We start from the raw sequence: 55,953 nt of genomic DNA on the forward strand, positions 1-55,953 counted from the left end.
TTGTAAACAGACGATCATAGATGGCTGCTATCGGCCAGAAGCGGACGATCAAGAGAATGTCAGATTTTTTGTATGCGAGCGGTGATGGCCTACCATGAGGCAGGCCTTTATTCGACAGTCGCCACCTCCCCTTTTCCGGGACTGATGAGCAAATCTCATGAAGCCTTGCCGATTTACCCGTCTAGTCCTCAGTCGTTAGCGCACTTACTGTTCTCCCCACGCCCAACGGGAGATCAACATGCACAAACGCACACTCGGCAACAGTTCACTTGAAGTATCCGCCCTCGGCTTCGGCTGCATGGGTCTGAGCCATGGCTATGGCCCGGCCACGGATACCGAACAAGCCATCGCACTGATCCGCTCAGCCGTTGAACGAGGCGTCACGTTCTTCGATACCGCCGAATTCTACGGCCCCTATATCAATGAGCAAGTAGTCGGCGAGGCGCTGGCGCCAGTTCGCGACCAGGTCGTGATCGCTACAAAATTCGGCTTCGCCGTCGGCGCCGACAATACAAAGCAGACTCTGGACAGCCGGCCCGAACGTATTCGAATAGCCGTCGAAGGTTCGTTGCGACGACTGAAGACTGATTACATCGATTTGCTCTACCAACACCGCGTTGATCCGGACGTGCCGATCGAAGACGTCGCCGGCGTAGTGAAGGACTTGATTAGCGAAGGCAAGGTCAAGCACTTCGGCCTGTCGGAGGCAGGCGCGCAAACCATTCGGCGCGCCCATGCGGTACAGCCGGTCACGGCGCTGCAAAGCGAATACTCGCTGTGGTGGCGCGAGCCTGAGCTGGAAATCCTGCCGACCCTTTGGGAACTGGGCATCGGCTTCGTACCGTTCAGTCCATTGGGTAAAGGCTTTCTCACCGGCACGGTGTCAGCCGAGGCCACTTATGGCAGTGACGACTTCCGCAGCATCGTCCCGCGTTTCAGCCAGTCGGCGCTGCAGGCAAATCAGGGTCTGGTAGTGTTGATCCGTCAGATTGCTGCGCAGAAACAAGCGACACCGGCCCAGATCGCGCTGGCCTGGCTGCTCGCGCAGGCACCGTGGATTGTGCCGATTCCGGGCACGACCAAACTGCATCGCCTGGAAGAAAACCTCGGCGGCGCGAACATCACCCTCGACGCCGCCGAACTCAAGGCCATTGATACGGCGCTGACGCAGATCCGCATCGAAGGCGAGCGCTATCCCGAGGCCCTCAAGGCGCGCGTCGGTCGATGAGTAACGATCACGATCCGCTGCGGCGCACGGTCATCGCCGCACTGGCCAGCGCCCCGCTGCTGTCGCTCGCCGACACGCAAGGCGCCAGTGAAACACCGCGTTCGGGCTCACGGATTCTGGTCGCGTATTTCTCGCGCTCGGGCAATACCCGCGTGGTCGCTGGGCTGATCCAGCGTGGACTTGGTGCCGATCTGTTCGAGATTCGCCCCGCTCACGCCTACCCCGAGGACTATCTGCAAACCGTGGAACAGGCACGCCAGGAACGTGACAGTGGCTTCGAACCCGAGCTGCAAAACACGGTTCACGCCCTCAGCGACTACGACACGATCTATCTCGGTTTTCCGATCTGGGGTGAAACCGCCCCGCCGATCGTGCGCGCATTCCTCAGCGCCCACGACCTGACCGGCAAGACCCTCATCCCCTTCAACACCCATGGTGGATATGGCCTGGGTAACAGCCGCCGTGTGCTGGTCAAGCACGCGCCGAAGGCCAAAATGCTGGAAGGTTTTGTGATGGATGGTGAGCAGGAGCGCAAGACCATGGAACGTGTGAACGGCTGGCTGAAAGATCACCCTCTCACGCATTAATCGAATTCTGTACGGGGTAACTCCATGAAAATCCGCATGTTGGGCAATGGCTTGGAAGTGTCCGCCTTGGGTCTTGGCTGCATGAGCATGACGTCGGCCTACGGGCCGGCTGCCGACCAAGCCAGCATGATCAAGCTGATTCGTTCGGCCCACGAGCAAGGCGTCACCTTGTTCGACACCGCCGAAGCGTATGGCCCGTTCGCCAATGAAGAGCTGCTGGGTAAGGCCTTGCAGCCGATCCGCGAGCAGGTCGTCATCGCCACCAAGTTCGGCTTCGATATCGACCTGATCACCGGCGCACGTGGCGGCGGCACCAACAGCCGCCCGGAGCATATACGCGCCGTGGCCGAAACGGCGTTGAAGCGTCTGCGTACCGATTGCATCGACCTGTTTTATCAGCACCGCGTTGATCCCCAGGTGCCCATCGAAGACGTGGCCGGCACCGTCAAGGACCTGATCGCCGAGGGCAAGGTCAAGCACTTCGGCCTTTCTGAAGCGGGTGTGGAAACCATTCGCCGGGCCCACGCGGTGCAACCGATCACGGCGGTGCAAAGCGAATATTCGCTGTTCTGGCGTGGCCCGGAGCTGGAACTGCTAGCCGTGCTGGAAGAACTGGGGATCGGCTTCGTACCGTTCAGCCCGCTGGGCGCCGGTTTCCTCACCGGTCAGATCGACGAGAACACGCAGTTCGACGCGAGCGATTTCCGAAATTTCGTCCCGCGCTTTTCCCCTGAAGCGCGCAGGGCCAATCTGGCGTTGGTCGATGTGGTGAAAGCCGTCGCGCAACGCAAACACGCCACGCCGGCGCAAGTGGCACTGGCCTGGTTGCTCGCACAGAAACCGTGGATTGTGCCGATACCGGGCACGACCAAACAACATCGCCTGGAAGAAAACCTGGGCGCGGTCGAGCTGCAATTGACCGGCGACGATCTGCGCGTGATCAACGAACAGATGGCGCAGATTCAGGTGCACGGCGAACGTCTGCCGGAGTCGGCACTGAAAATGACCGGACTCTGAGTCTGCCCAACGCGGCGCCATGTGCGACGTCGCTTTCCCTATCTGACCGGAGAACTAATCCGATGAACCGATTGATTGCGCCACTCGTTGCTTTGTCACTGATGGCGGCAGAGTCCCAGGCCGCCAGCGAAATCCGCATTACGCCAAACGGCTCGGAGCCCTCGGTCAAGGGCGCGGCGCAAAACTTTACCGGCACGGTACGCGTTGATGGCCTTTTCAAAGGTGAACCGCCGGCGCGCATCGGCGGCGGCATAGTGACCTTCGAGCCGGGCGCACGCACGGCGTGGCACACCCATCCGCTGGGACAAACGCTGATCGTCACTGCCGGCGTCGGCTATGTGCAGCAAGAGGGTGGCGCGCGTCAGGAGATCCGTCCGGGCGACAGTGTCTGGATTCCACCGAACACCCGTCACTGGCACGGCGCCACGGCCAGCAACGGCATGACCCACATCGCCATTGCTGAAGCCGACGACGGCAAGACCGTCACCTGGGCGGAGCAGGTCTCGGAGGCGCAATACGCCGGCCAATAAAGTTACGTAATGTGTCGAAGCTGCTCGACCGGCACGTTTGCGGCAAACCACCACGCAACCCCAAGGCCCCGTAACAACAGGCCCGCACCGGGATTCAAGCGGTTATTGGAACGTCGACTCATGAGTTCTGCTCAGGAGTCCATGCGCAATTTCGGGGTTAATCGCCACAACCATCCTCCTTACGATCCAGCGACACCGCAGCGCCCCGTAATGGATGGAGCCCTTCACGATGATCACTGACACCCGCAACAGCACTGCCCTCCCCACACTCATGGCGCTCTGCCTGAGCGTCGGGGCGATGTTCAGCTTCACCACTCAAGCAGCCGAGGCTTCGCTCACCGTGACCAGCACACCCGCCAGCGCAGCTAGCTTGTCGAGCCAGCAACAAGCCATTCCATTGATCGCGGCGTTCATGGCGACCAGCGACATGTCCAACCTCAACACGGCGCTCAACCAAGGGCTTGATGCCGGCCTGACCATTAGCGAAACCCGCGAAGTTCTTGTGCAGCTCTACGCCTACGTCGGCTTCCCGCGCAGCCTCAACGCCTTGAATGAATTGATGACCGTGGTGCAGGCGCGCAAACAACACGGCATCGACGATGCGCCGGGGCGTGAGCCGAGCCGGACGATTCCGGTCGGGGATGATTTATTGGCAGCGGGTGCGGTGAATCAAACCAAGATCTCCGGCGCCCCGGTCAAAGGCCCGGTGTTCGAGTTCGCCCCAGTGATCAACCAGTTCCTGCAAACGCACCTGTTCGGCGACATCTTCGAGCGCGACAACCTCGACTGGCAAAGTCGCGAACTGGCGACTGTCGGTGCACTGGCAGCGACACCGGGGGTCGAGCCTCAGTTGCGCTCGCACATGGCGGCGAGCCTGCGCGTCGGTCTCAGCGCGGCACAGTTGCACCAAGTCACCGAGCTGCTGAAAAAGCATGGCGATGCACAGACTGCCGAGCGGGCCAACGCAGCGCTGGCCCAAGCCCTCACGGCTTCGGGGAAATGACATGAGAACTGCAAAACATTTGCTGAGCGTCACGCTGTTGAGCCTGTTGGCGGCCTGCGCGAACCACTCCGAAGGACCGCTGCTGATCCAGAAACAAGGCAGCTTCGCCGCCGGCGGAGCGATGACCACGGCACCGGGCACCTTCAACCCGCGCCAACCGATGACGGCCAACGGCCAGACCTACCACGGTGACCACGCCTACGCCTTCTATCAAATCCCGGTGGACGCGCGAAAGCTGCCCATCGTCATGTGGCATGGCGCCGGTCAGTTTTCCAAGACCTGGGAAACCACCGCCGATGGCCGTGAAGGTTTTCAGAATATTTTTCTGCGCCGCCACTACGGCGTCTATCTGATCGATCAGCCCCGGCGTGGCGATGCCGGGCGCAGCATGGTCGAGACCACCATCAAGCCTGTGCCGGACGAACAACTGTGGTTCAATCAGTTCCGCATCGGCCTTTGGCCCCGCTATTTCAACGGCGTGCAAGTTGCACAGGACGCCCAGACCCGCGAGCAGTTTTTCAGGGCGATGACGCCGAACACCGGACCGTTTGACATGGGCGTGGTCTCCGATGGTGTGTCGGCGCTGTTCGACAAAATCGGCCCCGGCATCCTGTTTACGCACTCTCAGGGTGGCGGGCCGGGCTGGTTGACGGCGATCAAGAACGACAAGGTCAAAGCCATCGTCGCTTTTGAGCCGGGCAGCAGTTTCGTGTTTGCTGACGGTGAAGTGCCGGCGCCAATCCCCAGCGCGTTCGACACCGTGCAAGGCGCAGCGGTGCCGATGGAGCAATTCATGGCACTGACGCGCATTCCGATTCTGATCCTGTACGGCGACAACATCCCGGACCAGGCAGTCGATCTGCCCGCTCAGGACAGTTGGCGCGCACGCCTGAAAATGGCCCGGCTCTGGCGTGACGCGGTCAATCGCCATGGCGGTGATGTGCGACTGATACACCTGCCGGAGATTGGCATTCACGGCAATACCCATTTCCCCATGTCGGATCTGAACAACGTGCAGATCGCTGACCTGGTCGCGCAGTTCCTCAAAGAAAAACAGCTGGACTGACCCAAATACTTTTGCAACTGCCGCCCCTTTTTTTGCTCAGGAGCTTCACGTGAAGAACACCCTCAAAGCCACGTTCATGTCGGCATTGGTCGGCCTCTCGGCAGGCGAAGCCTTGGCCGCCGACTACAAGAAGAACCCGTTCACCCTCGCCTACGACGGCGCGATCACCCGCAACGAACCGGGCAAGGTCAACATCCACCCGGTCAGCTATAAGCTCAACGGTCTGGACATCGCCGCCAACGTCTACACTCCTGCCAACTACGACGCGAACAAGATCTACCCGACCGTGGTGGTTGCGCATCCGAATGGCGGCGTAAAAGAGCAAGTCGCCGGTCTGTATGCCCAGCGCCTCGCCGAACAGGGCTACATCACCATCACGGCCGATGCGGCCTATCAAGGCGCCAGCGGTGGTCAGCCGCGCAGCATCGATAAACCGGCGTATCGCATCGAAGACATCCACGGTATGGCCGATTTCATCAGCCAGTTCGCTGGCGTGGATGACAATCGTCTGGGCCTGCTCGGCATTTGTGGCGGCGGTGGTTATTCGTTGGCGGCGGCGCAAACCGACAAACGCTTCAAATCCCTGGCGACGGTGAGCATGTTCAACTCGGGTCGAGTACGCCGCAACGGCTACAATGACTCGCAAATGGACAGCATCCAGCAACGTTTGCAACAGGCATCAGCAGCCCGCGCGCAAGAAGCAGCGGGGGGCGCGGTGCTGTATTCGGGGGATGCCAATCTCACCGATGAGCAGATTGCCAAACTGCCTTTCGAACTGTATCGCCAAGGTTATGAGTACTACTGGAAAACCCACGCGCACCCGAACTCGACCTTCAAATACACCACAAGCAGCCTTATTGACCTGATGCGTTTCGACGCCACCGACCATATCGAGTTGATCAATCAACCGTTGCTGATGATCGCCGGTAGCAAGGCCGACAGCCTGTACATGACTCAGGATGCGTTCCCCAAAGCCACCGGCACCACCGACAAGGAAGTGTTCATCCTCGATGGCGCCACCCACATTGAAACCTACTGGGTGCCGCGTTATGTCGATGCGGCGGTCGGCAAACTGACTGATTTTTACGCACGCACCTTGTGATCAGCGCGCCAAGGGTCGCGTATCCGTGCGCGACCTGCTTTCATGGAATAATCACGCGCTCCTCATGAGAGGTTCTCATCAATGTCCCGCCCCAATCTCAACGACCTGCAAGCCTTCGTGGTCATCACCCGCGAAGGCAGTTTTACCCGTGCTGCCGCGCAACTGGGCGTTTCGCAGTCAGCGCTGAGCCACACTCTGCGGGCACTGGAAACCCGGCTGGGCGTGCGCTTGCTGACGCGGACTACACGCAGTGTTTCACCAACGGAGGCGGGCCAACGCCTGTATCAAGCGATGGCGCCGCGCTTTGAAGAAATTGAACTGGAACTGGCTGCAGTCCGCGAGTTTCGCGACACCCCCGCCGGCAATGTGCGGATTCAGGCGTCCGAGCATGCGGCGAACAATATTCTCTGGCCGAAGCTGCTGAAGGTGCTGCCCGACTACCCGGACATCAAGGTCGAAATCACCGTCGATTACGCCCTCGCCGACATCGTCGCGCAGCGCTATGACGCTGGTGTTCGACTGGGTGATCAGGTAGCCAGGGACATGATCGCCGTGCCGATCGGGCCATCGTTACGCATCGCCGTTGTCGGCTCACGGCAGTATTTCCAGCATCGGCCTTACCCGATGGAACCGGGAGATCTGGCGGCGCACAATTGCATCAACCTGCGTCTGCCGACTCACGGCAGCCTGATGCAATGGGATTTCGAAAAGGATGGCCACGAACTCAAGGCGCGTGTCGAAGGCCAATGGACATTCAACAGCAGCGTGCCAATTCTGCGTGCGGCGGTGGCGGGATGTGGCTTGGCTTTCCTGCCAGAGGACATGGTGGCGAAGGAGCTTGCCGACGGTAGCCTTGTGCGGGTGTTAGAAGATTGGTGCCAACCCTTTGCCGGTTACCATCTCTACTACCCCAATCGCCGTGAACATTCGTCAGCGTTTGGCGTTGTAGTTGAGGCGTTACTCTACAAGAGCTGAGTCATCGACCTTCAAGGCGTCTGAATTTTTCCCACCCCCTCAAACCGTGAATGAGCAGATGATTTTGATCGACTGCGTCAGGCGTGACCGGCTGCAATGGGTGGTTTACTGTTGATTTATGAATGGCAGCTATTGGCCGTTCCCTGCCCCTCAACAACAAAAATCCCCGACCAAAAATCAAACACTCACTCAAGCCTACAAAAATAGAACCCACTCAAACCGATGAGTAGTTGGGACAGCTCGCCTTACCAAATCCCCCCCATAATCTGCCGCCACAAACACCTCCCCCTCAAATTTTCTCCCCCAAAAAACGAAATCTCCTACAATCCCCTCTCCGTTTTCCTACACAGCTCTCCTTCACGCCAGCTGTGGTCAATCAAGAGGCGAGATTGTGAGCACCGCTGTTGACTCCCCTGCCCCACTGCTCGACATCAGCCGCCTGGCGGACGCACTCCAACGCTTTGCCGACGATCGCGATTGGCAGCAGTTTCACTCGCCCAAGAACCTGCTACTGGCCCTCACTGGGGAGACCGGGGAGCTGTGCGAGATCTTTCAGTGGATGAGCGAAGCCGATGCCAAGGATGCGGCCAAGCGCCCCGAGACGGCCCAGGCGGTCAGGGACGAACTGGCGGATGTGCTGATGTACCTGGTGCGTTTGAGCAGTGTGCTGGGGGTTGATCTCAATGACGCCGTGACCAGCAAGCTCGCGCTCAACGGCCAGAAGTACCCGGTCGATAAAGCCAAAAGCACCAGCAAGAAGTACGACCAACTCTGACCCCTTGGGCTCTAAGGATCTTTCGTGATCGTTTACGCTGCGACTAAACAGCAATTTCTCAAAGACAACGATAACGATGACATTGAGGATGTGATCCTCAGGCACTTCAAGGAAGCCACCGGCAAGACGGTGGGGGCATCGGAGATCAGGTCGTGGCAAGGCTCGCTGACGTATATGGCCAAAGTCCTCAGGGATGAGGGTTTGCCTGACAATGCTGGGCTGGCGATTGAGTTGCACATCCCTCAGTCGTCGAAACGCATCGACTTTTTGCTGACGGGTCACGATGAGTATCAGGCCAAAAGTGCGGTGCTGATCGAGCTCAAGCAGTGGAGCAAGGCCACCGCCACCCGCAAAGATGCGATTGTCAGAACCGCAATGGGCGGCGGTATGGTCGAGACCATTCATCCCTCATATCAGGTCTGGTCATATGCCGCATTGCTGGAGGGTTTCAATGAAGCGGTCTACGACAAGAGCATTGAGGTTCGTCCCTGCGCTTACTTGCATAACTACGTCAGTGATGGCGTGATCGAATCGGCGCACTACAAGGAATACATCAGCAAAGCGCCGCTGTTCCTCAAAGGCCCTAATGAGCTGGCGAAGCTCAGAAACTTCCTGAAGAAGCACATCTCTTACGGCGACAATCTGGAAGTGCTTTACGAGCTCTCCAACGGCAAGATTCGTCCCTCCAAAGCCCTGGCCGAAGCGCTGGGCGGGCTGATGGCTGGCAAGCCTGAGTTCGTTTTGATTGACGATCAAAAAGCCGTGTTTGAATCCGTACTCGCTGCAGTCACCGAAGCCTCTGCCGAAGCGCCAAAGGTTCTGATTATTGAAGGCGGGCCGGGTACGGGTAAAACCGTGGTTGCGATTAACTTGCTGGTGAGGCTCACCGCCCTGCGCCTGTTGAGCAAGTACGTGTCGAAAAATGCGGCGCCACGCAAGGTGTACGAGAGCAAGTTGGTGGGCACCATTAAACGCAGCCACTTCTCGAACTTCTTTTCCGGTTCGGGGGCCTTTATTGATACCGAGCCCAATACCTATGAGGCGCTGATCGTTGACGAGGCTCACCGACTGAATGAGAAAAGCGGCCTTTACGGAAACCTCGGGGAGAACCAGATCAAGGAACTGATCGACTCCGCCAAATGCTCGATCTTCTTTATCGATGAAGATCAGCGCGTGACCTTGAGCGACATTGGCAGCAAAAAAGCCATTCGCGCCTTTGCCAAAGCCAAAGGTGCGACCGTGGAGGAATACACCTTGTCGTCCCAGTTCCGTTGCAACGGTTCGGATGGCTACATGGCGTGGCTGGACGACGTACTGGATATTCGCGACACCGCCAACCCGCTGCTGGATACAGGCGAGTACGAGTTCAAGGTATTTGATACTCCGCAGGCCATGCACGCAGCCATCGAAGAGAAAAACCACGGTAACAAGGCGCGAGTCGTTGCCGGTTACTGCTGGCCGTGGCTCAGCAAGAAAGACTCCCAAGCCTCCGACATCGTGATCGGCAATGACTACACACGCCAATGGAACCTGGATCAAGACGGCAGCTTGTGGATCATCGCCCCAAACTCAGTAGAGCAGGTCGGCTGTATCCACACCTGCCAGGGGCTAGAGGTGGATTACATCGGGGTGATCATCGGGCCAGATCTGATCGTGCGCGATGGGCAAGTGGTGACCTCGCCCCATGCTCGGGACAAGCACGACAAGTCGATTCGTGGCTGGAAGAAGTTGATGAAGGAAAAGCCAGACCTGGCGCAACAGGAGACCGACCTGATCATCAAGAACACCTATCGAACGTTGATGACCCGTGGGATGAAGGGCTGCTACCTGTACTGCACCGATCCAGAGACGGCGGAGTATTTTGCCAGCCGGCTTGCGATTGAAACGGCGAGTTTATAAGCGCCCTACAGGCACACTTCCGGTTGCGGGCGACGGTGTTTTCAATGCCGCAATCACCGGTGCGCTGACAGGGAAAAGTGAGGTTGGCGTTACATTCCGAAACCGAAAACCCACCCCTATTCGCCATTCCATGTAAGGCGCTTCGCTTTCCATTGAGCGACTTTTCCTAGAGAATCCAAACCGCTTGCGCCTGTGAAAAGCGCTGTCTAGGCTCGGTTCGTCACTGCTTATCAGTGGCCGGGTTTAGCAGCTCGACACATCACATTGGGCGCATCAACGTCACCTATCGGCAGACTTTCGTCTGCACATTATGGCGGCTGTGCGCAGGGCACCCTCGGGTGCGCCGGGTTTCCAATGTGACCGGTCTGCTAACCTGCGTTCAGCTGCCACCCATTCGTTTAGCAGCGATACCTGGCGGCTCCACTCACGTTGGAGATGCACCATGAAAAAGCTTGTCCCCGACCCGCCCCTGACCTTACCCGGGCAGTAGTCCCAGTTCAGGGAGGTGTCGTGCCAGGTCGAAAGGGTATTAATGCGAACCAGGGTCTCTAAGCTAAGGGGAAGGTTTCCTTCAATCGGCCCCGCACAAAACCTGGTTAACGCGAAATCGTTTCCGCACCAAAGCGCCCCACCGCCCCACTCGAACATCAGGCGAATACGACATATGTGTTCTGTCATAACTTGTCCTAGCCCGTCCCGACGCTTTGCTCTGTCGACTTTTTGAGGGGCCGCAATGGCAACGAAGTGAGCTCTGAACTGATCAAGCTTTCCAAATCAAGATCGAACGGCAGAACCCTCAAGCTCAAACCTTCATCAAAATCGAACACAGGCAAAGCCTCTCTAAACGCGGGCCTGCTCGGGTAGATCAATACCAGTTCGCCTTTGCCTTTCAGGTATTTCTGCCCGTAAGCAAAAAGTTGGTAAAAGTCGCTTTGCCCGAGTCCGTACTTGGCTGCGCGGTCTCCCCCGTCAAGCCGCTTCCACTTGGTGTCCAGCACCCAGTTTTGCGTGCCTTGGGTCACCAGCAGATCGGGTTCCAAGCGGAACATGCGACCCGAATCGTGCTGACAGAGAAACTCACTGCGTGCAGGTGCTACCAGCGTGGCGCTAGGGTGCAAGCTTCGACGCAGCCAGGCTGCCACGTACTGTTCAAATAGTTTTTCCATCGGAAACAGCAAGCTCATGCCATGCCATTGCCCGGACACAGCCAGCGGCATTTGCTCATTCAGAATCAGCTCACACCACGGTTTAACCGCTCGGTAGTGGGCCATCAAACGCTCGCTGCTCCATGCACGAAGATCCGTAAGTGGTCGAGCACTGGTGGGTATCTCCGCCAGTAAACTGCGTAACTCATGGGCTAAACGCCAGTTACTGGGTTGCTGGGTGGACTTGCAAACCCGCTCCAGTACCCATCTAAGCACTCGGTTTTCCGGGCGGTCGGGTAGAAACACATCGTGGCGAATCTGGAAGTGATGTTGTCGGCCTAGGGGCTGACGCATGTGCGCCACCACATTCAACTGTCCCCGCAGAAAACGTTGTTCTTCCTCAACACGTTGATAGTCGAAGCGCAGGCCCCGCTTGAGTAAGTGATCCAGTTCCAACAGAAACTGCTGTATCACCCACTCGGAAATCGGTGCGTCATACAGCTCTAGGTTTGTGGCCGAAGCCTCTCTGGGTTTCAGGCTCAAAGCGGCCTGAATCATTTTGCGCAACAACGCACGGCTCTGCTTTTCACAATCACCCTGCTCAAAATGCTTGGGCAGAATTTCGATTCTGGTGCCGCAGGGTGTTTCTATCACGCCGACGTAGCTGTCCCATCTCAGGGATTGCCTTCCCTCTACCTGGAGCAGCCGGGCGCCGTTTTTGTAGAAACGGGCACTTGCCTGGCATAACCAGTCAAATGCGCTTACAGGTACATGGGCCACATCCAAGGTGTTAGTGACAGCCTCGGTCGTGAGGCGCCCATACTCTCGAATGGTGATGAGTTCTCTCACGAGCGAACGGCTTCCATTGCGTTAAGCAAAGAACGCCCTAACGTGCGCGTATTCAGCTCATTGCCTTGGCCATTAACAGTGTTGATATCCAAGGCAGCGGCAACTGATCTGAGCACAGGCATTGAAGGCGATTGCTGGACACCGTTATGCCAAACCTCAATCGAGCCACTGTTCATCTCACGAATATTGAACTCGCCATGAGTCGCCTCTCTCATCACTGCCGACACTGCGCTGATACTCTGGTGATCAATGATCCCTAGATACGCCTCTATCCGATCAAATGCTTCATCGTTAATACGCCAGGTCTTGCTGTCCTGGCCAATGCTTACACCGTCACCAAACAACGATTGAAGTGCGTTGTCCTGTTCGTAAACGAAGCGATCGTGAACCAGCTTGCGATGGTCATTCAAGACCCACTGAATACGCTGCCAATCTTCAAAAAAATACTCCTGAAGTAATGGCAGGATCTGATTGCGAAAAATCAGACTTAGCCTTTCCAGTCGAGAATCGTTTTGCAGTGGCATGAAGTAGGCATGCCCCAAGGCGTGGTCACGATCAAGCAAGGCTTCGATACGCTGGTTCATTATCCGCAGCAGTCGGCCAATATCGACGCCACCCACCAGCAGACCATCCAGCAACTCCGGCTTGGGCGGCATCTCTCGAAAAGTGAAACGACGCCGCAAAGCAATATCCAACCCCGCCAAGGAGCGATCGGCGGTGTTCATAGTGCCGATGAGGTAAACGTTGGACGGTACGCTGAAGGGCTTCTTCGAATACGGTAAATCAACACTCAATGCCTCATCCGCGCCTTCACGCTTGGATGCCTCAATCAAGGTGATCAGCTCGCCAAAGATACGCGAGACGTTACCCCGATTGATCTCATCGATGATCAGCACATGCGGTTTACGCTCGGCCTTGTCCACCACTAGCGGCTCAACAGGCGTTACGCCTTGCTTCTCCAGGTAGCTGAGAAGATCTGCCCAACCGAAGCGAGCCATCGGGTAGACCGTCTTCAAGGTGAACTGGTGGTCATCGTTCAGCGGCAGGATCGACTGTTTGACATCACGGTACAGCCAATTCACTGACCGCACATGTTGGTAATCCTCAATAACGCCCGATGGCACCTTCTCTTCATAGCGATAGTCACTGGTGACTACACCCACCGCACCTATTTGCTCAGCCGAATGAATGCACAGAAGAATGTCGCCAACGACCATCTGCTCGGCAAAATAGCCCAAGGTGCCTTTGTCGCCAGAGCCGAGCTGCCGGTAGTAAATATTTTGCTCTTGGACCAATCGCAAGTCCCCCGTGTCCCCCCACCCGACTCTGGCCTCACCATGTTCAAGGCAGTAGGTTTTAGTCGTTGAGCTGCCGGTACCATTTATAGATATTTTCCAGATACGCGGGCTGTTGCGAATGCCAGTTTCGGCTTGCACGCTGCGGGTGCGAGCAGCATCACAGAGACGCTTGAATACACCGGGTTCTACCTTGTATTCGAGCTGCTTCTCTTCTTCATTACTTTCGGCTCGTAGCCCTTCGACAAAATCCTCGTAGCTGAAACTTTGATGGAAAGTTACAAACCGAATTTGCCCGTTTTGAGCGAGTTCATCGAAGCGATCCTTCAGGTCTTTGCGGGTGCGATCTGGCTCTATTAGCCACTGTGGATCGAGAACCTCCAGCGCCGCATTGATAGTGGCATAGGTTTTACCGGTACCAGGCGGACCGTACAAAATCTGGTTTAGCGCTGGCCCGATGACGGAAGCATCTGAACCGAATGAAGCAGCGGTATCACCCCCCTGAGCAAGGGACTCTTGATAGTCCAACCATTGCTTCAATCCGTTATGCACGTTGTAGTTGTTAGTAGCGCCTATATCGGCATAGGTGCCTTGCGGCCCATAAAGCGTATACAGACGGCGCAACTCGGAGATATCAGTGGTCTGCAAAATGTTCTTGCCGCAATGACGGGACACTAGGTTTAGACCACTCACATAATTGTTGGCCGTGTTCTGCGCTTTACCAGCATTGATCATCCAATCCTTGAAATTTCTACCGGTCATTGCGTCCATTGCCTCCACAGAATGCTCTCCACATTTGTTTTTGCGATCATCTGAGTTATCCCGAGAGTTTGGTTCAGCCTTGCCCTCTCGCTTGGTGCGACGACGCTACACAGCCTGCTGGAGATAGTCCAGACACCATCCAACTGACTGATTCACACGTAAATGCTGCCAGCCTGAAATACCCAAAGACTTTAGTATTTTCCATCCGAATTGTGAGTAAAACGGAGAGACGACAAGTGCCCTCCAGGTGTTTTTTCGGTTGTGGGCGACGGTGATTTCAATGCCGCAATCACCGGTGCGCTGACAGGGAAAAGTGAGGTTGGCGTTACATTCCGAAACCGAAAACCCACCCCTATTCGCCACTCCATGTAAGGCGCTTCGCTTTTCATTGAGCGACTTTTCCTAGAGAATCCAAACCGCTTGCGCCTGTGAAAAGCGCTGTCTAGGCTCGGTTCGTCACTGCTTATCAGTGGCCGGGTTTAGCAGCCCATGTACTAGGCGCAAAGTGCCTCCTCTAACGAGGCGTTTCTTTTCGGCCCCAGTTTTATGGTGGCCGTGCGCAGGGCACCTTCGGGTGCGCCGGGTTCCTAGTACACCGGTCTGCTAACCTGCAAACGGCCGCCACCCTATCGTTTAGCAGCGACGGTGATGGCTCCTAAATCTGTACTAGGAGTTAAACCATGAAAAAGCTTGTCCCCGACCCGCCCCTGACCTTACCCGGGCAATTCAGAACCCCCGAACACGATCGCGACACCCAGCGTATTCGCCTGGCCCTGGCCGCGAACAACGATGAGGCATCAATCCTCAGTTCCCTGAAAAACACAGCGTCCACCCCAGTCGGGCGCGACGCCCTGTTTAATGTCCGCGCCGGCATCAGCGCTGAAGAAGCGTTGATTCATATATCGCTGCTGCTCGATAGCGCGGTACAGGTCAGCGATGAAATCACCGAACGCGCCAGCGGCGTGGAGCGTGGGTTGATTTGGTCGATGATTCACTCGGTGGAAATGGCTAGGGCGGTGGTGGACTCTTTGCTGGATGCCGGCAAGCCGTCAGCAACCGCACGCTAACGTCGCCCTCTGGTTTTAATAAAGCGGAACAGGCTGACAGCCCGTTCCGTTTTTTCAATCGTGCTTCAAACCGCCGTGCTCTCAGCCTGACTGCTTTGCGGCAAGGGTCGCTGGGGAGCCAGCGATTGGGCCCTTCTGATGGGTCCGCTTGGCATCCGGCTGGCACACCGTGCTCGCTGGTTTTGGGGCCGCTCTGCGGCCCAGCGGGAGCAAGCTCCCTCGCCACGACGGAGGGATCTTGCCGGATGTGATGTTGCGCTGGCCCTGAGATCACGGCGCATATGAGGGCCAGCGCAGCCTCGTACCTCGGCAGCGGCTACAGCTAGCGCACGTTGCGGTAGAGCATCAGGCGGGCGGTTTCGTGCAGCCCCCGGGTCAACTCCAGCAAGCGTTGAAACTCTTCGGGGTGTTGCTGGGCCACGTCGTCGCGTGGGGTGGGTGAGGCCAGGTCGTGCAGGGTTGGGCTGTTGCCGTCGTGTTGCATTTGCAGGAGGAAGTCCTGGGTCACGCCGCCGATTACGGGGAAGGTGCCTTCGTGCAGCACCATGGGCACCACGCGTTCGCCTTCTGGGGCCGGTTGTTGGATGTCGCGGCCCATGGCGCGGTTGGTGAAGGGCATGCCGGCCATGCCGGCGACGGTGGGCAGCAGGTCGGCGAGGCCGACGGCTTCTTCGATGACCTTGGGTTGCAACAGCCCCGGGGCATGGATCAGCAACGGCACGTTGTTGCTTTCCAGCCCCAGTTGTTCGAAGGCTGGGGCCATGTGCGGGATTTGGCTGATGCGGGTGTTGTGGTCGCCGAAGAACACGAAGATGGTGTTGTCGTAGTAGCCACCGGCCTTGGCGATGTCGATCAGGCGGCCGATGTTGAAGTCGAGCAGGCGCACGGCGTTGTATTGCTCCACGCTGCGTGAGCCGGCGGCTTGTACTTGTTCCAGGGTCGGGTGTTTGACTTCGAAACCGTCGTTGCTTTTGGGGATGGTGAACGGGCGGTGGTTGCCAGAGGTTTGCAGGTAGGCGAAGAACGGTTGGTCTTTGGGCACGGCGCGCAGCAGGGTGTCGCTTTCCTTGAACAGGTCGAGGTCGGAGATGCCCCAGACGTCCACCAGCGGCGACTTCCAGTAGCTCTCGTCGTAGAGCTGCACACCGTCGATGCTCTGGCGGATCAGCGCGTTGATGTTGGCCCAGCCGGCGTTGCCGCCAATCATGTACAGGCGCTGATAGCCCTTGAAGGCGTTGATCAAACTGTGTTGGCGGGTGATCAGCGGGTGGCGGGTCGCGGTCTCCTGGCGGGTGACGTCGGGCACCCCGGTGATGCTGGCCCACACGGTTTTCGCGGTGCCGGTGACCGGCACGTAGAAGTGTTTGAACAACCAGCTTTGGCTGGCCAGTTTGTCGAGGTTGGGCGTGGGGTTCAGCGGGTTGCCGTAGACGCCCACGGCGCTGGTGCCGAGGGATTCGAGCATGACGAAGATCACATTCGGCGGCCGCTGCCCCGCTGCTCGGTAAGGCTGCACGCCCTGCTCGCGCATGAAGTTCAGGCTCTGTGTGTCGGGCTGCTGTACCCCGAGGTAACGCGCCACCGCCGGGTAATGCTGGCGCACCTGGGCTTCGTCGTATTGCGCCTGGCCGGCCTTGAGGGTGTCGTACAAAAACAGCACCGGGTTCAGGCCCAGGGCCGCGACCTGGCTGTTGCCGGAGAAAAACGCATCGCTCCAGCGCAGGGGCACGGGGTTTTCCAGGTTGAGTTTTTCCACCCGGCCGAGCAGCGCCAGCAGCACCGCAATAACGCCGACCACGGTGGCCGAGACCACGGCCAGGGTGCCGATGGGCTTCGCCGGGCGATCCAGGGTCATGCGTTCCAGCTTGATCAATGCGCCGACCCACAGCGCCATGGCGGCCAGCCAAGCGAGGCTGATCCAGAGCACCGGGTAGGTTTCCCAAACCATCTGCTGGGAGATTTGCGCATCGTCTAAATAACGCAGCACCGTGGCATTGATGCGTACGCCGAGGTAGGCGTAGTGGCCGAAATCGACGATGTACACCAGCCCTACCGCGCCCAGCACCAGCAGCAGGTAAGCCCGAGCCAGCCAACGCAGGGCCGGCACGCGGAGCAGGTTCCAGCGCGGCAGCCAGGCCAGCAGCGCCAGGGGCAGCATCAGCAACAGGGCCAGACGCAGGTCGAAGCGCAGGCCGATGCCCAGGGTTTGCAGCAGCTGCGGTTTATTCTCGGCGGCCGCCAGATCAATGCCAGAGAAACCCAGCACAAACACCAGCCGCAACAGCGCCAGCACCGCAAATACCAAGCCGATCGCGCCCACGCCGTAGCGCAGGCGGCGTGATTGCAACCACCCCATGTTTACCTCTGTATTGTCAAAGCGAAGGTTTCAACTGAGCCGCCACGGCCCGCGGGCGCCGCCGCAGCCAGCGCCAGCCGGCCACAACCAGCAGGCCGCACCCGGCCACCAGGCAATAGCCCACCAGCAACGGGTCGATCAGGTAGTCCCAGTAATTTTCCGAAGCCTTGAGCCGCAGGGCGAAGGCCAAGGTGCCCGCCCCCAGCATCCACACGCCCAGGGCGTTGCGCAGCCAGAGCATGAGCAAGGCCGCAGCGCCCATGAGCACAATCATCGGCCGTGGGTTGAAGCCCCAGCGGTACGGGTCGAAATAGGTCAGGCCCAAGGTGGCCGGGTACAGGGCCACGGCCAGGAGTAAAAACAGCAGCAGCACTTGCACCCGCTGCCCGCGCGGCAGCGGCTGCACCACGCCCAAGCGTTGCAGGCACACCCAGCCCAGCAACACCAGGGTGCTGATGGCCAAGTCATCGGTAAAGCTGCGCACATAGGCCGCCAGCGGCAGCCCTGCGATCGGCACAAAACTCGCCAGCGCCAACACCGGCAACAGCCAGGGGCGCCAGGGCGCGGTGAAGCGCAAGGCGCTTAACAGCACAAAACTCAGGAGGATAAAACTCAGATGGGCTTGCCACAGGGAAAACATCACAGGCGCTCCGCCAGCCAGGCCTCGTTGAAGCTGACATGTTTGATAAAGGTGTTATTCCACGAGTACACCAGGTGGTACATGCCGTCGGCGCTGCGGCTGAAGTAGGGGTATTCGTACTCGAAATCACAACCCTGGGGTTTGCACACGCGGTAGTCGAGGTTGCTCAGGAAGCGTTGTTCCAAAGGCAGGCGCCGGGCGCCGCTGGAGGCACGGAAGCCTTCGCCGATGATTTCTTTGTAGGCTTCGGGCGAGAACGGCTGGCCCAGGGGGTCGGGGGATTGATCCAGTTCGACCAGGCTGCGCCATTGATTGAGGTTGGCATCGGTGCCGTACAGGCTGAGCTTGAAGCGCCCGTCTTGCAGGTCATTCAGGGCCACCAGCAAACCGTTGTCGGCGGTGCCCACGGCGGCCAGGGACGAGTTGGGGTTGGACGGTTCCAGCGGATAGGGCTCGCTCCAGGTTTGCCCGGCGTCTTCGGTGCGGCTGGCCAGGACCCGATGATGGCTGTCGCCGGCGTAGCGCAGCATGGCGATGGCGCGGTGCCCATCCTGGGGCACGATGGTCGGTTGCAGCGAGTTTTTGCCCCGGCTGATGCGGAATTTATCCACCACCTGGCCGTCGCTGCTCAGGTACAGGTACTCGGCGAACTTGCCCATGAACTCGTGGTACACCGGCAGGCCGATAGAACCGTCGGTATGGAACACCGGCGCGGCGCGCACCAGGGTGCTGATATTAAAGAACGGCGAGGTGATCAGTTGCCGGGGCGCGCTCCAATTCTGCCCGAGGTCATCGGACACCATCACGTTGATCGCGCTGGTGGCCCAGCCGCCCACCGACACCGAGACGTAGAACATCCACAAGCGGTTGTCGGGGGCCAGGGCGATCACCGGGTTGCCCAGTTTGCGGATGTAGCGCTGGGTGCCGGAGCGCGTGCTTTCGCGGGTGGCCAGCACGTGCTCGGCGCCCCACTCGCCGCTCTTGGCGTCATACCGCGCGGTGCGCACTTGCACGTCGGCGGCGCCTTCGCGCGAGCCGGCAAACCACACGGCCATCAGGTCGCCGCCAGGCAAGGCGGTAACCGAGGACGAGTGCACAAAATCATTCAGTTGCGAGGACACGAAGCGGCTGTTGTATTGAGGGCGGGCCTCAGCCGGGGTGACGGCGGCTGCGGGGCCGGCTTGGGCAAAAGGTGCCAGTTCATGGGGCGGATGGCTGCGCCAGGCGGCAAAAAACACCGCGACCAACAGCAGGCCACAGCCGATAAACATCAGGCGAAAAGGAAGCGCACGCATAAAAAGCCCGTTGCAGATGCTGGGTGGGAACACAGGAAAACGCTTACGACGCGGGGTCATCCGGCAGGCGTCGACGCCGGCCAGTGAGCATCGACAACGGCAGGTTGTCGCGCACCTGGAAGCTCTCGAACAGCGCGGCGCAGACATGCACGCACACCAGGCCCAGCAGCACATTGGCCGTGGTTTCATGCACCAGCAGCGGCCAGTCGGCGCCCCACAGCGCGTCCACCTCCTGCATCGCCCAACCGCTGACACCGATGATCAGCAACGCCAACAGCATCAGTAGCATCACTAGCGCACCGAGGGGTGAATGCCCCAAGCGGTGCGCCGGACGCCGGGCCAACAGCGAGCGCACATGGGCCTTGAGCCGGCTTGGCGTCGGCCAGAAGTCCGCCCAGCGTGCGCTGCGCGGCCCGATGAATCCCCACACGCTCCGTACCAGCAGCCAGGCCACGGCGTAATAACCGAGCCAGACATGCCAGTCGTCACCGGCTTCATTAAAGAAGTAGTTGGCGACGAAGACCCCGGCAATGGACAGGTGAAACACCCTGACCACGGGGTCCCAGAGGCGCAGGGACTCAGTTGGCATCAGCCTTTGATCTCGGTCTTGACCGCTTTGCCGGTGACCGGGTCGTGGTAGATCTCGACCTTGCGCTTGTCTTTGTCAAAGCCGTAGATCTCGTAGCAGTTGCCGTCGGTGACCTTGAACTTGCTGATCTCGTAACCCTGGGCCTTGAGCTGTTCCTGGAAGGCCTTCTGGTCTTGCCATTGCGAGCGTTCGGCGGTGGTGCATTGCGGGCCGGCGACGGCCAGGGGGCTGGCGATGATCAGGGACAACAGGAGAATTTTACGCATGGGAACGCTCTCGTCTGATGAGGGAGATCGCACTGTGCAAAACCAAGCTTAGGGCAACCTTAGTTGGCAACGAGCCGTTACATCTTTCCCGACACAAGGCACTGCCGGAGCGCCACGCCTGGCGTCATCATGCCGCCGTTCCAGCGCCTGCTTCCCTACCGAGACCCCACCATGCGCCTGCTCCTTGTCGAAGATGATCGTGCCCTGGGCCAGGGTATTCGCGTGGCCTTGAGCGCCGAGGGCTACACCCTGGACTGGCTGCAGGACGGCCTCGGCGCCCTGCATGCCCTGCGCACCGAGAGCTTCGACCTGTTGCTGCTGGACCTGGGCCTGCCGCGCCTCGACGGCCTGGAGTTGTTGCAACAATTGCGCGCCGAGCAGCACGACCTGCCGGTGCTGATCCTCACGGCCCGTGACGGCACCGCCGAGCGCATCGCCGGGCTGGACGCCGGGGCCGACGACTACCTGGTCAAGCCGTTCGATGTCGAGGAGTTCAAGGCCCGGGTCCGCGCCCTGCTGCGCCGCAGCCAGGGTCGGGCGCAGCCGCTGCTGGAGCACGCTGGGGTCAGCCTCGACCCGGCCACGCAGCAGGTCAGCTACCAGGGCCAGGACATCGTGGTCACGCCCATGGAGTACCAGTTGCTGCACCAACTGATGGTGCGCCCGGGCAAGGTGGTGACCCGCGAACGCCTGTCGCGGGCGCTGTACGGCTGGCAGGACCGGGTCGAAAGCAACACCCTGGAAGTGCTGATCCATAACCTGCGCAAAAAGCTTTGCGCCGAGCTGATCCGCACCGTGCGCGGCGTGGGTTACGTGCTGGAGCTCAAGCCATGAACTCGGTACGCGCGCGGATTCTGCTGCCGGTGCTGCTCCTGGTGCTGCTGGGGGATGTGCTGATCAGCTGGCTGGTGCTGCGCGACAGCCACCATGAAATCGAAGAGGTGTACGACGCCCAACTGGCGCAGAGCGCGCGCCTGTTGCAAGGCGTATTGCGCCAGCGCGACCCCGGCGAGGCGGACTGGGACCGGCTGTACCAGGCCTTCGACCAGGCCATGAGCCGAGTCGGCGAAGACGGGGTGGCCCACCCCTACGAAACCCGCCTGACGTTCCAGGTCTGGCGCAGCGACGGCCAGTTGCTGGTGCGCTCCGCCGAAGCCCCGGAGCTCAAGGCACCGCCCGCCACCCTCGGCTCCCACGACATCGACGACAACGGCAACGAGTGGTGCGCCTTCCTCCTGGCCGACGACCAGCAGGGGCTGCTGATCTGGGTCGGCGAACGCGACGACATTCGCCAGGACCTGATCCAGCGCATCATGCGTCACACCCTGTGGCCGACCCTGATCGGCGTGCCGCTGCTGGCGCTGCTGATCTGGCTCAGCATCGGCTGGGGCCTGAAACCCCTGCGGGCCATGGCCCAGGCGATTCGCGGGCGCAACACCGCAACCCTGCAACCCTTGCAGCTCAAGCCCCTGCCCCGGGACCTGGAGCCGATGCACACCGCCCTCAACCAGTTGCTGGCGCAGATCGACACCCTGCTCGAACGCGAGCGACGCTTTATCGCCGATGCCGCCCACGAACTGCGCACGCCCCTGGCGATTCTGCGGATCCACGCGCAAAACGCGCAGAGCGCCGGCACCCCGCAACAGCGGCGCGAGGCCCTGGACTTTCTGGTCAGCGGGGTTGACCGCGCGACCCGCATCGGCAGCCAGTTGCTGACCATGGCGCGGATCGAGCCGCAGTTGAACAACCCCACCCGCAGCACCGTGCAGCTCACCGCCCTGGTCCGCGAGGAGCTGGCGGAGCTGACGCCCCTGGCCCTGGAAAAGGACGTCGAACTGGTGCTGGACGGCGACGAGACGTGCCAGGTCGACACCGACCCGGTGGCCCTGGCCATCGCCCTGCAGAACCTGGTGACCAACGCCCTGAACTTCTCGCCGCCGGGCAGCGAGGTCTGGGTCCGGGTGCAGCCCCAGGCGTCGGGGGCGATCCACCTCAGCGTCGAGGATTCGGGCCCCGGCATCGACGAACAGGACCGGGCGCGGCTGCTGGAGCGGTTCTACAGCCAGGGCAATGCTAACGGCGCGGGCCTGGGGCTGGCGATCGTCAACATGATCGCGGGCAAGATCGGCAGCCAGCTGGAGCTGCATAACCGCGCCGAAGGTGGCCTGTGCGCGCGGCTGCTGCTGACGGCCAGCCCCCAAGCCGTGGGGCGTGCGGCGCCGCAGCCGGCCTGAAACGATTCAGGCCTCGGGATCATTGATTGCGGCGGCCGGCGAACCTTTCCCCGGCAACCGGCGTCCGAGCTAGGGCATTGATGCTTACCGCCCGTTGCGAGGTTCCCGTTTGAAAGCTGCCATCGTCAAAAAATACCGCCTGATCATCAAGACCCTGGGCTACGTGGGCTGGGCCCTGTTCTGGCTGCTGATCTGGGATGTGGCGGTCACCGTGGACTTCATGCTGTTTCTCAACAGCAAGATCAACCTGCCGCTGATGCCCCTGACCCTGCTCGGCTCGGCCCTGGTAGTGCTGATCAGCTTTCGCAACAGCAGCGCCTATAACCGCTGGTGGGAAGCGCGGACGCTATGGGGGGCGATGGTCAACAACTCCCGCAGCTTCGCCCGGCAAGTGCTGACCCTACTGGATGACCCGGGAAGCGAAGTGAACCCGGTGAAATCCACCCTGTTGCGCCGTCACGTGGCCTATGTGAACTGCCTGGCGGCGCACCTCAAGGGCCAGCCGTGCCCGGATGAAGTGCGGGCATTCATTCCCACCGAGGAGTTTGCCCGCAGCGGCGCCACCAACAACTTTGCCAACGACATTCTCAATGGCTCGGCGGCGCTGCTGGCCAAGGAGTACAAGGCCGGACGCCTGGACAGCATTCGCCTGGCGCGGCTGGAAACCACCCTGGTCGAGCTGTCCAACAGCCAAGGCGGTATGGAGCGGATCGCCAACACGCCGCTGCCCTACCCCTATGTGTATTTTCCACGGCTGTTTATTTCGCTGTTCTGCCTGATCGTGCCGGTGGGCCTGGTGGAGTCCCTGGGCTGGTACACCCCGCTGGCCTCGACCGTGGTCGGCTTTATGCTGCTGGCCATCGAACGCATCGGCACCGACCTGCAAAGCCCGTTTCGTGCCAGCGAACACCAGATCCAGATGGAAACCATCTGCGAAACCATCGAGCGCAACCTGCAATCGATGCAGCGCGACGCCCTGGGTGGCGATCGGATCGGCTGATGCCTGCCCCTGGCCGCAGCGCTCAGGTAGCATGGCGCCCGCTGCCGCTTGCGATACTGCGACAAATCACCCGTGGCGAGGGAGCTTGCTCCCGCTGGGTCGGCCGGCGCTCCGGGGCGTAGCCGCCCCAATGGCCACAACCTCGTTCCTGCAGGTTAATCGCGGGTTCAAGGTTTGCGGCCGCTGCGCGGCCGAGCGGGAGCAAGCTCCCTCGCCACAGGACAGTGTTCGTACTGGCATTATTATTTATTTCGCTGCACAGGAGCCTTGCATGGCCATTCCGGATCGGCTGCAACCGTTACGCCCGAACCCGCAACAACGGGCCACCATGAACACCCTGCTCGAAGCCCTGGAACACCTTATCGATCAGAGCCGCTATGAAGACGATCCCGAAATCATCGCGCTGATCGAGCAGTGGAACAGCCTCGCCAGCCGGCCGTTCGAATTCTATGAGTTTCGTGATTTCCACAGCTACACCGATGCCGATGACTTCATCCGCTCGGCGTTTCATCAGGAAAAGTACGTTGCCGACTTGAGCTTCGACGAGGCCTGCGCCCTGGCTGATTTTGTCTGCACCAGCGGCGGCGATGATTCGGATGTGAACTACGCCCTGCAACTGCTGGAAACCAACTTTGCCAATGCCAATGCCTCGGACCTGATCTTCTGGCCGGACGACTGGTTCAAGGATCCGGAGCTGTCACAGCTCGAAATGACCTCCCAGGAGATTGTCGGGTACCTGATGGAGAAATCCGGACGGCGCCTGGCCGATGCGCCCGTGGTGGCCTTGCCCCTTGCCGTGCCCAAGGACCTTTGACCCGGGCACATGAAAATGGGGGCCTCACGGCCGCCATCCCAGGTTTCAGCACTCAGCGGCGATCACCACCACCGGGGCCGCCACGACCACCGCCGTCGTAACCCCCCGGGCCACCGCCGTGGCCGCCACCATGACCACCGCCACCCCCACCGCCACCCGGCGGGAAGAACATCCAGCAGCCGGACAAGGACGACAACAGCGCAATCAGCGCCGCCGCCTGGGTCATTCGCTTAACCATCATGTGCTCACTCTCATTATCGAAAAGAAAGAAACTTTCCTGGCACTTCAGACAGCATGGTTAGCGGTTTGAGCACGGTTTATAAGTAAAGATTGGGTAAGTGTTGTATCGGAAATGATTCATTTTCTGCGAGCCGTGGTCGCCGCCGACAGGCTGCGCTGGCCGGCATGGACGCCGTGCACCTGCGCTCTGGCTCCAGCGTTTTCAAGGCAACCCAGTGCAGCGGAGGCTGTCTCAGGGCTTTCGCAAATTGCGACAGGTGGCGGTCTGAGGTTTTGCATCAATCCGGACACAGGCCTTGAAAAACCAAGGCCTTGGCCATCTGCCATCAACTGGCACAGGGCTTGCTGCGGGGCTCACCCTCTCCCCGTCTGCGAGTGCCTCTGTATGTTCCAGCGCCTGACCATCCGCCTGAAAATCGTCCTGCTGTCGGGGGTCTGCCTGTTGAGTGTGATTGCGCTGGTGGTGGGCATGAACCTCTATCAGGGCGCGGCGACCAATCAGCTGGTCAAGGATGCCAGTAGCCAGATGCTGACCCGCGGGGTGCAGAACCTGTTGCAGGCCAAGGCCGCGGAAAAGGCCCAGTTGCTGCAACGCAATTTTTCCGAGAGCCTGCGGGTGGTCAACGGCCTCAACGATCAGTTCCTGCAACTGCGGGGTCTGCTCGGCAGCCACGCCTTGAGCCCAGAGGGCCTGCGCACCGAGGTCAACCAGGGCCTGCGCACAGCCTTCGAGCACAATGAAAAGCTGCTCGGGGTGTGGCTGGTCATGGAGCCCAACGGCCTGGACGGGCGCGACGCCGAGTTTGCCGGCGACACGGCCCACGGCGCCAACGAACAGGGACGCTTCGCCAGTTACTGGAACCGCTCGGGCGGCAGCGGGCAGAACATCGTGGTCGCCGAGCAGGACATCAACAACGCCGCACCGGGCCTCAGCGGCGCGCCTTACAACGCCTTCTACAGCTGCCCGAAAAACACCGGCAAGACCTGCCTGCTGGAGCCCTACGCCGACTCGGTCAGCGGCAAGACCCTGGTCATGACGTCCATTTCCCAGCCGCTGATGGTGAACGGCCAAGTGCTCGGAGTGGTCGGCGTCGACATCGCCCTCGACACCCTGCAAGCCGCCGCCGTCGATGCGCGCCGCGAGCTGTTCGACGGCGCCGGCGAGATGCTGATCCTCTCCAGCAGTGGCGTGTTGGCCGGGGCCAGCGCTGCGCCGGACAAGCTCGGCAGCAAGGTGCAGCAAGCCCTCGGCGCCCCTGGCGAGGCCCTGCTGCAACAACTGCGCAGCAATCAGGCGCAGACCCTGGACCAGGGCCCGTCGATCCGCGCGCTGTTTCCGGTGCAGCCGATCGCCGACGCCAGCCCCTGGGCCGTGGTGATCGACCTGCCGAAACAGGTGCAACTGGCCGACGCCCTGAGCCTGCAACGGCTGCTGGAAAGCGCCCAGCGCGACAATACTCTCAAAACCCTGCTGGTCACCGTCGTGGCCGCCGCCCTCGGCCTGCTGCTGATGGCCCTGTGCGCCAGCAGCGCCACGCGGCCGATCAAGCAGGTGGCGGCCATGCTGCAAGGCATCGCCAGTGGCGACGGCGACCTGACCCAGCGCCTGAGCTACAGCCGCCAGGATGAGCTGGGGCAGCTGGTGCAAGGCTTCAACCGCTTTCTCGACACGCTGCAACCGCTGATTCGCGACATCAAGCTGAGCATCACCGAAGCCCGGGGCACCGCCGATCAGTCGTCGAACATTGCCCGCCTCACCAGCCAGGGCATGCAGACCCAGTTCCGCGAGATTGACCAGGTGGCCACCGCCTCCAATGAAATGAGCGCCACCGCCCAGGAGGTGGCACACAGCGCGGCCAGCGCCGCCCAGGCCGCCAGGGGGGCCGACCAGTCGACCCAGGATGGCTTGCAGATCATCGCCCACAGCACCCGGGCCATCGAGCATCTGGCCGCCGATGTCGGCCAGGCCATGGGCCAGGTACAGACTCTGGCCGCCAACAGCGAGCAGATTGGCCAGGTGCTGGAAGTGATCCGCAGCATTGCCGAGCAGACCAACCTGCTGGCGCTGAACGCCGCCATCGAAGCCGCCCGGGCCGGGGAAAGCGGGCGCGGCTTTGCCGTGGTGGCCGATGAGGTACGCAACCTGGCACGGCGCACCCAGGATTCCATCGAGCAGATTCGCGGGGTCATCGAACAGATCCAGGGCAGCACCCAGGTCCTGGTGGCGTCGATGCACAGCAGCCACAGCCAGGCCCAGGACAGTGCCAGCCAGGTGCAGGATGCGGTGGCGGCGTTGCAGCGCATCAGCCAGGCGGTGCTGGTGATCAGCGACATGAACCTGCAGATCGCCAGCGCCGCCGAGGAGCAGAGCGTGGTCGCCGAAGAGGTCAACCGCAATGTGGCCGCGATCCGCCAGGTCACCGAGACCCTCAGCGCCCAGGCCGACGAATCGGCCCAGGTCAGCACCCGGCTCAACGGGTTGGCGACGCAGCAGATGGGCCTGGTGAATCAGTTCCGGGTCTGAACCGGCGCCGTGCCGGGCGGGACCGCACGCGGCCGGCGTAGGGTCAGCACGGCGTGGGCAGCCAGGCCGAAGATCAGGCCCCAGAACGCCGCCGACAACCCGAACAAAGACATGCCCGACGCGGTGACCAGAAAGGTGATCAGCGCCGCCTCGCGGTCCCTGGGCACCGCCATCGCCCCGCTCAGTGCCCCACCAATCGCGGCAAACAGCGCAAGGCCGGCCAGGGCCGCGATCAGCGCCCGGGGGAAGGCGCTGAACAGCGACACCAGGGTCGCGCCGAACACCCCCAACAGCAGATAGAAGACCCCGCCCATGACCCCGGCCATATAGCGCTTGCCCGGGTCTTCATGGGATTCACGGCCGGTGCAGATGGCGGCGGTGATCGCCGCCAGGGTCAGGCCGTGGCAACCGAACGGTGCCAGCAACAGGCTGGCCAGGCCACTGCTGGCGATGATCGGGCTGGCCGGGGTGGTGTAACCGTCGTTGCGCAGCACGGCGATGCCCGGCACGAACTGCCCGGTCAGCGCCACCACCACCAGCGGCAAGGCCACGTTGAATACCGCGCTCCAGCTGAAGGCCGGGCTGATCCAATGGGGCGTGGCCAGACCAACGACCAGCGCCGACTGATTGATCTCGCCCGAGCCCAGGGAGATCACGCAGCCCACCAGCAACACCGCCAACACCGCATAACGCGGCCATACCCGCTTGAACAGCAGGTAGGTGCCAAACATCGCCCCCACCAGCAGCGGCTTGTCGGCCATCGAGCGGAATAACTGGGTGCCGAAGCTGAACAGGATCCCGGCTAGCATCGCCGCCGAAATCGCCGCCGGCAGCCGGCCGATGATCTTGTCGAAAATGCCGCACAGCCCCACCAGCAGGATCAGCGCGCTGGCCACCAGGTAGGCGCCCACCGCTTCATTCAGGCTGATGCCCGGCAACAGGCCCACCAGCAGCGCCGAGCCGGGGGCCGACCAGGCGATGATCACCGGCACCTTGAAGCGCAGGCTGAGGACAATGCCGAGCACACCGCTGCCGATGGAGATCGCCCAGATCCACGACGATAGCACCTCCTGGGGCAGCCCGGCGGCCTTGGCCGCCTGGAACACGATCACCAACGGCCCGGCATAGGAAATCAGGGTGGCGATAAACCCGGCCACCGCCGCCGACAACGAGAAATCCTTGAGCAGCTTATACATGCAGGCTCCAACACCTGAGGAAAACAACGCGGGCGCTCCTTCGCCCGCAGGTTCTAGAGCGACGGCGCACCGGCGGCAGCCACCGGCGCGGGCCTGGCCTGGCGCGGGTAGACAAAGCACATGGCCAGGGCCGCGACCGCTCCCGGAATCGCAAAGGCCATGAAGTTGTAGTGCAGCGGCAGCTCGATGGCGACCAGGGCGCCGCCCAGGATCGGCCCGACAATCGCCCCGCTGCGCCCCACTCCCGAGGCCCAGCCCAGGCCGGTGGAGCGAATGGCCATGGGGTAGAACTGGGCGACACAGGCATAGGCCAGGATCTGGGTGCCGATAGTGGTGGCTCCGGCGATGGCGATCAAGCCGTACAGCAACCCGGTCGGGCTCTTGAAGCCCAGCAGGCTGATGGACAGCGCGGCCACCACGAAAAACGCCACCAGCACCTTCTGCAGGTTCAGCCGGTCGCCGATCCAGCCACCACCCACTGCCCCGAAGATCGCGCCGAAGTTCAGCACCAGCAGGAACATCAGGCTCGACCCCAGGCCATAGCCGGCGCTGGCCATCAACTTGGGCAACCAGGAATTGAGCGCGTAGACCATCAGCAGGCAGCAGAAAAACGCCACCCATAGCATCAGCGTGCTCAGGGCCCGGCCATCACGAAACAGCTGCACCACCGGCGCCCCGTCGGCCTTGAGCGCCGCCTTGCTGAACACGTCGCCGGCTTGCGGCACAAAGCTTGGCTCGATGCGTTGCAACACCTGGCGCGCTTCGTCCTCACGGCCCTGGCGCAGCATGAAACCCACCGACTCCGGCAAGAACTTGAGGATCAACGGCAGCAACAGCAACGGAATCACCGCCACGTAAAACACCGACTGCCAGCCGAAATTCGGCAACAGCACAATGCCCAGCCCAGCCGACAGCATGCCGCCCACCGAGTAGCCGCTGAACATGATCGCCACCAGGGTGCTGCGCATTTTCTTCGGCGCGTATTCACTCATCAGCGCCACCACATTGGGCATCACCCCGCCGATGCCCAGGCCGGCGATAAAGCGGCAGATGCCGAACTGGGTCGGGGTGCTGGCAAACCCATTGAGCACGGTGAAGCCGCTGAACAGGATCACGCAGATCGCAATCACCTTCTTGCGCCCGATACGGTCGGATAACGAGCCGAAAAACAGCGCGCCGAACATCATGCCGAACAACGCATAGCTGCCCAGGGCCCCAGCCTGCAAGGGGCTCAATCCCCACTCTTGCATCAGCACCGGCAGCACCACGCCGTAGATCACCAGATCGTAGCCGTCGAAGATGATGATCAGCGCGCACCAGAACAGCACGCGCCAGTGGAAGGCGTTGAAACGCGCCTCGTCGATCAATTGATTGCTGTCTATTTTTCGCATGGCATCTGACTCTTGTTGTTGTTTTTTTAGAAAGCGAAAGTCTGTGCGGCAGTCGAGGATCAGCCCTGGTCGCCACCGCCTACCGGCATGACCATGCCAGTGATGTAGGACGCCTCGTCCGAGGCCAGGAACAGGATCGCCGCCGCCTGCTCGTCGATGGTGCCGTAGCGTTTCATCAGGGTGCTGTCGACGGTCTGGTCGACGATCTGCTGGTACCAGACTTTTTCCTCGGCGCTCTGCTCGGCGCTGTTGCGCGGGATGCGCCGCGGCGGCGCTTCGGTGCCGCCCGGGGCCGTGGCATTGACCCGCACCCCGCGGCCGGCGGTTTCAAACGCCAGGCAGGCGGTGAGCGCATTTACCCCACCCTTGGCCGCGCCATAGGGCACGCGGTTGATGCTGCGGGTGGCGATGGACGAGACGTTGACGATGGCGCCGCTGCCCTGCTCCAGCATGTACGGCAGCGCGGCATGGCAGCACCACAGGGTCGGGAACAGCGAGCGCCGGACCTCGGCTTCGATCTGCGCCGGCTCGTAGTGTTCGAAGGGCTTGGCCCAAATGGTGCCGCCCACATTGTTGACCAGCACATCGAGGCGCCCGAAGCGCTCGACCGCCGAGGCCATCACCCGCTCGCATTCGCTGTACTGCTCAAGGTCGGCGGTCAGGGCCAGCACCTGATGCTCGGGCGCCAGCTCGGCCTGCAGTTCAAACACCAGCTCGGAGCGGTCCACCAGGATCAGCCGTGCGCCCTCTGCGGCCAGGCGTTCGGCCACACGGCGACCGATGCCCTGGGCGGCGCCGGTGACCAGGGAGATTTTTTCGTGAAATCGGTGCATAGCAACCTCCTGTCAATGACGGGCGGCGGCGCGGGCCAACTGCCCACGCCGGCAACGCCCGCGAAGCTCAGGCCGCGCTGGCGGCGAACTTTTCGTAGTAGAAATTCGCCGGGGCGATGCCCTGCTCGCGAATGAACTGGCTCACCGCCTCGACCATCGGCGGCGGGCCGCAGAGGTAGACGTCGACATCGCCGTTGTTCAGGTGCTGGGGCTCGATGTGCTGGGTCACGTAGCCCTTGAGCGGGTGCCGGCTCTCGGGGTTGGCCACGCAGGCGCTGAAACTGAAGTTGGGGATACGCGCGGCCAGGGCTTGCAGGCGGTCCAGCTCCACCAGATCGAAGTCGTTGGTCACGCCGTAGATCAGGTGCAGCGGGTACTCGCTGCCCTGTTCGGCGATTTTCTCCAGCATCGCGGTAAACGGCGCAAGGCCGGTGCCACCCGCCAGCAGCAGCAACGGCCGGCGGATGTCGCGCAGGTAGAAACTGCCCAGAGGGCCGGCCAGGCTCATGCTGTCGCCGGCCAAGGCCCGCCCGGTAAGGAAGCTGCTCATCAACCCGCCGGGCACGTTGCGAATCAGAAAGCTGACCTCGCCATCACGCTGCAGGGAGCTGAAGGAATAGGCCCGGCTCTGCTCGCTGCCCGGCACCGCAAGGTTCACGTACTGCCCCGGGAGGAACGCCAGCTTGCTCAAGGCTTCGCCCTTGATCGACAGGGCGATGGTGCTATCGGACAGCTGGCGCACCGCGCTGATGCTGGCGGTGAAGGTCGCCTGGGCAGCGCGACACACCTGGGACGACGCCGGCACCCGCACCACGCAATCGCTCAAGGCGCGCATCTGGCAGGTGAGGACAAAACCCTGCTCGGCTTCGTCCGCGGTCAAGGCGTCATCGATGTAGTCCTCGCCCAGGTCGTAGCGCCCGGCCTCGGCGAAGCATTTGCAGGTGCCGCAGGCGCCGTCGCGGCAATCCAGGGGGATGTTGATGCCTTGCCGATAAGCTGCGTCGGCCACGGTTTCCCCGGCGTTGGCGGCGACGAAGCGGGTCACCCCGTCTTCGAAGTTGAGTGCGATTTGATGAGTCATGGCAGTCGCCTCAGAGGTGGTAGAAATCGACGACCTGACGAACGTAATCGTTCTTCAGGATGACCTTCTTGGCCAGGATCAGCGGGTGGTCGCCGCGCACATCCAGGGTGTAGAAACTGCTGCCGAAGTAGCTGTCCACGGTCTTGTAGCGAAAGCTCAGGGTGTGCCAGTTGAAGCGCACGCGGCACAGGCCGTCGCCCTGCTCCAGCAGCTCGATATTGCTCAGGTTGTGCGAGGTGCGGGTGTCGGGAATGCTCGCGCTGGAGCGCTCGGTCTTGATCCGGAACACGCGGTCTTCGAGGCCGCAGCGGTTGCCGTACCAGATCAGCGAGATTTCCCGCTGCGGATCTTCGGTGAGTTGGTCGTTGTCGTCCCAGGACGGCATCCAGAAGGTGGCGTCGGCGGCGTAGAGTTCCAGCCAGTTGTCCCAGTCCTTGTCGTCCAGGTAACGGGCTTCGCGGTACAGGAAGTCGCGCACGGCCTCATAGGAAATGCTCATTGCACGGCCTCCACGGCGATCTTGCGCGACTCGTCGGCCGCCAGGGCGCGGAGCATGGTTTCCTGCCAGTACTTGTGCTGCATCACGAACAGGCCTTCGTCTTCGGTGCGCACGCCGCTGAGAATGGGCTTGAGGTCGATCTCTTGCGCCGCCGCGTCCGGGCCTTCGACCCAGTGTTCGGCACCCCGGGACATATCGTTCCAGGCCGTGGTGCTGCCCTGGTAGCCCATCTGGCAGGAGCGGAATTCTTCGAGGTCATCGGGGGTGGCCATGCCGCTGACGTTGAAGAAGTCTTCGTACTGGCGAATCCGACTGGAGCGGGCGTGGTCGCTTTCACCCTTGGGCGCGATGCAGTAGATGGTGATTTCGGTGCGGTCCACGGAGATCGGCCGGGCGATGCGGATCTGCGAGCTGAACTGGTCCATCAGGTAGACGTTGGGGTACAGGCACAGGTTGCGCGAGTTCTCGATCATCCAGTCGGCACGGGCCTGGCCGAAGTCCTGGGCCAGCTCGTCACGGCGCTCGTACAGGGGGCGATCCTCGGGGTTGGACCAGCGGGTCCAGAGCAGCATGTGGCCCTTGTCAAAGGAGTAGAAACCGCCGCCCTGCTTGGCCCAGCTGCCGGCGCTCATGGTGCGGATGTCTTCGCCGGCCTCGCGCTGCTTGCGCTGGTTCTGGGTGGCGGCATAGTTCCAGTGCACCGAGCTGACGTGGTAGCCGTCGGCGCCGTTTTCAGCGGTGAGTTTCCAGTTGCCTTCGTAGATGTAGCTCGAGGAGCCGCGCAGCACTTCCAGGCCGTCGGCGGACTGGTCGACGATCATGTCAATGATCTTTGCCGACTCCCCCAAGTGCTCCACCAGGGGCAGCACGTCGGCCTTGAGGCTGCCGAACAGGAAGCCGCGGTAGGACTCGAAGCGTGCGACCTTGGTCAGGTCATGGGAGCCTTCGCAGTTGAAACTCGAGGGGTAGCCCGCGGCAGCCGGGTCCTTGACCTTGAGCAGCTTGCCGGAGTTGTTGAAGGTCCAGCCGTGGAACGGGCAGGTGTAGGAGGATTTGTTGCCGGTCTTGTGCCGGCACAGCATGGCGCCGCGATGACTGCAGGCGTTGATAAAGGCGTTGAGCACCCCCTCCTTGTTGCGCGCGATGAAGATCGATTGGCGGCCCATGGTGGTGGTGTAGTAATCGTTGTTGTTGGGAATCTGGCTCTCGTGGGCGAGGTACAGCCAGTTGCCTTCGAAGATGTGCTGCATCTCCAGATCGAACAGACGAGGGTCGGTGAACATCTCCCGCTTGCAGCGGTAGACGCCCTGCTCTTTATCTTCTTCAAGCAGGGAGTGAAGGTATTCGGGTCGCAGGGACATGGCCGCCGCCTCCATTGTTTTTATTCAGGCAGGCTCATCCTAGGACGCGGGGGGTGGACGCAATATCCACTGACTGCAGACCACTATCCGTTTTGTGCAAATCCCTGTAGCCGCTGCCGAGGCGCGAGGCTGCGCTGGCCGGCAAGGGCGCCGCGTTATTCAGCTGGATCACCGGCGCTGTTGAGGGCCAGCGTCCGAACGCGGCCCGAGCCTGCGGCGGCTACACCGGTCTGTAGCCGCCGCCGAGGCACAAAGCTACGCAGGCCGGCAAGGGCGCCGCGTTATTCAGGGGAAGGCATCGCCAGGCGGATCAATGCCGGCGCTTGAGGGTATCGGAAGGCAGTTCGCCGAATTGCTTGCGGTAGTTTTCGGAGAAGCGCCCCAGGTGCAGAAAGCCGAAATCCATCGCCAGTTCGGTGACGTTGCGCACGTTGCAGCTGGGGTCGCTGAGGCAGGCGTTGACCCGTTCCAGTTTCTTCTGGCGGATGTAGTGTTTGGGCGTGGTGCGGGCGTTGCGTTCGAACAGGCCGTACAGCGAACGCAGGCTCATCTGCGCCTGCTGCGCCAGTTCTTCGCAGCCGATGTCTTGCTTGAGGTTGTTCTCGATGTAATCGGCAATCAGCTCAAAGGTCGCCGAAGACGAACCCAGCCCTGCGCGCCGGACATTGGTTTTCATCAGGCTGAGCATCTTGCTCACCACGATCTGCGCATAGTGCTCCTGCACCCTGGGCATGCGCTCGGCAGCCTCGGCTTCACGGCAGACCATGCTCAACAGGTGGATGAAGCCCTCCAGCTCATGCAACTGGTAGCGGTTTTCCAGGAAGCGCACGCCCTGCCCCGGATACAGCCAGAGCTGTTCCTGGCATACCGATTCGAGCAGGCGGGTGGGCATCTTGATGATGAATTTTTCGCAATCGTCGGAATACGTCAGGTCCACCGGATCATCGGGGTTGATCAGCAGCAACTCCCCGGGGGCGAAGTAATGTTCCTGGCGATGGCCACGCCACAGGCAATGGCCGCGCAGCAGCACTTGCAGGTGGTAGATGGTTTCCAGCGCCGGCGAGGTCACGCGTACGCTGCCGCCGTAGCTGATGCTGCACAGGTCGAGGCTGGCGAACTGGCGGTGATTGAGGCTGGCCTGGGGGCTGCCGGACTTGGGCAGGCGGATGCAATGGTTGCCCACGTGCTGGTTCACATAGCCGGATACCGCATAGGGATCGGCGTGCACAAACACCCTACTGCGCTCACTCAACAGATGCGTTTCCATAACCCGGTCACTCTGATTGTTATTATCGGACGGTGATCGATCGCCACCGCTGGCCCATCACGCAACGCTTGCCACAATGCCAAAAACCACGGGACAGCCGCTAGGTCATCCCGTGGTTTGGAAACATCAGCACACCCTTTATCAGTCTTCCAGGGCGCGTACTCGCTCCATGCGCTGCTGCTCGTCCGGCTGGGCCGAGGACTGCAAGGTGAAGTCGAACTCGATTTCGGCAAAGCGCCCGCTGACGCCCAGGGCCTTGGCCCGCGCCTGGTCTTCGCTGAAGGTGATCTGGGCGATCAGCTCGTCGCGAGTGGCATAGGCGAAGTCGTCGTGCAGGTATTCATCGCCATCCAGGTTGATCTGGGTGGTCAAATGGCGATGGTCATCGGCCGAGATAAAGAAGTGGATATGCGCCGGACGCTGGCCATGGCGGCCCAGTTGGTCGAGCAGTTGCTGGGTTGGACCGTCCGGCGGGCAACCGTAACCCGACGGCACGATGCTGCGGAAGCGATAGCGGCCTTCGGCGTCGGTGACGATGCGCCGGCGCAGGTTGAATTCCGACTGGCTGTCATCGAAGTAGGAATAGGTGCCGCCGGTGTTGGCATGCCAGACATCGACAATGGCGCCGGCCAGCGGTTCGCCAGCGGTGTTCTTGACCTGGCCGCGCATGAACAGCACCACGCCCGGGTCGACGCCGTCGTCAAGCCGCGCCTCACCCTGGGTCAGGGGCGCGCCGGCCACATACAGCGGGCCTTCGATGGTGCGCGGGGTGCCACCGCTTTTGCCGGCCTGTTCGTCGGCGGCGTCCATCAGCAGGTCCAGGTAGTGTTCCAGGCCCAGGCCTGCGGCCAGCAGCCCGGCTTCCTGGCGTGCGCCCAGAACGTTGAGGTAGTTGACGGCCTTCCAGAACTCTTCCGGGGTCACGTCCAGGTCTTCGATGATGTTCACCGAGTCGCGCAGGATCCGGTAGATCAGCGCCTTGGCCCGTGGGTTGCCGCCTTCGGTGAACTGGCCGCTGGCTTCTTCAAGAAACTTCTGGGCATCGGCAGTGTGGGAAATTCTGACGTTCATGATTGTTCCTCATCTTGTATTTATTAGAGTGGTTCTCAGACTGACCAGCGACTCAGCGATCGTCCTCACGGATGGACGAAGGATGCCTGCACATGGCGTTGACTTCGATAGCCATGTACGGATACAGCGGCAGTTGCATCAGTAGATCGTGCAGTTCCTGCACGCTGTCGACATCGAACACGCTGTAGTTGGCATACAGGCCGGCAATGCGCCACAGGTGGCGCCACTTGCCCTGATCCTGCAGGCGCTGGGCCAGGGCCTTTTCGTCGGCCTTGAGCTGCGCGGCGCGTTCGGGGTTCATGTCGAGCGGAAGGTTCACGGTCATTTTGACGTGGAATAGCATGGCGCTCTCCTCAGGCAGTATGAAGGGTGGAGGTTTTATCGCGGCGGAAGAACGCCAGGCGCTCTTCGTCCAGGCTCAGGCCCAGGCCCGGCGCGTTCGATACATACAGCTGGAAATCGCGGTACGCCGGTGGCTCGCTGAGAATGTCTTCGGTCAGCAGCAGCGGGCCGAACAGCTCGGTGTCCCAGCTCAGCTTGCTCAGGGTCAGGAAGGCATGGGCCGAGGCCAGGGTGCCGATCCCGCCTTCAAGCATGGTGCCGCCATACAGGCCGATGCCCGCCGCCTCGGCAATGGCCGCCGTGCGCAGGACCGCACGAGGGCCGCCGTTTTTGGCGATCTTCAGGGCAAACACCGACGCCGCGCCTTCGCGGGCCAGGTTGAAGGCGTCTTCCACGCATTCGATGGATTCATCGGCCATGATCGGTGCCGGGCTGATGGCGTTGAGGCGGACCATGCCTGTGCGGTTGTTGCGCGAGATGGGTTGTTCGATCAGGTCGATGCCGTTGTTGCCGAGGATCCGGCAGGCGCGCACCGCGACCGCTTCATCCCAGGCCTGGTTGACGTCGACCCGCACGCTGGCACGGTCGCCCAGGGCTTTCTTGATGGCGATCACGTGGGCCAGGTCGCGGTCGACTTCACCGGCGCCGATCTTCAGCTTGAAGATGCGGTGGCGGCGCAGGTCGAGCATTTTTTCCGCTTCGGCGATGTCCTTGGCGGTGTCGCCGCTGGCCAGGGTCCAGGCCACCGGCAAGGCGTCGCGCACCCGGCCACCGAGCAACTCGCTGACCGGCAGCCCGAGGCGCTTGCCCTGGGCGTCGAGCAAGGCGGTTTCAATACCGGATTTGGCGAAGGTGTTGCCACGGATGCTGCGCTCCAGGCGCAACATGGCAGCGTTGACGTTGCTGCTGTCCTGGCCGACCAGCAACGGGGTGAAGAAACGATCGATATTGGTCTTGATGCTGTCCGGGCTTTCGTTGCCGTAGGCCAGGCCGCCGATGGTGGTGGATTCGCCAATGCCTTCGATACCGTCGGCGCAACGCAGGCGGATCAGCACCAGGGTCTGGTTCTGCATGGTGTGCATCGCCAGCTTGTGCGGACGAATAGTCGGCAGATCGACGATGATCGTCTCGATCGATTCAATGGCAGAAGAAAGCATTTCCATACCCGTCAGGTTCTTGAAGTTATGCAGCCGATTCTGGTACGGCTTTTTCTGGGGTTCCAATATAGAATTGGTCTGGTTCGATACCTTAAAGGTATTCAAGATTTTCCTCGGAGGCGGTATGGAGCTGCGTCATCTGCGTTACTTCCAGGTGCTGGGTCAGACCCTGAACTTCACCAAGGCCGCCGAGCGCCTGCACATCGCCCAGCCGCCGCTGAGCCGGCAGATCCAGCAACTGGAAGAGGAACTGGGGGTGCTGCTGCTCGAACGCGGCCGGCCGCTGCGGCTGACCGAGGCCGGACGGTTTTTCTATGAGCACTCAAGCGTGCTGCTCGAACAGCTGGGCAAGGTCTGCGACAACACGCGGCGCATCGGCCTCGGGCAAAAAACCTGGCTCGGCATCGGCTTTGCGCCTTCGACCCTGTATGGCGTCCTGCCGCAACTGATCCGTCGCCTGCGCAGCGACGAGACCCTGGAACTGGAGCTGGGCCTGTCGGAAATGACCACTCTGCAACAGGTCGAAGCCCTCAAGGCCGGGCGCATCGATGTCGGCTTCGGCCGGATCCGTATCGACGATCCGGCCATCGTCCAGCGGGTGCTGACCGAAGACCGGCTGGTGGCCGCCCTGCCCGCCGGGCACCCGTTGCTCGGCCAGCCGGTGAGCCTCAGCCAGTTGGCCGACGAGCCTTTTGTGCTGTACCCCGGCAACCCGCGCCCGAGCTACGCCGACCATGTGATTGCACTGTTCAGCTCCCACGGCCTGACGGTGCGCATTGCCCAATGGACCAACGAATTGCAGACCGCCATCGGCCTGGTCGGCGCCGGGATCGGCATCACCCTGGTGCCGGCCTCGGTCCAGGTGCTGCACCGCGACGACATCGGCTTCAGCCCGCTGCTGGAGAGCAACGCCACTTCGCCGATCATCCTCAGCCGTCGGGTCGCAGACGTCTCGCCGGGGCTTAGCCACTGCTTGCGCATGATTGACGAACTGCGCGCCGGCAAGACCTGAAGCCATCCCCGCCCCCGGGGCCGAACGGCCCTTGCACAAAGCGGATACAGGTCTGCAAAAAGCGGATATTGCCCACCCTGCCCGGCCCCTAGCCTGCGCCGCAGTGAACTGCTTTCAATAACAATAAGAGTAAAAGCAATGAAACCTGCGATGACCCCGACCGTGCTGGTCTCCAGCGCGCTGTGTCTTGGTGCACCCCTGTCCCTGCTGGCTGACGAAGGCGGCTTTATCAAAGACGCCAGCGCCACCCTGCAAGCCCGCAACTACTTTTTCAGCCGCGACTATTCGGACATTCGCGGCCCGGAAAAATCCATGGCCCAGGAATGGGCGCAAGGCTTCATCCTCAATTTCAAATCCGGCTATACGCCGGGGCTGGTCGGCGTCGGGGTCGATGCCATCGGCACCCTGGGGCTGAAGCTGGACAGCGGCAAGGGCCGGGTCAACACCGGGTTGCTGCCAGTGCAGGAGGACGGCGAAGCGGCCGACAGTTACAGCCGCCTGGGCGCAGCGCTGAAACTGCGGCTGGCAAAAACCGAACTGCGGGTCGGCGAATTGCAACCCAACCTGCCGGTGCTGAGCTTCAGTGATATCCGCCTGCTGCCGCCGTCCTACCAGGGCGCCAGCCTGACCTCCAACGACATTGATGGCCTGACCCTGCAAGGCGGGCGCCTGCGCTCCACCAGCCTGCGCAACGAGTCCGGACACAGCGACCTGCAAGCCATGCTGGGCCATGTACCGCAACGCCAGGTCAGCAGCGACGGCTTCAACTACGCCGGTGCCGACTATGCCTTCAACAGCAAACGCACCACGGTCAGTGCCTGGTACGGCCAGCTGCAAGACATTTATCAGCAGCGCTTTCTCGGCCTCAAGCACAGTCAGCCCGTGGGCTCCTGGGTCCTGGGCGCCAACCTCGGCTACTACGATTCCAGCGAAGAAGGCCGGCAACTGCTGGGCCGGATCGACAACCGCGCGTTCTTTTCCCTGCTCTCGGCCAAGCGCGGCGGGCATACCGTTTACCTGGGGTATCAGGGGATGTACGGCGACAGCTCGTTCCCCCGGGTATTCGCCAATATTTCGCCACTGGGCAACGAGGTGCCGACCTACGAGTTCGCCTACGCCGACGAGCGCTCATGGCAAGCACGCTACGACTATGACTTCGCCGCCATGGGCTGGCCGGGTCTGACCAGCACCGTGCGCTACATTCGCGGTGACAACGTCGACACTGGCAAGGGCTACGAGGGCAAGGATTGGGAGCGGGACCTGGACATCGGCTATGTGATCCAGTCCGGTCTGCTGGGCGGGCTGGGGATCAAGCTGCGCAACGTGGCGGCACGTTCCAACTACCGAACCGATATCGATGAAAACCGCCTGCTGCTCAGTTACACCTGGAAACTGCTGTAGCCAGGCAGCCGACACTGGCGGCATTGCGCACGCCAGTGCCGGTGGCCCTGACCGGGGACGGCAGGCCTAGAAGGCGATACCGACCTTCACCCCGTACTCGTCACGCTTGAGCTTGGTGTTGTCGGCCACGTCCGAATCCTGGTCCAGCTTGTATTCGGTGCGGGTGTAATACACACCGGCCATCACCGGCAGCGAGCCTTTCTGGTTCATCAGCAGGCTGACTTCGGCGTAAGGGTTGGTGCGGTCCTTGAGGTCAACGGTGTCGCTGCCGACATCGTCGACCTTGAGCTTGACCTTGCCGTCGATGGTGCGCCGCGCACCCAGTTCGACGCGCATGGTCATGTCATCGAACTGATGGTTGTAACCGATGGCCGCCTTGGCGAACGGCGACTTGGTGGTGAGCTTGGTGTCGTAGTCGTCGATCTCTGGCTCGTAACGGGTCCAGCTGTAGCCGCCGCCCACCAGCACGTCGACGAAGTTGCGCGCATCCAGCGCGGCACGCCAGCCAAGGTCGAGGTCGGCCTGGCCTTCCTTGAGCTTGTTGTCGTCCTTCTTGCCGAATTTGGCGTCGACCCCGGCCTGGTAGATAAAACCCGATTCGGCGGTCATTTTGTTGCCGAAGTTATAGAACAGGCCACCCTCCGGCAGGTGATCCTTCTGGCTGTCGCTGCCGCCTTCGAGCTTGAAATCGTTGTAGCTGCCGAGGATCCCGAACGTCGAGATCGGGCCCGTATCAGGCGCGGCGATCGCGGCGGCAGGCAGGGCCAGGAAGGCCAGGATAGAGCCCTTGAGTGCGGTTCCGAATACGTTTGACATCGCTTTTTAAATCTCCCTGTTAGAAGGCAAATGATTCAGGAAACGCTTCGAGTCCGGGGAGATGCAAAAGGTTCGCACTATTTTGAGGCACAGGTATTTTCACCGAAAGCCGTCCCCCGCCAAAACCACTGCGACACCCCGCCCTGCGGGGATTACACTGCGCCCGATGTGATGGAAAAAACTTTGGAATCGACCATGGAAGTCTCAAGAACTCAACTGATCCTGCGCCGCGCCGCCGCCTTCATGCTCGACCAGGTGCTGGCGCTGGCGGCGTATTTGCTCCTGTCGCTGAGCCTGCACGGGGTGCTGGCATTGCAGCCGGTCAGACGCTTGCTCGACCTCGAGCAACAGACGGGGCTGGAGCCCTACCTCCATTCGATGTTGTTCATGCTGGTCTGGCCCTTGTACTTCGTGGCCTGGGAGTATTTCTTCAAGGGCCGGACGCCCGGCAAAAGCGCCCTGGGCCTGGTGGTGATCAACGCCGCCGGGGCGCCGCCGACGCTGGTCCAGGTACTGATCAGAGGCGCCACCCGCTATCTGGAGGCCGCTTTCGCCTTTGTCCCACTGATGGCCTGCGCGGAATCAAGCCGCTGCCAGCGAATAGGCGATATGCTCGCCCGCACCTACGTGATCCCGCACAAGGATCTGCAACAGATACGCAGTGAAATGCCAGAACATCCCCTGCCCCAGGCTTGATGCCTGAAGGCTGCCCGTTCCCCTCAAGGAGCCCCGATGCCCGCCAATGCCCCGCACCACGAAATAGCCCTGGAAAGATTTCTCGCCGCGCGCCCCGAACTGCGCGAAGCACTGGACAAGCTCAATCCGCTTGAAGCCCAGGTCAAGGGCGAGACGCCCGAGCAGTACCGCGACGAACGCCTGCATGAAGCCTTTGAAGCCGAAGCCGAGCGCCTGGGTTTGTTTGCCTGGGAACTGAGTTTGCAACTGACTGCCTCCAGCGCCGAAGATTTCCAGGCCCAGCGCCTGGAAGTGCACAAGGAGGTGGCCGAGATGGCTGGAATGGACTGGGCCGAATACTGCCAGTTGCATGGCCTGGATAGCCCGAACTGACAACCTGTTGATGATCTGGCGAGCGATGCTCAGCTCTTTTTAACGCCGCATGAGCCAAGCGCAGTCGATCGTGAACCGGTTCTGACACCTTCACCGCCCATGAGAGCCTACTGATGCTGCCATCGCCGCCCACACCGCGTACTCACCCAGGCTTGCTCAATACCCGCAAATGGCGCGGGCGGATCGGCCTCGGCCTGGTGGCCAGCCTCTCGGTACTGGCGGGCATGACCGACGCCATCGGCTTTATGGCCACCGGCGACTTCGTGTCCTTCATGAGCGGCAACACCACCCGCCTGGCCGTGGCCATCAGCGATGGCGACATGGGCCTGACCCTGCGCCTGACGTTGTGCATCGCCACCTTTATTGCCGGTAACGCCCTGGGCATCGTCGTCAGTCGCCTGGGCGGACGCCGCGCCCTGCCCCTGCTGCTGTGCATCGCCACCCTGCTCTGCGCGGCCGCGGCCTGGCCGTTTGCCAATCACCTGCCGGCCTTGCTGGCCGCCATCGTGGCCATGGGCATGCTCAACGCGGCAGTGGAAGAAGTGAACGGCCTGCCCGTAGGCCTGACCTATGTCACCGGTGCCCTGTCGCGTTTCGGCCGCGGCCTGGGACGCTGGATGCTCGGCGAGCGACGCAATGGCTGGCGGGTGCAACTGGTGCCCTGGACCGGGATGCTGGTCGGTGCGGTGATCGGCGCGCTGCTGGAGCACCAACTGGGCATCAAGGCGCTGCTGGTCAGTGGCGGCTTGTCGGCGTTGCTGGGGATCGCCTCGTTGAAGATCCCTCATCGCTGGCAACTGGGCTATATGCCGCGCTGAAACACGCGGCCTATAGCCCGGGGGCTTAGTTGAACACGCCGCCGTTGTCGGTATCGATGACGATCGACGACAGGCTGATGTGCCGTGGCCGGGTCAGGGCGAAAACCACCGCCTCGACCACATCCCGATTAGTGCCCTGCTGGCCCTTGGTCCGCTCAGGCACCTGCGCCCATTGCGGGTCCAGCGGCGAAATATCCTCAAGATACGGCGGGTGCACGCACAGCGAGCGCAGTGGCGTGCCGACCAGCATCTGCCGCAGGCCATCGGCCAGCGCCAGTTGCCCGTGCTTGGCGGCATAGAACGGCAACGACACGCTGTGCAGCGGCGCGTTGGGCAAGCCGCTGATGGAGCCGATGGTGACCACATCCGGGCGGCTGGACGCCTTGAGTGCCGGCAGCAGGCCCTGGGTCAAGAGGAAGGTTCCGGTCAGGGCGGCATTGATCACCCCGCTGACTTCGGCGGCGCTGTGGGGTTGCTCGCTGGCCTCCAGCCACATGGCGCCGTTGTTGATCAGGATGTCGATCTGCGGCTGGCGCTGCTCGATGCTGGCCAGGGCCGCGCTGACGCTGGCGGTGTCGGCGAGGTCGAGCACCACTTGCTCGGTCGCCAGGCCGCCACGGGCCTCGATTATGGCCCCGACTTCAGCCAGGGCAGGGGCGCTGCGTCCGCACAGCACCAGCTTGCACCCCAGGTCCGCCAGGCTGATCGCCAGGGCCGCACCCAGGCCGCGACCGGCACCGGTGACCACGACCACTGCACCTTTGAGTTCCTGCATCTCGCACTCCTTGTCATCGATTGGTTTTTTCAGCGGGCGAGTTTATCGAGCGTGGGCCAGTTTGGGCCGGCCGATGCGTTACCCGGTATGTCGAGGCCTGCCCCGGCCCAGCGCCGCACGAAAAAACGGGTTTAGCCCATCCCTCGATAAAGCATTATCATTGCGCCAGATTTGCCGACCGAGTCCGTCATGAAGTTCGCCATAGCCCTGTTCTGCGCCGCCCACGAGCCCTCTTCGCGTCGCGCCCTGCTGTTCACCCAAGCGGCGCTGGCCGGGGGGCACGAGATTGTCCGGCTGTTTTTTTATCAGGACGGCGTGTACAGCGCCTCGAACAACATCGTCACCCCCCAGGATGAGCAGGACCTGCCCCGCCAATGGCGCGAGCTGGTAACCACCCATCAGTTGGATGCCGTGGTGTGCATTGCCGCGGCCCTGCGGCGCGGGGTGCTGAACGCTGAGGAAGCCCAGCGTTATCAGCGCTCGGCGGTCAACCTCGAAGCGCCGTGGGAGTTGTCCGGCCTCGGCCAATTGCACGATGCGGCGCAAGCTGCCGATCGCCTGATCTGCTTTGGAGGGCCTTGAAATGCCCAAGTCCCTGCTGATTATCAGCCGCCAGGCGCCCTGGTCCGGCCCCGGCGCCCGCGAGGCGCTGGATATCGTCCTGGCCGGCGGCGCCTTTGATCTGCCCATCGGCCTGCTGTTCCTGGATGACGGCGTATGGCAACTGGCGCCCCGGCAACACGCCGCGACCCTGCAACAGAAGGACCTGAGCGCCAACCTGCAGGCCCTGTCGCTGTTTGGCGTGGACCAAGTGTTTGCCTGTGGTTTCAGCATCGCCGAGCGCGGCCTGGACCCGCAGGACCTGGGCCTGGATGAGGTCCAGTTGCTGGAAACCGCGCAACTGAGTGCGCTTATCGATCGTTACGACCAAGTGATTACCCTCTGATGTCGACCTTGCATGTGTTGTCCCACTCGCCCTTCACTGACACTCGCCTCGACAGCTGCCTGCGCCTGCTGGGTGCGCGGGACGCGCTGCTGCTGTGCGGCGACGCGGTGTACGCGCTACAACCTGGCAGCGCTCCCTTTGCCCACTTGCAGGGCCGTGCCGAGGCGTTGCAGGTGTTCGTCCTGGCTGAAGACCTGCAAGCCCGTGGCCTTGCCGCACCGGCCTGGGCCACGGCCATCGATTACCCGGCCTTTGTCGACCTGTCGATCCAGCACGCCAAGGTCAACAGCTGGCTATGAATGCGCTTACCGTAGGCACCCGCAGCATCGCCCTGGACAAGGACGGCTACCTGCTCGACCTGGCCGACTGGTCGCCGCAAGTGGCCAGCGCCCTGGCGGCGGTCGAAGGCATTGAACTGAGCCCCGAGCACTGGGAGATCCTCGAGCTGCTGCGCGATTTCCATGGCCAATTCCAGCTGTCGCCGGCCACCCGCCCGCTGATCAAATACACCGCCCTGAAGCTGGGCCCGGACAAGGGCAACAGCCTGCACCTGAACCGCCTGTTCAACGGCACTCCCGCCAAACTTGCCGCCAAGCTGGCGGGCCTGCCGAAGCCGACCAATTGCTTATGAACCAATCCCCTGCGCTGATCACCGAAACCCCGGCCGAGCATCCATTTGCCCCGTTCGTACGGATCCTGGGCAAAGGCAAGCGCGGCGCCCGCAGCCTGACCGGTGAAGAAGCCCGGGAAGCCATGGGCATGCTGCTCGACGGCAAGGTCGAAGACACCCAGCTCGGTGCTTTCCTGATGCTGCTGCGGCACAAAGAGGAAAGCCCGGAAGAACTGGCCGGCTTCACCCTGGCCCTGCGTGAGCGCCTTAATGCCCCGGCGATCCGCCTCGATCTGGATTGGCCGACCTACGCCGGTAAAAAACGCCATCTGCCCTGGTACCTGCTGGCGGCCAAATGCCTGGCGCAGAACGGCGTGCGCATCCTGTTGCATGGCGGTGGCGCGCACACCGCCGGGCGCTTGTATACCGAACAACTGCTGGAGCCCCTGGGCATTCCCCTGTGCCATGACTGGCAGGCGGTGAACCAGGCCCTGGACCACGGCAACCTGGCCTTTATCCCGCTGGGTGCCTGGGCACCGCAGCTACAGCGAATGATCGACCTGCGCAACATCCTCGGCCTGCGCTCGCCGATCCATTCCCTGGCGCGCATCCTCAACCCGCTGGGCGCACGTTGCGGCCTGCAAAGCATCTTCCACCCCGGCTACCAGGGCGTGCACCGCGATGCCAGCGGCCTGCTGGGGGATAACGTGATCGTGATCAAGGGCGATGGCGGGGAAATCGAGGTTAACCCCGACAGCCCCTGCCACCTTTACGGCACCACCGGCGGCGTCAGCTGGGATGAAGAATGGCCGGCACTCTCGGCCCAGCGCCATGTAAAGCCCGCCAGCCTCGATCCGCAGCAGTTGCTCGCGGTGTGGCGTGGCGAGGTGGTCGACAGCTACCCGCAACTGGCCCTGATCGCCACCATGGCCCTGGCCCTGCGCGGCCTGGGTACACCGCACGAGCAAGCCTTCGAGCAGGCGCAGCGGTTCTGGGATGCGCGAAACAAATCGATTTAATCGATCATATACCCGCAAGCTTTGCGCTTTTTGTTCGAACTCATCGGAATAGACTGCACTCCAACGCAAAACAGCCGAGGAGAATTCGATGGGTCTGCTGATTGAAGGGCGCTGGCACGACCAGTGGTACGAGAGCAGCAAAGACGGCGCCTTCCAGCGCGAACAGGCGCAACGCCGCAACTGGGTCACGGCCGACGGCGCGCCTGGCCCCAGCGGTGAAGGCGGCTTTGCGGCCGAGGCCGGGCGCTATCACCTCTATGTATCCCTGGCCTGCCCCTGGGCCCACCGCACCCTGATCCTGCGCAAGCTCAAAGGCCTGGAAAGCCTGATCGACGTCTCCGTCGTCAGTTGGCTGATGCTGGAAAACGGCTGGACCTTCGACCAGAGCCACGGCTCCAGTGGCGAACCGCTGGATCACCTGACCTACATGCACCAGCGCTATACCGCTGAGGATCCCCACTACACCGGCCGGGTCACGGTGCCGGTGCTGTGGGACAAACAGCAGCAGCGCATTGTCAGCAACGAGTCGGCGGAGATCATCCGCATGTTCAACAGCGCCTTCGACGGCCTGACCGGCAACCGCCTCGACCTGTATCCAGAAGCCTTGCGCGCAGACATCGAACAACTGAACGCGCGGATTTACCCGGCGGTGAACAACGGCGTGTACCGCGCCGGCTTCGCCACCTCACAACAGGCCTATGAACAGGCTTTTGATGATGTATTTGCCGAACTCGACTGGCTGGAGCAGCGCCTGGGAGAGCGGCGTTACCTCGCAGGCGAGTACCTGACCGAGGCCGATGTGCGCCTGTTCACTACGCTGATTCGCTTCGACGCGGTGTATTACAGCCACTTCAAATGCAACCTGCGGCGTATTGCCGACTACCCGAACCTGTCGAACTGGCTCAGGGAAATGTACCAATGGCCGGGGATTGGCGAGACCGTGGACTTCACCCATATCAAGGGTCATTACTACGCCAGCCACCGCACCATCAACCCGACCGGCATCGTGCCCAAAGGGCCGGCGCAGGACTTCACCCGCAGCCATGATCGGCAGCGCCTGAGTGGGCGGGGAATCTTTCAGGGGAATTGATGCGGCAGTGCGTGCTCATCGCCCCCCACTCCAGGTCATGCCCCGGAGTGGGGGGTAATGGGGTCAGACTTGAGACTGGGCGCCTTCGAACCAGGCCAGCTTCTCGCGTAGCTGGACCACTTCGCCGACGATGACCAGGGTCGGGGCATGCACTTCGTGCTCTGCCACTAGCCGTGGCAGGTCGGCCAGGGTGCCGGTAAACACCCGCTGGTTGGACGTGGTGCCCTGCTGGATCAAGGCCGCCGGGGTATCGGCTGAGCGACCGTGCTTGATCAACTGCTCGCAGATGATCGGCAAACCCACCAGGCCCATGTAGAACACCAGAGTCTGGGCCGGGCCAACCAGGTCGCTCCAGGGCAGGTCCGAAGAACCATCCTTGAGGTGCCCGGTGACAAACCGCACCGACTGCGCGTAATCGCGGTGGGTCAGCGGAATCCCGGCGTACGCCGCGCAACCGCTGGCCGCCGTGATCCCCGGCACCACCTGGAACGGGATGCCATGGGCCGCCAGTTCCTCGATCTCCTCACCGCCACGCCCGAAAATAAACGGGTCGCCGCCCTTGAGCCGCAACACGCGCTTGCCTTGCTTGGCCAGGGTCACCAGTTGCTGGTTGATCTGCTCCTGGGGCACCGCGTGGTCGGCGCGACGCTTGCCGACATACACCCGCTCGGCGTCACGCCGGCACAATTCGAGAATCGCCGGCGCCACCAGGCGGTCGTACAGCACCACATCGGCTTGCTGCATCAGGCGCAAGGCGCGAAAGGTCAGCAGGTCCGGATCACCCGGGCCGGCACCGACCAGATACACCTCACCCGGCGCATGGGGTGCTTCACCTTCGATCTTGGCGATCAGCAGGCGCTCCGCTTCTGCCCCCTGCCCGGCCAACTGGCGATCGGCAATCGGCCCCTGGAAAACATCTTCCCAGAACGCCCGACGCTGCTGCACATCTGGAAACAGACCTTTGACCTGGCTGCGAAAGCGCGCCGCCAAACCGGCCAGCTGGCCGTAGGTCGAAGGAATCCAGGTTTCCAGCTTGGCCCGGATCAGCCGTGCCAGCACCGGCGCATCGCCACCGCTGGACACCGCAATCACCAGGGGCGAACGGTCGACGATCGCCGGGAAGATCACGCTGCACAGGGCCGGCGCGTCCACCACATTGACCGGCACGCAGCGCTTGTGTGCGTCGGCGGACACCTGGGCGTTGAGCGGTTCATCGTCGGTGGCGGCAATGATCAGCACACAGCCGTCCAGGTCCGCCTCGATGTAACCGCGCACTACGCATTCGCCGCCGCTGGCAGTCACCAGTTCACGCAACTGCACTTCTATTTCAGGTGCAACAACCCGCAACAGCGCACCGGCATCGGCCAGCAGACGGGATTTGCGCAAGGCAATCTCCCCCCCACCGACGACCAACACACGACTGCCGCGCAGGTTATGGAACAGCGGCAGAAACTCCATTTAGCCGATGACCTCAAGGCCGCCCATGTAGGGTTTCAGCACGTCTGGCACACGGATCGAACCGTCGGCCTGCTGGTAGTTTTCCAGCACCGCCACCAGGGTCCGGCCCACTGCCAGGCCCGAGCCATTGAGGGTGTGCACCAGTTCCGGCTTGCCGGTTTCCGGGTTGCGGAAACGCGCCTGCATGCGACGCGCCTGGAAATCGCCGCAGTTGGAGCACGACGAGATTTCGCGGTACTTGTCCTGGCTTGGGATCCACACTTCCAGGTCATAGGTCTTGACCGCGCTGAAGCCCATGTCGCCGGTGCACAGGGCCAGGGTGCGGTAAGGCAGACCCAGCAATTGCAGGACTTTTTCGGCGTTGGCGGTCAGGCCTTCCAGCGCTTCCATAGAGGTCGAGGGCTCGACCACTTGCACCATCTCGACCTTGTCGAACTGGTGCTGACGGATCATGCCGCGGGTATCGCGACCCGAGGCCCCGGCTTCGCTGCGGAAGCATGGCGTGTGGGCCACGAACTTGATCGGCAACAGCTTCGGATCGAGGATCTCGCCAGCCACGATGTTGGTCAGCGACACTTCGGCGGTCGGGATCAGGTACAGGTCGGCTTCGCCTTCGCGGCTGATCTTGAACAGGTCTTCCTCGAACTTCGGTAACTGGCCAGTGCCCTGCAGGGCCGGCGCTTGTACCAGATAAGGCGTGTAGGCCTCTTCGTAGCCGTGTTCGTTGATGTGCAGGTTGATCATGAACTGCGCCAGGGCGCGATGCAGGCGGGCGATCGGCCCACGCAGCAGGGCAAAACGCGCGCCGGACAGCTTGGCGGCGGTTTCGAAATCCAGCCAGCCGAACTTCTCGCCCAGGGCGACGTGGTCCTTGACCTCGAAATCGAAGACAGTCGGCGTGCCCCAACGGCGCACTTCGACGTTGCCCTCTTCATCGGCGCCCACCGGCACCGACTCGTGAGGCAGGTTGGGAATATTGAGCAGGATCGCGTCCAGCTCGGTCTGAATCCCGTCCAGCTCGACCTTGCCGCTGGCCAACTCGCCGGCCATGCGCTCGACGTCCGCCATCAACGGCGCGATGTCTTCACCGCGCTGCTTGGCCTGGCCGATGGATTTGGAGCGTGCATTGCGTTCAGCCTGCAATTGTTCGGTGCGGGTCTGGACGGTCTTGCGCTGTTCTTCCAGCGCTTCGATGCGCGCTACATCCAAGGTAAAGCCACGGGATGCCAGGCGGTCCGCTACGTCCTGAAGGTTGCTACGTAACAGTTTGGAATCGAGCATGTCGGTCTCTCGTTTATCAAAGTTTGGTCAAGGACAGGCCAGCCCAGGTCGCGAGCAGCCCGCCGAATACGCTGATGGCCAGATAACCGAAGGCTATCGGTGCTTGCCCGCTTTCCAGCAAGCGCAGCGTATCCAGGGAAAAGGATGAAAAGGTCGTAAGACCGCCTACAAAGCCGACGATCAGGCCGGCGCGGATTTCGATCGGCACTTCCGGGCGCACCAGAAACAGCCCGTACAGCACGCCGATGATCATGCAACCCAGCAGATTGACCGCCAAGGTGGCCGTATAAAAATGCCGGGGCCAGTTGGCGCTGACCCAGGTGCTGGCCGCGAAACGCAGTAATGTACCAGCGATACCGGCGACGGACACCGCAAGAATCGTTCGAATCACTATTTTCTCCGCTGTTTCGGGCTGACGCGGTCAAGGGCTGCCAGGTGATTGAGCTTCTCGCCGATCTTCAGCTCCAGGCCACGGGGCACCGGCTGGTAGAACGGTTGCGGTTCGAGCTCGTCGGGAAAATAGTCTTCGCCGGCGGCGTAGGCATCCGGCTCATCGTGGGCGTAACGGTATTCGTCGCCGTACCCCAGTTGTTTCATCAACTTGGTCGGCGCATTGCGCAAATGCAGCGGTACTTCCAGCGAACCATGCTCGGCGGCGCTGCGCATGGCGGCCTTGAAGCCCATGTAGACCGCGTTGCTTTTCGGTGCGCAGGCCAGATAGGTAATGGCCTGGGCCACCGCCAACTCGCCTTCGGGGCTGCCCAGGCGCTCCTGCACGTCCCAGGCGGCCAGGCACAGGCTGAGGGCGCGCGGATCGGCGTTACCGATGTCTTCGCTGGCCATGCGCACCACGCGCCGAGCCAGGTACAGCGGGTCGCAACCGCCGTCGAGCATGCGCGCGAACCAGTACAGGGCACCGTCGGGGTTGGAGCCACGCACCGACTTGTGCAGGGCGGAAATCTGGTCGTAAAACGCCTCACCGCCCTTGTCGAAACGCCGACGGGTGTCGCCCAGCAGGCTTTGCAGCAGGTCGACGCCGATCTCGCTGTTGTCTTCCGCCAGGTCCGAGGCATTCTCCAACAGGTTGAGCAGGCGCCGGCCATCGCCGTCGGCCGCCGACAGCAGCATCTGGAAACCTTCGTCGCTCAGGCTCAGCTGACGCTTGCCCAGGCCACGCTCTTCGCTCAGGGCGCGCTGCACCAGCTTGTTCAGGGCGGCCTCGTCCAGGCTTTTGAGCACATAGACCCGAGCCCGGGAAAGCAAGGCGTTGTTCAATTCAAAAGAAGGGTTTTCAGTGGTGGCACCGATGAAAATCAGCGTGCCATCTTCGACATAAGGCAGGAAGGCGTCTTGTTGCGACTTGTTGAAACGGTGCACTTCGTCAACAAAGAGGATGGTCCGGCGACCGTATTGACCAGCCTGTTGCTTGGCGATTTCCACCGCCTGGCGGATCTCCTTGACCCCGGCCAGCACTGCCGAGACCGTTTCGAAGTGCGCATCCGAGACTTCCGCCAGCAGCCGCGCCAGGGTGGTCTTACCCACACCTGGCGGGCCCCAGAAAATCATCGAATGCAGGGCGCCCTGCTCCAGGGCTTCGCGCAGAGGCTTGCCCCGGGCCAACAGGTGTTCCTGACCGACGTACTCATCCAGGTTGGCCGCGCGCAAGCGGGCGGCCAGGGGCTGAGCGATCGGGGCACTACGAAACAGGTCCATGGCGTACCTTTGCAACCTCTTGTATGACTAGCCGCTTATTCCTGGATCACGTCGGCACCCTTGGGGATGTCGAACTTGAACTTGGAAGCCGGGATCGGCTCGTTGGCCTTGACGCCGGTGAACAGGATATTGGTGCGCTGGCCGACGCTGTCGATCAGTTGCATGTCGTTGACCATGCCGTTGCGGAATGACAGGCGCAGGCTGTCGAACAGGGTGTCCTTGGTTTTCGGCTTGAGGGTGAAGTCGATCACCCCGCCAGCTTCCTTGGCACTGATATCGAAGCTTTCGCTGATCTTCGACACATCACCGGACAGCAGCAGGGCCGGGGTCTGGGTCAGGCGCTGATCGAGCTTCTTGATAGTCACCTGCTCCAGGTCCGGGTCCCACAGCGAAACCTTCTTGCCGTCGGACACCATCAGTTGTTCCTGTGGCGCGTCGGTGTGCCAGTAAAACAGCCCCGGGCGTTGCAGCGACATTTCGCCAGCCGTTTCCTGCAACTGGGTGCCGCCGCCATCCAGGGTCAGCTGGGAGAAGCGTGCAGTCAGGGTCTGGGATTTTTCCAACAGCTGGGTCAGACGTGCTACATCCTTGTCGTCAGCGTGAGCCGAGAGCGTGGTCAAAGCCAAAACCGGCAGCAACATCATGCGGATAAGACGCATGGGAGTCCTCTTAAAATTGCGTGGGATTATCGGCGGCGTGCCATCACGCCGCGTCGATTCAATTCGATGCTCAGTCGCGCATCGGGCCCGGCGCCAATACTTCGCGCGAGCCATTGGTGTTCATCGCGGTGACCACACCGGCCATTTCCATGGACTCGATCATCCGCGCGGCGCGGTTGTAGCCGATCTTGAGCTTGCGCTGCACCGCCGAGATCGAAGCCCGGCGGCTTTCCAGGACGAACTGCACCGCCTCATCGTACAGCGCGTCGGTTTCAGCATCATCGCTGTCACCGCCACTGCCACCGTCAAAGCCGCTGCCCGCCTCTTCGACACCGTTGAGGATGTCGTCGTTGTATTCAGGCGCGCCACGCAGTTTCCAGGCTTCCACCACGCGGTGCACTTCATCGTCGGAGACGAATGCGCCGTGGACCCGGATCGGCAGGCTGGTCCCCGGCGGCATGTAGAGCATGTCACCGTGACCCAGCAGTTGTTCGGCACCGCCCTGGTCGATGATGGTCCGCGAGTCGATCTTGCTCGACACCTGGAACGCCATGCGGGTCGGGATGTTGGCCTTGATCAGACCGGTGATCACGTCCACCGAAGGCCGCTGAGTGGCGAGGATCAGGTGGATACCGGCAGCACGGGCCTTCTGTGCGATCCGCGCGATCAGCTCTTCGACCTTCTTGCCGACAATCATCATCATGTCGGCGAACTCGTCGACCACCACCACGATGGTTGGCAGCTTGACCAGCAGCGGCGCCTCGTCGTGGATGCTCTCGCGGTTGTACAGCGGGTCGGTCAGCGGTGTACCGGCATCCTGGGCTTCCTTGACCTTGGCATTGAAGCCCGACAGGTTGCGTACACCCATCTTCGCCATCAATTTGTAGCGCCGCTCCATCTCGGCCACGCTCCAGCGCAGGGCGTTGGCGGCGTCCTTCATGTCGGTCACCACTGGGCACAGCAGGTGCGGAATGCCCTCGTAGATCGACAGTTCGAGCATTTTCGGGTCGATCATGATCAGCTTGGCGTCTTCCGGGCCGGACTTGAACAGGATCGACAGAATCATCGCGTTCACCCCCACCGACTTACCGGAGCCGGTGGTACCGGCCACCAGCAGGTGAGGCATTTTCGCCAGGTCGGTGATGACCGGACGGCCGCCAATGTCATGACCCAGGGCCAATGTCACCGGGGATTTGAAGTTGTCGTATTCCGGGGTCGACAGCACTTCGGAGAAGCGCACGATCTGCCGATCCTCGTTGGGAATCTCGATGCCCACGGTGGTTTTGCCGGGGATCACTTCGACCACCCGCACACTGGTCACCGCCAGGGAACGCGCCAGGTCCTTGGCCAGGTTGGCGATGCGGCTGACCTTGACCCCGGCCGCCGGCTGGATTTCGTAACGGGTAATGACCGGGCCCGGGTGAATCGAATCCACCGACACCTCGACCCCGAACTCCTTGAGTTTGATTTCCAGCAGGTGGCCGACCGCCGCCAGGGATTCGGGGGAATAGTTGAGCTGTTTCTTTTCTGCCGGGTCGAGGATGGAAATAGGTGGCAGCGTGCCTTCAACGGCGCCGTCGACGAACAGCGGCACTTGTTTCTCTTTCTGCACACGCTTGCTCGGTTCCGCTGCTTTCGGCGGAGCGGGGGCGATGACCGGCGGCACCTGTTTCTCGCGCTCGGACATGTGCTTGCTCAGGGCCTGCTCGCGCTCGATCAGGCGCTCCTTGACCTTGGCCTGCTCGCGCTTGTCGGTCACGGTTGGGGCCACGACTTCGTCGACCCGGGCATCCACTTCGCGCAACTGGGCCACCAGTTGCTTGCGCTCGGTACGGGCCGCCCACCAGCGATTGGCTGCGCCCTGGAACAGTTCGAACAGGTCGAGGGTGATCTTGCCCGTGACGTCCATGACCTTGAACCACGACAGGTCGGTGAACACGGTGAGGCCAAACAGGAACAGCGCGATAAACATCAGGGTGCTGCCCTGGATGTTCAGTGCGTTTTTGGCCAGGTCGCCCAGGCTTTCGCCCAGCGCCCCACCCGCCCCGGCCGGCAAGCCGGTGGCAGCGTGGAAATGGATATGGGCCAAGGCGGCGCCGGACAACACCAGGAACACCAGGCCGATCAGGCGCCAGGAAAACAGCCAGCCGCTCCACTGCCAGGGTTCATGCCGTTGACGGAAGATCTGATAAGTCTTGATCGCCAATAACAGCGGGAAGATATAGGCGAAATAACCCAACACCATAAACAGGATATCAGCGCTGTATGAACCGGCAGGGCCACCGAAGTTCTGCACATCTTCGATCTTGCTGTTATGGCTCCAGCCCGGATCGTCCTTGCCATAGGTCAACAATGCCATCATCAAAAACAGGCATAAGGCACCAATGGCGATCAATGCACCTTCCTTGAGCCGGTAGTGCAATTGCTGACGCCAGAGCGGGACTACTGTTTTAGGTGTTGCGGTGGATTTCTTCAAAACGCGTCTTTTCCTGCGCCTACGGCGCGTCCAACTGATGATTGACTACAAAATACTGCTCGAACGAGCAGGTAAATAAAGTTGATTGGCCTGACTGGGGCTACTTTTAACACTCTGCCCCGGGATCCTGAAACAGGGCAATTCTGAATATCTTGATACATACCGGCATTGTACGGGTTTGCTCGCTTCATGCCACGCTGGTACATCCTCGGTTTAGCATAACCAACGGCACTTTACGCACTATTCAATTTGAGCATGCATTGCCTTTTGTGACAAAGGCTTATGAGGTGTTTTTATGAACCAAGTGAAGCATTCACGCCTGATTATTCTGGGCTCCGGCCCTGCCGGTTACAGTGCTGCCGTGTATGCCGCCCGGGCCAACCTCAAGCCGACTGTCATTACCGGCCTGCAGGCCGGAGGACAATTGACCACCACCACCGAAGTCGACAACTGGCCCGGTGACGTCGAAGGCCTGACCGGCCCGGTGCTGATGGAGCGCATGCAAAAACATGCCGAGCGCTTCGATACCGAGATCGTCTACGACCACATCCACACGGCCAAGTTGCAGCAGCGACCGTTTATCCTGATCGGCGACAGCGGCACCTACAGCTGCGACGCACTGATCATTGCCACCGGTGCATCGGCCCAATACCTGGGTCTGCCGTCGGAAGAAGCCTTCGCCGGCAAGGGGGTATCGGCCTGCGCCACCTGCGACGGGTTCTTCTACCGCAACCAGGTGGTCGCTGTGGTCGGGGGCGGCAATACCGCCGTGGAAGAAGCACTGTATCTGTCGAACATCGCCAAGGAAGTGCACCTGGTGCATCGGCGCGACAAGCTGCGTTCGGAGAAAATCCTGCAGGACAAATTGTTCGAGAAAGCCGCCAACGGCAATATCCGCCTGCACTGGAATCAGAACCTGGATGAAGTGCTGGGGGATGCCAGCGGCGTGACCGGCGCCCGGCTGCGGGACAGCCTGAGCGGCGCCACCCACGAGCTGGAGCTGGCCGGAGTCTTTATCGCCATTGGCCACAAGCCCAACACAGACCTCTTCCAGGGCCAACTGGAGATGCGTGACGGCTACCTGCTGGTCAGGGGCGGCAGTGAGGGCAATGCCACCGCTACCGGCATCGAGGGGGTGTTCGCGGCCGGCGACGTGGCCGACCATGTCTACCGCCAGGCCATTACCTCAGCCGGGGCCGGCTGCATGGCGGCGCTGGACGCCGAGAAATTTCTCGACGACAACTAAGCGCTCGTCCTACGCTTGGGGCGGGCCTTCGCGGCCCGCCCCCGCCCGCCCCGTCCGCAAGTTTGAATACCATGCTGACCAGGCGCCAACGCAACACCCATGATTTCCC

General features: G+C 61.7%; 54 protein-coding genes and 1 pseudogene. 29 read left to right on the forward strand and 26 right to left on the reverse strand.

Annotated features, from left to right (window positions below; genetic code table 11):
• Positions 1–238: 238 nt before the first annotated feature.
• The 10 genes from ACOZJV_RS33425 (at position 239) to ACOZJV_RS33470 (ending at position 10,182) form a co-directional block, all read left to right on the forward strand.
• Entirely contained in the window at positions 239–1,228 is a 990-nt protein-coding gene (locus tag ACOZJV_RS33425; protein WP_421549479.1) for an aldo/keto reductase, read from the forward strand.
• Positions 1,225–1,815 (forward strand): flavodoxin, encoded by a 591-nt coding sequence (locus ACOZJV_RS33430; protein ID WP_421549480.1) that lies wholly within the window; start codon positions 1,225–1,227, stop codon positions 1,813–1,815. Before ACOZJV_RS33425 ends, ACOZJV_RS33430 begins: the two co-directional genes overlap by 4 nt.
• A gap of 24 nt (positions 1,816–1,839) precedes the next feature.
• Positions 1,840–2,832, forward strand: a complete 993-nt coding sequence (locus ACOZJV_RS33435; RefSeq protein WP_421549481.1) for an aldo/keto reductase — start codon at positions 1,840–1,842, stop codon at positions 2,830–2,832.
• 62 nt (positions 2,833–2,894) lie between these two features.
• The gene (locus tag ACOZJV_RS33440) at positions 2,895–3,362 is read left to right on the forward strand and encodes a (R)-mandelonitrile lyase (protein ID WP_421549482.1); all 468 of its coding nucleotides are present in this window, start codon (positions 2,895–2,897) and stop codon (positions 3,360–3,362) included.
• 229 nt (positions 3,363–3,591) lie between these two features.
• Complete coding sequence (locus ACOZJV_RS33445) at positions 3,592–4,365, forward strand: carboxymuconolactone decarboxylase family protein (RefSeq protein ID WP_421549483.1); 774 nt, start codon at positions 3,592–3,594, stop codon at positions 4,363–4,365.
• Positions 4,366–4,486: 121 nt separating this feature from the next.
• Positions 4,487–5,431, forward strand: a complete 945-nt coding sequence (locus ACOZJV_RS33450; protein WP_421549511.1) for an alpha/beta hydrolase — start codon at positions 4,487–4,489, stop codon at positions 5,429–5,431.
• A 49-nt stretch (positions 5,432–5,480) separates the two neighbouring features.
• Entirely contained in the window at positions 5,481–6,533 is a 1,053-nt protein-coding gene (locus ACOZJV_RS33455) for an alpha/beta hydrolase (RefSeq protein WP_177019867.1), read from the forward strand.
• 81 nt (positions 6,534–6,614) lie between these two features.
• Positions 6,615–7,508, forward strand: coding sequence for a LysR substrate-binding domain-containing protein (locus tag ACOZJV_RS33460; protein WP_421549484.1), 894 nt, complete (start codon positions 6,615–6,617; stop codon positions 7,506–7,508).
• 391 nt (positions 7,509–7,899) lie between these two features.
• Positions 7,900–8,283, forward strand: coding sequence for a MazG-like family protein (locus ACOZJV_RS33465; RefSeq protein WP_201131611.1), 384 nt, complete (start codon positions 7,900–7,902; stop codon positions 8,281–8,283).
• Positions 8,284–8,307: 24 nt separating this feature from the next.
• Complete coding sequence (locus ACOZJV_RS33470; protein WP_421549485.1) at positions 8,308–10,182, forward strand: DNA/RNA helicase domain-containing protein; 1,875 nt, start codon at positions 8,308–8,310, stop codon at positions 10,180–10,182.
• 686 nt (positions 10,183–10,868) lie between these two features.
• Here the strand turns inward: ACOZJV_RS33470 and ACOZJV_RS33475 are convergent.
• The gene (locus ACOZJV_RS33475) at positions 10,869–12,176 is read right to left on the reverse strand and encodes an McrC family protein (RefSeq protein ID WP_421549486.1); all 1,308 of its coding nucleotides are present in this window, start codon (positions 12,174–12,176) and stop codon (positions 10,869–10,871) included.
• Complete coding sequence (locus tag ACOZJV_RS33480; RefSeq protein WP_421549487.1) at positions 12,173–14,242, reverse strand: AAA family ATPase; 2,070 nt, start codon at positions 14,240–14,242, stop codon at positions 12,173–12,175. Before ACOZJV_RS33480 ends, ACOZJV_RS33475 begins: the two co-directional genes overlap by 4 nt.
• Positions 14,243–14,913: 671 nt before the next feature.
• Here ACOZJV_RS33480 and ACOZJV_RS33485 point away from each other — a divergent pair.
• A complete protein-coding gene (locus ACOZJV_RS33485) occupies positions 14,914–15,300 on the forward strand; it encodes a DUF6124 family protein (protein WP_421549488.1) in 387 nt (128 codons plus the stop codon).
• 322 nt (positions 15,301–15,622) lie between these two features.
• Here the strand turns inward: ACOZJV_RS33485 and ACOZJV_RS33490 are convergent, their stop codons facing one another.
• The 5 genes from ACOZJV_RS33490 to ACOZJV_RS33510 are packed head-to-tail and all read right to left on the reverse strand — an operon-like array spanning position 15,623 to position 20,446.
• Complete coding sequence (locus ACOZJV_RS33490) at positions 15,623–17,656, reverse strand: LTA synthase family protein (protein ID WP_421549489.1); 2,034 nt, start codon at positions 17,654–17,656, stop codon at positions 15,623–15,625.
• A gap of 16 nt (positions 17,657–17,672) precedes the next feature.
• Positions 17,673–18,296 carry a hypothetical protein gene (locus tag ACOZJV_RS33495; protein ID WP_421549490.1) on the reverse strand — a complete coding sequence of 208 codons (624 nt, stop codon included), beginning with the start codon at positions 18,294–18,296 and terminating at the stop codon, positions 17,673–17,675.
• A complete protein-coding gene (locus ACOZJV_RS33500) occupies positions 18,296–19,591 on the reverse strand; it encodes a sialidase family protein (RefSeq protein WP_421549491.1) in 1,296 nt (431 codons plus the stop codon). Before ACOZJV_RS33500 ends, ACOZJV_RS33495 begins: the two co-directional genes overlap by 1 nt.
• 43 nt (positions 19,592–19,634) lie before the next feature.
• On the reverse strand, positions 19,635–20,180 hold the full coding sequence (locus ACOZJV_RS33505; protein ID WP_421549492.1) for a cytochrome b/b6 domain-containing protein: 546 nt from the start codon (positions 20,178–20,180) through the stop codon (positions 19,635–19,637).
• Positions 20,180–20,446 carry a PepSY domain-containing protein gene (locus ACOZJV_RS33510; protein WP_020296694.1) on the reverse strand — a complete coding sequence of 89 codons (267 nt, stop codon included), beginning with the start codon at positions 20,444–20,446 and terminating at the stop codon, positions 20,180–20,182. The genes ACOZJV_RS33505 and ACOZJV_RS33510 overlap by 1 nt, the downstream gene beginning before the upstream one ends.
• 171 nt (positions 20,447–20,617) lie before the next feature.
• Between ACOZJV_RS33510 and ACOZJV_RS33515 the strand changes: the two genes are divergently transcribed.
• The 4 genes from ACOZJV_RS33515 to ACOZJV_RS33530 all read left to right on the forward strand — a co-directional run bounded on the left by ACOZJV_RS33515 (position 20,618) and on the right by ACOZJV_RS33530 (position 24,494).
• Entirely contained in the window at positions 20,618–21,280 is a 663-nt protein-coding gene (locus tag ACOZJV_RS33515) for a response regulator (protein WP_078469115.1), read from the forward strand.
• Positions 21,277–22,680 carry a sensor histidine kinase gene (locus tag ACOZJV_RS33520; RefSeq protein ID WP_201131617.1) on the forward strand — a complete coding sequence of 468 codons (1,404 nt, stop codon included), beginning with the start codon at positions 21,277–21,279 and terminating at the stop codon, positions 22,678–22,680. The genes ACOZJV_RS33515 and ACOZJV_RS33520 overlap by 4 nt, the downstream gene beginning before the upstream one ends.
• A 109-nt stretch (positions 22,681–22,789) precedes the next feature.
• Positions 22,790–23,680, forward strand: a complete 891-nt coding sequence (locus ACOZJV_RS33525; RefSeq protein WP_201131618.1) for a bestrophin family protein — start codon at positions 22,790–22,792, stop codon at positions 23,678–23,680.
• Positions 23,681–23,951: 271 nt separating this feature from the next.
• Positions 23,952–24,494 (forward strand): hypothetical protein, encoded by a 543-nt coding sequence (locus ACOZJV_RS33530; RefSeq protein WP_421549493.1) that lies wholly within the window; start codon positions 23,952–23,954, stop codon positions 24,492–24,494.
• Positions 24,495–24,546: 52 nt separating this feature from the next.
• Here ACOZJV_RS33530 and ACOZJV_RS33535 read toward each other — a convergent pair whose 3' ends face one another.
• Positions 24,547–24,735 (reverse strand): hypothetical protein, encoded by a 189-nt coding sequence (locus ACOZJV_RS33535; RefSeq protein WP_156882678.1) that lies wholly within the window; start codon positions 24,733–24,735, stop codon positions 24,547–24,549.
• A gap of 525 nt (positions 24,736–25,260) precedes the next feature.
• Here ACOZJV_RS33535 and ACOZJV_RS33540 point away from each other — a divergent pair.
• Positions 25,261–26,400, forward strand: a pseudogene (locus ACOZJV_RS33540) (HAMP domain-containing protein); the annotation flags it as partial.
• 102 nt (positions 26,401–26,502) lie between these two features.
• Entirely contained in the window at positions 26,503–27,258 is a 756-nt protein-coding gene (locus tag ACOZJV_RS33545) for a methyl-accepting chemotaxis protein (protein ID WP_421549512.1), read from the forward strand.
• Here the strand turns inward: ACOZJV_RS33545 and ACOZJV_RS33550 are convergent.
• The 10 genes from ACOZJV_RS33550 to ACOZJV_RS33595 form a co-directional block, all read right to left on the reverse strand.
• Positions 27,243–28,454: a benzoate/H(+) symporter BenE family transporter gene (locus ACOZJV_RS33550; protein ID WP_421549494.1), complete on the reverse strand. Its 1,212-nt coding sequence runs from the start codon at positions 28,452–28,454 to the stop codon at positions 27,243–27,245. The two genes, ACOZJV_RS33545 and ACOZJV_RS33550, sit on opposite strands and share 16 nt — an antisense overlap.
• 53 nt (positions 28,455–28,507) lie before the next feature.
• Positions 28,508–29,845: an aromatic acid/H+ symport family MFS transporter gene (locus ACOZJV_RS33555; RefSeq protein WP_421549495.1), complete on the reverse strand. Its 1,338-nt coding sequence runs from the start codon at positions 29,843–29,845 to the stop codon at positions 28,508–28,510.
• A 59-nt stretch (positions 29,846–29,904) separates the two neighbouring features.
• The gene (locus ACOZJV_RS33560; protein WP_421549496.1) at positions 29,905–30,678 is read right to left on the reverse strand and encodes a 1,6-dihydroxycyclohexa-2,4-diene-1-carboxylate dehydrogenase; all 774 of its coding nucleotides are present in this window, start codon (positions 30,676–30,678) and stop codon (positions 29,905–29,907) included.
• A 67-nt stretch (positions 30,679–30,745) separates the two neighbouring features.
• Positions 30,746–31,759, reverse strand: a complete 1,014-nt coding sequence (benC, locus tag ACOZJV_RS33565; protein WP_201131625.1) for a benzoate 1,2-dioxygenase electron transfer component BenC — start codon at positions 31,757–31,759, stop codon at positions 30,746–30,748.
• A 10-nt stretch (positions 31,760–31,769) separates the two neighbouring features.
• On the reverse strand, positions 31,770–32,258 hold the full coding sequence (benB, locus tag ACOZJV_RS33570) for a benzoate 1,2-dioxygenase small subunit (protein WP_421549497.1): 489 nt from the start codon (positions 32,256–32,258) through the stop codon (positions 31,770–31,772).
• The gene (gene benA / locus ACOZJV_RS33575) at positions 32,255–33,619 is read right to left on the reverse strand and encodes a benzoate 1,2-dioxygenase large subunit (protein ID WP_078474149.1); all 1,365 of its coding nucleotides are present in this window, start codon (positions 33,617–33,619) and stop codon (positions 32,255–32,257) included. The genes benB and benA overlap by 4 nt, the downstream gene beginning before the upstream one ends.
• Positions 33,620–33,929: 310 nt before the next feature.
• The gene (locus tag ACOZJV_RS33580) at positions 33,930–34,886 is read right to left on the reverse strand and encodes an AraC family transcriptional regulator (protein WP_421549498.1); all 957 of its coding nucleotides are present in this window, start codon (positions 34,884–34,886) and stop codon (positions 33,930–33,932) included.
• A 141-nt stretch (positions 34,887–35,027) separates the two neighbouring features.
• Positions 35,028–35,957 (reverse strand): catechol 1,2-dioxygenase, encoded by a 930-nt coding sequence (catA, locus tag ACOZJV_RS33585; protein WP_078474147.1) that lies wholly within the window; start codon positions 35,955–35,957, stop codon positions 35,028–35,030.
• A 52-nt stretch (positions 35,958–36,009) separates the two neighbouring features.
• Positions 36,010–36,300 (reverse strand): muconolactone Delta-isomerase, encoded by a 291-nt coding sequence (gene catC / locus ACOZJV_RS33590; RefSeq protein WP_078474146.1) that lies wholly within the window; start codon positions 36,298–36,300, stop codon positions 36,010–36,012.
• 10 nt (positions 36,301–36,310) lie between these two features.
• A complete protein-coding gene (locus ACOZJV_RS33595; protein WP_421549513.1) occupies positions 36,311–37,456 on the reverse strand; it encodes a muconate cycloisomerase family protein in 1,146 nt (381 codons plus the stop codon).
• Positions 37,457–37,580: 124 nt separating this feature from the next.
• Here ACOZJV_RS33595 and ACOZJV_RS33600 point away from each other — a divergent pair, with 124 nt between their 5' ends.
• Together ACOZJV_RS33600 and ACOZJV_RS33605 are read left to right on the forward strand one after the other, a co-directional pair.
• Positions 37,581–38,468: a LysR family transcriptional regulator gene (locus ACOZJV_RS33600; protein ID WP_421549499.1), complete on the forward strand. Its 888-nt coding sequence runs from the start codon at positions 37,581–37,583 to the stop codon at positions 38,466–38,468.
• Positions 38,469–38,606: 138 nt separating this feature from the next.
• Positions 38,607–39,869, forward strand: a complete 1,263-nt coding sequence (locus tag ACOZJV_RS33605) for an OprD family porin (protein WP_201131628.1) — start codon at positions 38,607–38,609, stop codon at positions 39,867–39,869.
• A 66-nt stretch (positions 39,870–39,935) separates the two neighbouring features.
• On the opposite strand, the gene ACOZJV_RS33610 is transcribed toward ACOZJV_RS33605, so the two are convergent.
• Positions 39,936–40,685 (reverse strand): outer membrane beta-barrel protein, encoded by a 750-nt coding sequence (locus ACOZJV_RS33610; protein ID WP_078473567.1) that lies wholly within the window; start codon positions 40,683–40,685, stop codon positions 39,936–39,938.
• A 195-nt stretch (positions 40,686–40,880) separates the two neighbouring features.
• On the opposite strand from ACOZJV_RS33610, the gene ACOZJV_RS33615 reads away from it, so the two are divergent.
• From ACOZJV_RS33615 to ACOZJV_RS33625, 3 genes are all read left to right on the forward strand, one after another.
• Complete coding sequence (locus ACOZJV_RS33615) at positions 40,881–41,381, forward strand: RDD family protein (protein ID WP_421549500.1); 501 nt, start codon at positions 40,881–40,883, stop codon at positions 41,379–41,381.
• A gap of 36 nt (positions 41,382–41,417) precedes the next feature.
• Positions 41,418–41,753 (forward strand): DUF6388 family protein, encoded by a 336-nt coding sequence (locus ACOZJV_RS33620; protein WP_078473568.1) that lies wholly within the window; start codon positions 41,418–41,420, stop codon positions 41,751–41,753.
• Between the two features lie 113 nt (positions 41,754–41,866).
• Positions 41,867–42,571 carry a YoaK family protein gene (locus tag ACOZJV_RS33625; protein WP_421549501.1) on the forward strand — a complete coding sequence of 235 codons (705 nt, stop codon included), beginning with the start codon at positions 41,867–41,869 and terminating at the stop codon, positions 42,569–42,571.
• 25 nt (positions 42,572–42,596) lie between these two features.
• Here the strand turns inward: ACOZJV_RS33625 and ACOZJV_RS33630 are convergent, their stop codons facing one another.
• Positions 42,597–43,346: an SDR family oxidoreductase gene (locus tag ACOZJV_RS33630; protein ID WP_421549502.1), complete on the reverse strand. Its 750-nt coding sequence runs from the start codon at positions 43,344–43,346 to the stop codon at positions 42,597–42,599.
• 189 nt (positions 43,347–43,535) lie between these two features.
• On the opposite strand from ACOZJV_RS33630, the gene tusD reads away from it, so the two are divergent.
• From tusD to ACOZJV_RS33660, 6 genes are all read left to right on the forward strand, one after another.
• The gene (gene tusD / locus ACOZJV_RS33635) at positions 43,536–43,928 is read left to right on the forward strand and encodes a sulfurtransferase complex subunit TusD (protein WP_421549503.1); all 393 of its coding nucleotides are present in this window, start codon (positions 43,536–43,538) and stop codon (positions 43,926–43,928) included.
• A 1-nt stretch (position 43,929) separates the two neighbouring features.
• The gene (gene tusC, locus ACOZJV_RS33640) at positions 43,930–44,292 is read left to right on the forward strand and encodes a sulfurtransferase complex subunit TusC (RefSeq protein WP_078473571.1); all 363 of its coding nucleotides are present in this window, start codon (positions 43,930–43,932) and stop codon (positions 44,290–44,292) included.
• Positions 44,292–44,591: a sulfurtransferase complex subunit TusB gene (gene tusB, locus ACOZJV_RS33645; RefSeq protein WP_078473572.1), complete on the forward strand. Its 300-nt coding sequence runs from the start codon at positions 44,292–44,294 to the stop codon at positions 44,589–44,591. Before tusC ends, tusB begins: the two co-directional genes overlap by 1 nt.
• Complete coding sequence (locus ACOZJV_RS33650) at positions 44,588–44,923, forward strand: TusE/DsrC/DsvC family sulfur relay protein (RefSeq protein WP_421549504.1); 336 nt, start codon at positions 44,588–44,590, stop codon at positions 44,921–44,923. Before tusB ends, ACOZJV_RS33650 begins: the two co-directional genes overlap by 4 nt.
• Positions 44,920–45,921, forward strand: a complete 1,002-nt coding sequence (locus tag ACOZJV_RS33655; protein ID WP_421549505.1) for a glycosyl transferase family protein — start codon at positions 44,920–44,922, stop codon at positions 45,919–45,921. The genes ACOZJV_RS33650 and ACOZJV_RS33655 overlap by 4 nt, the downstream gene beginning before the upstream one ends.
• 88 nt (positions 45,922–46,009) lie before the next feature.
• Positions 46,010–47,011 carry a glutathione S-transferase family protein gene (locus ACOZJV_RS33660; RefSeq protein ID WP_421549506.1) on the forward strand — a complete coding sequence of 334 codons (1,002 nt, stop codon included), beginning with the start codon at positions 46,010–46,012 and terminating at the stop codon, positions 47,009–47,011.
• A 63-nt stretch (positions 47,012–47,074) separates the two neighbouring features.
• On the opposite strand, the gene cysG is transcribed toward ACOZJV_RS33660, so the two are convergent.
• The 6 genes from cysG to ftsK all read right to left on the reverse strand — a co-directional run bounded on the left by cysG (position 47,075) and on the right by ftsK (position 54,598).
• On the reverse strand, positions 47,075–48,469 hold the full coding sequence (cysG, locus tag ACOZJV_RS33665; protein ID WP_078473576.1) for a siroheme synthase CysG: 1,395 nt from the start codon (positions 48,467–48,469) through the stop codon (positions 47,075–47,077).
• Positions 48,470–49,750 (reverse strand): serine--tRNA ligase, encoded by a 1,281-nt coding sequence (serS, locus tag ACOZJV_RS33670; RefSeq protein WP_078473577.1) that lies wholly within the window; start codon positions 49,748–49,750, stop codon positions 48,470–48,472.
• 16 nt (positions 49,751–49,766) lie between these two features.
• A complete protein-coding gene (gene crcB, locus ACOZJV_RS33675) occupies positions 49,767–50,141 on the reverse strand; it encodes a fluoride efflux transporter CrcB (protein ID WP_421549507.1) in 375 nt (124 codons plus the stop codon).
• The gene (locus ACOZJV_RS33680) at positions 50,141–51,463 is read right to left on the reverse strand and encodes a replication-associated recombination protein A (RefSeq protein WP_078473579.1); all 1,323 of its coding nucleotides are present in this window, start codon (positions 51,461–51,463) and stop codon (positions 50,141–50,143) included. The genes crcB and ACOZJV_RS33680 overlap by 1 nt, the downstream gene beginning before the upstream one ends.
• A 35-nt stretch (positions 51,464–51,498) precedes the next feature.
• Positions 51,499–52,122, reverse strand: coding sequence for an outer membrane lipoprotein chaperone LolA (gene lolA, locus ACOZJV_RS33685; RefSeq protein ID WP_020296726.1), 624 nt, complete (start codon positions 52,120–52,122; stop codon positions 51,499–51,501).
• A 70-nt stretch (positions 52,123–52,192) separates the two neighbouring features.
• Positions 52,193–54,598, reverse strand: coding sequence for a DNA translocase FtsK (ftsK, locus tag ACOZJV_RS33690; RefSeq protein ID WP_421549508.1), 2,406 nt, complete (start codon positions 54,596–54,598; stop codon positions 52,193–52,195).
• 295 nt (positions 54,599–54,893) lie between these two features.
• Between ftsK and trxB the strand changes: the two genes are divergently transcribed.
• The gene (gene trxB / locus ACOZJV_RS33695) at positions 54,894–55,844 is read left to right on the forward strand and encodes a thioredoxin-disulfide reductase (RefSeq protein ID WP_078473581.1); all 951 of its coding nucleotides are present in this window, start codon (positions 54,894–54,896) and stop codon (positions 55,842–55,844) included.
• Positions 55,845–55,953 lie beyond the last annotated feature (109 nt).

Origin of the sequence: Pseudomonas sp. QD4, assembly GCF_049199125.1 — a bacterium.
GTDB lineage: Bacteria > Pseudomonadota > Gammaproteobacteria > Pseudomonadales > Pseudomonadaceae > Aquipseudomonas.

Bases quoted from the DNA above. Each gene is read 5' to 3' on its own strand.
- ACOZJV_RS33535 (WP_156882678.1), bottom strand. From the start codon at position 24,735: ATGATGGTTAAGCGAATGACCCAGGCGGCGGCGCTGATTGCGCTGTTG.
- trxB (WP_078473581.1), top strand. From the start codon at position 54,894: ATGAACCAAGTGAAGCATTCACGCCTGATTATTCTGGGCTCCGGCCCT.
- ACOZJV_RS33495 (WP_421549490.1), bottom strand. From the start codon at position 18,296: ATGTTTTCCCTGTGGCAAGCCCATCTGAGTTTTATCCTCCTGAGTTTT.
- ACOZJV_RS33600 (WP_421549499.1), top strand. From the start codon at position 37,581: ATGGAGCTGCGTCATCTGCGTTACTTCCAGGTGCTGGGTCAGACCCTG.
- ACOZJV_RS33550 (WP_421549494.1), bottom strand. From the start codon at position 28,454: ATGTATAAGCTGCTCAAGGATTTCTCGTTGTCGGCGGCGGTGGCCGGG.
- ACOZJV_RS33460 (WP_421549484.1), top strand. From the start codon at position 6,615: ATGTCCCGCCCCAATCTCAACGACCTGCAAGCCTTCGTGGTCATCACC.
- ACOZJV_RS33515 (WP_078469115.1), top strand. From the start codon at position 20,618: ATGCGCCTGCTCCTTGTCGAAGATGATCGTGCCCTGGGCCAGGGTATT.
- catC (WP_078474146.1), bottom strand. From the start codon at position 36,300: ATGCTATTCCACGTCAAAATGACCGTGAACCTTCCGCTCGACATGAAC.
- ACOZJV_RS33440 (WP_421549482.1), top strand. From the start codon at position 2,895: ATGAACCGATTGATTGCGCCACTCGTTGCTTTGTCACTGATGGCGGCA.
- ACOZJV_RS33425 (WP_421549479.1), top strand. From the start codon at position 239: ATGCACAAACGCACACTCGGCAACAGTTCACTTGAAGTATCCGCCCTC.
- ACOZJV_RS33660 (WP_421549506.1), top strand. From the start codon at position 46,010: ATGGGTCTGCTGATTGAAGGGCGCTGGCACGACCAGTGGTACGAGAGC.
- ACOZJV_RS33520 (WP_201131617.1), top strand. From the start codon at position 21,277: ATGAACTCGGTACGCGCGCGGATTCTGCTGCCGGTGCTGCTCCTGGTG.
- ACOZJV_RS33435 (WP_421549481.1), top strand. From the start codon at position 1,840: ATGAAAATCCGCATGTTGGGCAATGGCTTGGAAGTGTCCGCCTTGGGT.
- tusC (WP_078473571.1), top strand. From the start codon at position 43,930: ATGCCCAAGTCCCTGCTGATTATCAGCCGCCAGGCGCCCTGGTCCGGC.
- ACOZJV_RS33485 (WP_421549488.1), top strand. From the start codon at position 14,914: ATGAAAAAGCTTGTCCCCGACCCGCCCCTGACCTTACCCGGGCAATTC.
- benC (WP_201131625.1), bottom strand. From the start codon at position 31,759: ATGACTCATCAAATCGCACTCAACTTCGAAGACGGGGTGACCCGCTTC.
- ACOZJV_RS33450 (WP_421549511.1), top strand. From the start codon at position 4,487: ATGACCACGGCACCGGGCACCTTCAACCCGCGCCAACCGATGACGGCC.
- ACOZJV_RS33620 (WP_078473568.1), top strand. From the start codon at position 41,418: ATGCCCGCCAATGCCCCGCACCACGAAATAGCCCTGGAAAGATTTCTC.
- ACOZJV_RS33530 (WP_421549493.1), top strand. From the start codon at position 23,952: ATGGCCATTCCGGATCGGCTGCAACCGTTACGCCCGAACCCGCAACAA.
- ACOZJV_RS33595 (WP_421549513.1), bottom strand. From the start codon at position 37,456: ATGCTTTCTTCTGCCATTGAATCGATCGAGACGATCATCGTCGATCTG.
- ACOZJV_RS33430 (WP_421549480.1), top strand. From the start codon at position 1,225: ATGAGTAACGATCACGATCCGCTGCGGCGCACGGTCATCGCCGCACTG.
- cysG (WP_078473576.1), bottom strand. From the start codon at position 48,469: ATGGAGTTTCTGCCGCTGTTCCATAACCTGCGCGGCAGTCGTGTGTTG.
- ACOZJV_RS33545 (WP_421549512.1), top strand. From the start codon at position 26,503: ATGCAGACCCAGTTCCGCGAGATTGACCAGGTGGCCACCGCCTCCAAT.
- serS (WP_078473577.1), bottom strand. From the start codon at position 49,750: ATGCTCGATTCCAAACTGTTACGTAGCAACCTTCAGGACGTAGCGGAC.
- ACOZJV_RS33610 (WP_078473567.1), bottom strand. From the start codon at position 40,685: ATGTCAAACGTATTCGGAACCGCACTCAAGGGCTCTATCCTGGCCTTC.
- catA (WP_078474147.1), bottom strand. From the start codon at position 35,957: ATGAACGTCAGAATTTCCCACACTGCCGATGCCCAGAAGTTTCTTGAA.
- ACOZJV_RS33510 (WP_020296694.1), bottom strand. From the start codon at position 20,446: ATGCGTAAAATTCTCCTGTTGTCCCTGATCATCGCCAGCCCCCTGGCC.
- ACOZJV_RS33580 (WP_421549498.1), bottom strand. From the start codon at position 34,886: ATGGAAACGCATCTGTTGAGTGAGCGCAGTAGGGTGTTTGTGCACGCC.
- ACOZJV_RS33655 (WP_421549505.1), top strand. From the start codon at position 44,920: ATGAACCAATCCCCTGCGCTGATCACCGAAACCCCGGCCGAGCATCCA.
- benB (WP_421549497.1), bottom strand. From the start codon at position 32,258: ATGAGCATTTCCTATGAGGCCGTGCGCGACTTCCTGTACCGCGAAGCC.
- ACOZJV_RS33490 (WP_421549489.1), bottom strand. From the start codon at position 17,656: ATGGGGTGGTTGCAATCACGCCGCCTGCGCTACGGCGTGGGCGCGATC.
- ACOZJV_RS33505 (WP_421549492.1), bottom strand. From the start codon at position 20,180: ATGCCAACTGAGTCCCTGCGCCTCTGGGACCCCGTGGTCAGGGTGTTT.
- ACOZJV_RS33650 (WP_421549504.1), top strand. From the start codon at position 44,588: ATGAATGCGCTTACCGTAGGCACCCGCAGCATCGCCCTGGACAAGGAC.
- ACOZJV_RS33680 (WP_078473579.1), bottom strand. From the start codon at position 51,463: ATGGACCTGTTTCGTAGTGCCCCGATCGCTCAGCCCCTGGCCGCCCGC.
- ACOZJV_RS33555 (WP_421549495.1), bottom strand. From the start codon at position 29,845: ATGCGAAAAATAGACAGCAATCAATTGATCGACGAGGCGCGTTTCAAC.
- ACOZJV_RS33625 (WP_421549501.1), top strand. From the start codon at position 41,867: ATGCTGCCATCGCCGCCCACACCGCGTACTCACCCAGGCTTGCTCAAT.
- tusB (WP_078473572.1), top strand. From the start codon at position 44,292: ATGTCGACCTTGCATGTGTTGTCCCACTCGCCCTTCACTGACACTCGC.
- ACOZJV_RS33560 (WP_421549496.1), bottom strand. From the start codon at position 30,678: ATGCACCGATTTCACGAAAAAATCTCCCTGGTCACCGGCGCCGCCCAG.
- ACOZJV_RS33480 (WP_421549487.1), bottom strand. From the start codon at position 14,242: ATGGACGCAATGACCGGTAGAAATTTCAAGGATTGGATGATCAATGCT.
- ACOZJV_RS33630 (WP_421549502.1), bottom strand. From the start codon at position 43,346: ATGCAGGAACTCAAAGGTGCAGTGGTCGTGGTCACCGGTGCCGGTCGC.
- ACOZJV_RS33445 (WP_421549483.1), top strand. From the start codon at position 3,592: ATGATCACTGACACCCGCAACAGCACTGCCCTCCCCACACTCATGGCG.
- ACOZJV_RS33500 (WP_421549491.1), bottom strand. From the start codon at position 19,591: ATGCGTGCGCTTCCTTTTCGCCTGATGTTTATCGGCTGTGGCCTGCTG.
- lolA (WP_020296726.1), bottom strand. From the start codon at position 52,122: ATGCGTCTTATCCGCATGATGTTGCTGCCGGTTTTGGCTTTGACCACG.
- ACOZJV_RS33605 (WP_201131628.1), top strand. From the start codon at position 38,607: ATGAAACCTGCGATGACCCCGACCGTGCTGGTCTCCAGCGCGCTGTGT.
- ACOZJV_RS33615 (WP_421549500.1), top strand. From the start codon at position 40,881: ATGGAAGTCTCAAGAACTCAACTGATCCTGCGCCGCGCCGCCGCCTTC.
- tusD (WP_421549503.1), top strand. From the start codon at position 43,536: ATGAAGTTCGCCATAGCCCTGTTCTGCGCCGCCCACGAGCCCTCTTCG.
- benA (WP_078474149.1), bottom strand. From the start codon at position 33,619: ATGTCCCTGCGACCCGAATACCTTCACTCCCTGCTTGAAGAAGATAAA.